This is a genomic window from Streptomyces sp. SAJ15, from assembly GCF_007595705.1.
Taxonomy (GTDB): Bacteria; Actinomycetota; Actinomycetes; order Streptomycetales; family Streptomycetaceae; genus Streptomyces.
Window position 1 is genome coordinate 286,836 of sequence record NZ_NISY01000006.1, and the last position, 57,671, is coordinate 344,506.

Sequence of the window (57,671 nt, forward strand, 5' to 3'; positions counted from 1 at the left end):
TGCGGCGGCCCATGACGTAGGCGCCGGCACGCTCGAACGTCTCCCGCACGACCCCGTCGTCCTGGTCGCCGCCGGTGCCGGTGCCGCCGGTCACGCTCTGGCGCTCCCGCCAGGTCTCGACGTCCTCAACCCACTCGTGGATGCGTAGGCCGCCGTCACCGAGGGGGTTTCCGGGGCGGGCGTTCGGGCCCGCGACGAAGCCGTCGAGGGTCATGCCCGGGCTCGCGAAGACCGTGCTCATGCCGGGTGCTCCTCGCTGAAGAAGCCGGCGAGGGCCGGGGCCAGGACCTTCGGGTCGACGGCGTGCTCCTCGCCCGGGAACACCCGCAGGGTGAAGTTGTCGCCCGCCGCGGCGAGTTCCCGCGCACCGGTCAGCATGTGGGGCGCGCCCGCGTCTCCGCTGCCGACGAGGACGGGCACGGTCACGGACGCCCAGCGGTCGACCGGCAGGGGGCGGCCGGACATGGTGTCGCCCATGATCCGGCCGTCGTAGGGGAGGGTGCGGGCGACGGCCTCCATGCCCGCCCAGAACGGGGCCTGCCGCATGCCGGCGACGACCTCGTCGGGCAGGCCGACCGCTGCGGTCATGAAGTAGGCGACAGCCTTCCCGTACGCCTCGCGGCCCACGAGCTCCGTCAGGTGCTCCACGTAGTCGGCGGGCAGCGGCGGCCGGCCGTCGTCGGTGATGAACGGCGGCTCGTACAGCGCGAGGCGCGATACGGCGCTGCCGAGCGCGGTGGCCTCCAGTGCGAGGACGGCGCCCGAGGACATGCCGAAGACCATGGCCGATCCGCCGCCCGGGCCCTCGATCAGCGCGTCGAGGTCCTCGATCTCGCGCCGCACCTCGTACGCGGGACTGTCCCCGCTGTCGCCGCGGCCCCGGCGGTCGTACGTGATCACGGTGAAGTGCTCGGCCAGCAGACCGGCGAGTTCGGCGGAATCGCCGCGGGTCATGAAGGCGCCGCCGACGAGCACCACCACAGGGCCCGAGCCCTGCCGCTCGAAGGCGATGGTCGTGCCGTCAGCCGAGAAGACCTTGTCCATGTGGAACCCCCATTGATGCGCGGCGCAGAGCCCTGCGGCTCTTGGAACTAGACGGTACAGTACTCGAACGGGTACTGGTCAGTCCAGTACTCTCTTCGGGCGGGGAGACGGCGGATTGAAGAGACAGAGGGAGCTGAGGATGGACAGCCGGTCAGCGCGCAAGCATCAGGAGATCATGGATGCCGCGACCACCGTGTTCCTGAACAAGGGGTACGCGGGGACGAGCATGGACGACATCGCGAAGCTGGCCGCGGTGTCCAAGCAGACCGTCTACAAGCACTTCGCGGACAAGGAGAAGCTGTTCGCCGAGATCGTTCTGGCCACCACCGACCGCATCGACGCCATGGTCGACCTGGTGGCCGACATCCCGGCCGAAGCCGACGCCCTGGACGAGAACCTGACCCGTCTCGCCCGCCAGTTCCTGGCGACCCTCACCCAGCCCGAGGTGATCCAGCTACGCCGCCTGATCATCGCCAACGCCGACGCCTTCCCCGAACTGGGCGCGGCCTGGTACGAGCAGGGCTTCGAACGGGTCCTGGCCACCCTGGCGGCCACCTTCCAACGCCTCACCGACCAAGGACTGCTCAAGACCGACGACCCCCTACTGGCCGCCCACCACTTCGCCGGACTGCTGCTATGGATCCCGGTGAACCAGGCCATGTTCCACGGCGGCGCCCAGCACAGCGAGGCCGACCTCGACCGCTACGCCGCCGGCGGCATCCGCGCCTTCCTCGCCGCTTACGCCTGACCGACCCCCACTGACAGCGCGTGAGAAGGCGCTCCGCGCCGCACGCAGGGCACACCTCCGCCCCGGCGTGGCGGAGCGCCGCGATGGCCTGGGCGGTGGTCAGCTCGGCCGGGCCCCGAGCGGTGCGGCACCCGTCACGGGGACGGTCGTCCGCGGCGGCGCCTCAGGAGACCGGCGGGGCCCTTCCACCGACCAGCGCTCGGAGTCGCCGGCAGCGTCCGGCCGCGGGGAGGGCGTCGGCCGCCGGTCCGGGCGCGGGCGATCACCGAGGGGTGCCGCTGGAGCGGCACCCCCTCATACGAGAGCCTCCGGACTCCGGTGTTCGGCCGGGAGGTCCCAATCATCAGATCGGTGCCCGACCGACTGGCACGCCGGTGACGGGGACCGATGGGGCGACCCGCGGTCGAAGCTGCTGGCCGGGGACCGCTGGAAGACCGCTCAGTCCACCCTGCCGGCCGTGCTCGGACTGGAGGCGGAGCCGGCCGCGCACCTCGCGGAGCTCGCCTCCGCCCTGGGCGGCGCCTATCACCAGGTCGTCGCCGGACCGGCTGGCCACACCACGGTGACGGACGGCGGTGTCAGTCCGACTCCTCGCGGGCGCGCCTGTAGCGCTCGTAGATCACGCGCGAGCCGAACGTCCTGGTCTCGACCAGGTCTAGTCGAACGTCTTCGGTGACCGGCGGCAGGAAGGGTGTGCCGCCACCGACGACGATCGGATTGCGGAACATGCGCAGCTCGTCGACGAGGCCGAGCTCGATCGCTGTCGCGGCCAAGCCGGCGCCGCCGATCGAGACGTCCTTGTCGGTCGCGGCAAGCGCCGCAGCGGTCTCCTCCGCCAGCGACGCCTCGGCGAGCCGGGCGTTGCCCTGAACGCTGTCGAGCGTGCGGCTGAAGACCACCTTCGGCAGAGCGCACCAGACGTCGGCGAACGCGGCCTCGAGCTCGTTGTCGCGCATCGACGGATCCGTGTCCCACGGCAGCATGGTCTCGTAAAGCCTGCGGCCGCACAGAAAGCCGCCGAGCTCACGTGTCTGCGCGATGTGGAAACGAAACTGCTCCTCGTTTGGGACCGTCCACCCGAACGCGCCCTCGCGGTCGGCGATGAAGCCGTCCACCGAGACGCCCATCGAGTAGATCAGCATGGCTTCAAGCTCATCGCACCGGAGCGACGGACGATGATCGAGATGAGGTTCCCCAGGGAGATGGACATCAGGATCTCCTTGCTTCTGCGGGCTGCTCTGCCACAGCCAGTGACCGGTCGCGAGACGAAAACTCATCCTCGCGGGCGGTCCAGGCGATCGTGCGGCCATTGCCGACGCCGCACTGAGAACTCCACGCCTTCGGCCGCGTTCCGAGGCGGCCCACCGCTACCGCCGGAATCGGTCCGATCCTCCCCGCGCGCCTTGGCGGCGCCCGGCCCATCGGTCCAGCCGCTGGCGCTGGAAGGCACGGTGACGTCGGCCCGGAGGCCCAGCGGGCGTCGCGGACGCGAGCGACCAGGACCTCTCCGGCAACGGCATCGGCGCCGGGTGTCTTGCCTGTCCGCGCGATGGTGTCCAGCAGCCCGCCCGCACGGCCCGCGGCGGCCTTCACCGCTGCCGACAGCTCTATGGAGCCGGGGTCGTTCTTTCGCCACCACCGGCCCTGGCGGGCACTTCCAGCAGCGGGTTCGCCGCCGGCGCGTACGAGACCGGGCGCCGGGTCGCCGGGTCGCCGGGCCCGGCGCCCTCAGCCGGCTTGGGGAGCCTCTTCGAGCCGGGGACCGTCCGCCCAGTGTGGCAGCGGTATCTCCCGCGGTGTTGCGGTGTGCCGCAGGCCGGTGCGCCACCGGACCAGGTGCACCCGGGTGGGGAGCGCACGGGTGGGAGCGCATGGCGGTCGCGCCCCGCCCCCTTCGCCAGCCGCGCCGCCCAGCTCCTGCGGGAGGGCGTCGCGGTTCGCCCGGGAAGGTGTCGCGGCATGAGCAGCCTCGCGCCCGGGTCTCCCGAGCCGGTCCAGGGGCGGAGGCCGCCTTCCGCCCCTGGACCCGGTGGGCGACCCCGCCGGGAGGTTCCTCAGGCCCAGCAGCCGTTAGGCCCAGCAGCCGTTCACCGTCGCCGCGAGGCCGTCCAGTGCGTCCTTGGTGGCGGCCGGAGCGGCGGAGGCGTCGTTCTCCACGAAGGCGAACACCTTCAACCGGCCGTCCTTGCCCTGCGTCACGCCGCTGAGGGATATGGCGCCGCTGAGCGTGCCGGTCTTGGCTCTGACCTTGCCCACGGCACACGTGGAGTGAGGATCGTCGAAGCGGCCCCACTCCGGGCCGAGGGTGCTGCCGGCCTCCCCGGAGACGGGAAGTCCGTCGAGGACGGGCTGGAGGGTCTGCGGGTGATCCTGCGTCAGATCCAACACGGCGGCGAGGGTCGCGGCCGGGATGCGGTCACTGCGGGACAGACCGCTGCCGTCGTACAGCTTGACGTTGGTCAGCGGTACTCCGTAGTCCCTGAGCACCTGCCGCACGGCCGCCGTGCCGCCCTCGAAGGTCGCGGGCCGGCCCGTGCCGAGGGCGGTCATCCGGAGCAGGGTCTCGGCGATGTTGTTGTCGCTGAGCTTGAGCATCTTCCGGACGGACTCCGACAACTTCGGGGAGCGGTGCTGGGCCACCGACACGTCGGAGGCGCCGGCCCGGCCGCGGGTGACATCGCCGTTGACGACGACACCGGCGGCGGCGAGCTGCTTGGCGAAGGTCTTCCCGGCGTCGACCGAGGTATCCAGCACGCTGCGCCCGTCGACGACCAGCGCCCGCACGGGGGCGACTTCCCCAGGGTAGTAGTCCCCCCTCCAGCCCTTTGCCTGTGTCGGCTCGGGGAAGAGGCTGTCGTCGACGCGGACCTTCACGAAGCCGACGCCCTGGGACTTCAGCTTGGCCGCGGAGGTCTGGGCGAGCCTGGTCAGATCGGCCGTGGTCAGGAGCCGGTCGCCGCCGCCGACGAGGGTGAGTGTGCCATCGCGGTAGGTGACCTTGGTGGTGAAGCGGTGGTCCGGGCCCAGCACGGACAGGGCGGCGGTGGCGGTCAACAACTTGGTGTTGGAAGCGGGCATGAGGGCCGTTGAGGCATCGTGCCCCCAGACCACCCTGTCGGAGTTCGCGTCCAGAACGACGCCGCTGAGGTGCGGGCCCAGACGTGGGTCGTTCATCCGGGTGTTGAGGTTCGCGGCCATCCTCCCGTCGGAGCCGGAGCCCGCGCTCTTGTCCGCGACGGAGTTGACGGGTCTGGCGGTGGTGCCCTTGTCGGCCGCGAAGGCCGATGTGCCGGAGAACATCGCCACTGCCATGGGGGTGGCGACGACCGCGGCGCGGGCACGGCGGCTGGCCACCCGCGTCTGCTTGGGCTTGCGGTGCCGACCGCCGGAGGCAGGCACCGGGGCAGCGGATTCCCTCTGCATGTAGATCTCTTGCTCCATTGCGTCGACGATCTCGCTCGTTCACTCATTACACGCCTGAGCGGACCGGTCTGTGACAACTTTCTTTTCCGCCCTGCGGATCCGGGGCCAGCCGGGTCGGCAAAGGGGTCCGGAGCCGGCACGGATCCGGGCCGGTCGGCCGGCATCCGGTGTGCGGCTCAGCGCGCCGTCGCGGTGCCGGTCACCCGCGTCCCCGTCCGCGCGGCGGGGAGCAGCACCCACCCCGCGCCCCCGGCTGAGGCGCACCACCGCGCCGGTCGTCCCCTCGACGGGATTCAGCCCCAAGGACGTCGGACCGCAGAGGCAGCATCGCGTTCGTCGAAGTCGCCGGACTCACCCGCTCTGACAGGGCGGCACCCGGGAATCCCAGGACAAGAGCAACTCGGCACGCGTGCATCCTCCGTGGGCCGTTCATACTGGATCTCTGAACACTGGGTGGGTCGGTCTGGAGGGTTGGGGACAGGTGGACCGGTTCGGTCACTACGCCTTGGTGCGCAAGCTCGGCGAAGGCGGCATGGGCACGGTGTATCTGGCGCACTCGCGGGGCGGCCGGGCGGTCGCGATCAAGGTCGCCAGGCCCGAGTTGGCGTCCCAGCCCCTCTTTCGGGAACGGTTCCGCGCCGAGGTCGAGGCCGCGCGCAAGGTCGGCGGCTTCCACACCGCCCCGGTCGTCGACGCCGACCCGGACGCCGAGGTGCCCTGGCTGGCCACCGCCTACATCCTCGGCCCCACCCTCTCCCAGCTCATCGCCGACCAGGGCCCGATGGGAACGCGGCAACTGCGCCGCCTCGGCGCCGCGCTCGCCGAGGCCCTGCAAGCCGTCCACGGCTGCGGCCTCGTCCACCGCGACCTCAAACCCGGCAACATCATCATGGCCGAGGACGGCCCCCGCGTCCTGGACTTCGGCATCGCCCGCGCCCTGGAGACCGCCGGCCTCACCCTCACCGGCACCGCCTTCGGCACCCCTGGCTTCCTCGCCCCCGAACAAGCCGAAGGCCACCCCGTGGGACCCGCCGCCGACGTGTTCGCTCTCGGCGCCGTCCTCGTCGCCGCCGCCGGCGGCAGCGCCTTCGGCGGCGGAACCCCCGTCTCCCTGATGTACCGCTCCGTGCACCACCCGTCAGACCTCACCGCGGTCCCCGCACCGCTACGCGGCATCCTGGCCGCCTGCCTGGAGAAGACACCGGAGCACAGGCCCAGCACGACGCAACTGCTGACGTGGCTCCCGACCGAGGACCCTCGCGAGGCGGACTACCCGTCCGCATCCGCGGGGGCGGCGAACACCACACCGGCTCCGTCAGGCGCGGCGGGAGCCGCCGCGCGCTACTCCCCGACCATTGCCGCCCCGTCCATACCGCCCCGCCCGCGTACGCCCCGACCATCACGGCAGCCGCTCCACCGACGCCGCCCGTGCCGCTACCAGGTGGTGAAGGCCAGGTGCCGGAGCCGGAGTTCCTCGCCACGGACCGAAGGAACGCCGTCCTCACCGACCGTGACGGTCTCATCTTCAAGAACCGCGGCCAGACCACGGAATACCCTTGGCAGGCACTCTCCTACCTCGAGTACACGGCGGAAGACGCACGGAAGCCCAAGCTCACGGTGAGCGTACTGCTGACCGACGACAGCGCCCGCATCTGCACCGTGACCGCGCAGAACAGGGACGAGCTGGGCCAGTGGATCGCCCAGCTCGACGCCGTGCTCCGATGGTTCGCCCCCGAACTCTGACCACCACGGCATGCACAACATCCGTGGCACGCGCGTAATAGGCACTGAGCTCAACGACATGACCGGCACTCTCGAACACACGTGTTTGAGACGGAGTGAAATCCGCAGGACAGAGCGACGCGCGGAGGGTGCAGGGGAGGCGCAGGGTCCGCCTTCGGCATACGACACCGTGCCGGCTTCGGGATGTACGGCACCGCGCCCGCCATGGGCCGTACGGCACCGTGCCCGCTTCGGGACGCGCGGCAACGTGCTCGAGCACCCGTTCGGCCGGGGCCCTGCCGGTCGGCGACGGAACCCACTCATCTCCTCCTCGCTGTGGTGGCGTCGGGTAGGGGCCGCTCCGATGCGGTGAGTAATACGGCGTCGACGTAGGTGACGCCATCGCTGGCAGCCGTCAGCGTCAAGCGATCTGCAGTTTGAGTCACGTCGCCCAGCTCTTCATTACTTAGGGCTCGTAACACGATCTTGTAGGTGTGGTGCAGCCGTGCTTAGCCTTGCGCTATGGCGAATGGGATCGAGCGCGTGGAAGACGGGTGGGACGTCCGCTCGATGCGCGGGGTGGGCGTCAGTGAGGTAACTGTCGGCAGCATGATGCGGCTGCACGTCGGCTCGGATGGGATCGAAGTGCACAGCCCGGCCGAGCTGATGGCAGGTGGCAAGCCCTACCACGTGCATGCCCTTTCGCGGATCAATCTGGGCAAGGTGCCGCAGCTCCTTGACCAGGTAGTCGGCGCGGTCCATGCCGCCGATTCAGGTGTGCTGAAGGTGCGGTTTGCCAGTGGGTGGCAACTGACCGTTCCGGTTGTGTCCGATGCCTTTGGCTGGAGCGTTGCTGTCCGGGGCCGGTACTTCATCAGGTCCGAACCGGGTGGCGGCGTGAGGACTTCTGATCGACGAAGAGCGAGTTGAGCGGGTCCAGATCCTCTGGCCTGTACGGGGCGCCGCGGAACTGATCGGCACAGCCCCCCTTCCCGGACCTCGAGAACGCCTCTCGGTGACTTCGGAGAGCGGTCCATGAGGCCAGCGGTGTGGAATGTCGGTGAGAAGGACCAGCGGCGCGGTGGCGTGGGAACTGCGATGACGGTCCCATTGCATGCCTCGTATGGTTCGAGGCGTGAGTGTGTTCGAGTTTTCTGCTGAGCGGCCCGAGCTCGTTGTCCGTAGCCCCGGGGCGTCGTCAACTTACATAAGGCTCTTCGACTGGGCACGGGTGGACGAGTACGAGGTCGCTTTCGCGGTGGAGGCCGTGGCGGACGGGCTGCGCGCATGTCTTGACTCGGTGGAGGTCTCGGTATGGGACGGTGTGGGAGACCTGGCTGACTTTCTGGACGGCCTGGCGCGTGACTTCCGAGGTTGGGAAGGAAAAAGGACCTGGACGAACAACCGGCTGGTCCTGACGGCGGCCTTCCAAGCCGGCGGCCACGTCCGACTCAGCTGGACTCTTCGCTTTGGAATCTTCGCGGAGGATTCGTGGGAGTGCGCACTGACTACGACGCTCGAGGCGGGCGAGCAGATGTCGGGGCTCGCCGCTGACGTGCGGAGCTTCCTTCATCAGGGATAGGCCGGTCGTGCGCGGAAGCCGGAGCGGGTCGTCCCTGGGCTCGCTTGGTGGACCCGTTGTGGAGTCAGGTGGTCACCTGCAGATATTCGGTGCGGCTGCGGCTGCCGGTGCCGGCGCGAGTGGCGGCGAGGCGGTAGCAGTCGGTGCCGGTCTCGATGACGTCGACGCCGAAGGCGACAGCCCCCGGTCGCCGTCACGGCGCATCTCCCGCACGACTGGCAGGTCGGGCAGTCGCTCGTAGGCGCCGACGCGGCCGAGCCGCCATCGGCGTCCGGGCGCATACGGGTGGCCGCGCCCCGGAAGCTCGTTCCGAGGCCGTCGAGAGGGGCGCCCTTTCCGACTCGCCCGTGATCGACCATGCTGCCCGTGCGGCGCACGGCAGGGCGCTGACCCGGTAACGCGGCGTGGAGGGCATCGTCATGACGACCGACGCGAAGAGCAAGGCGCTGATCGAACGGGCCGCCGAGCTCGTCGGGCTGCTGCGCCGCAACGCCGGCCGCACGGAGGAGGACCGGCGGGTCGCCGAGGAGAACATCGAAGCCCTCGCCGACGCCGGGCTGTTCGTCATCACGGTCCCCGAGCGGCTCGGCGGCCACCAGGCGAGCGTCCGTACGCTCCTGGAGGTGGCCGCGGAACTCGGCCGCGGCTGCGGTTCCACCGCTTGGACCACCGCTCTGATCAATGTCTGTGGCTGGATGATCGGCCTCTACCCGGAACGCGCGCAGCGGGAGGTGTACGGGGAGGACCCCGGCGCCCGTGCCTGTTCCGTCCTGACCCCGGGCGGAACGAGCAGGGCGGCAGGCGCGGGACAGGTCATCACCGGGCGGTGGCCCTTCGCGTCCGGCTGTCTGCACGCGCGGTGGGCGCTCCTCGGCACGCCGGTCACCGGCGCGGACGGCGAGCAGATGGACCGAGGCGTGGCCTTGGTACCGATGGACGAGCTGACGGTCGAGGACACCTGGCACACCGCCGGGATGCGCGGCACCGGCAGCCACACCCTCCTTGCCGAGGACGTGTTCGTGCCCGCCCACCGCGTCCTTTCGCTGACCGGCGCGCTGCGCGGCGAGTACCCCACCGAGTTCACGGACGAGGCCCTGTACCGCGCGGCGTTCGTACCCCTGCTCTCCTCGGTGCTCGTAGGCCCCCAACTGGGCCTGGCCCGCGGCGGCCTGGAGCTGGTGATGGCGTCGCTCGCGCAGGGGCGCCCCATGTCACACACCTTCTACGAGCAGGCGCGCGAGGCGTCCTCCACCCAGATGCAGGTCGCCGAGGCCGCCCAGCTGATCGACACCGCCGCGCTGCACCTGATGCGCGCGGCGGACGACATCGACGGCTGGGCGGCGAGCGGCCGGAACATGCCACTGCGCGACCGGGCCCGCGTGCGCATGGACACCGCCACGGTCGCCCGCCGCTCGCGGGAGGCGCGGGACATCCTGCTGAACGTCCACGGCGCTGGGAGCTTCGCCGAGGCCAACCCCTTGCAGCGCGTCTGGCGCGACCAGGAGACCGCCAGCCGGCACGCCATGACCAACCCCGCCGTCGCGAGCGAGCTGTACGGCCGGGCCCTGCTCGGCATCCAGGAACAGATCAGCCCGCTGATCTGAGCCCCGGGACGGCGGTGCCCGTCGCCGTACGACAGCCGGAGCCACATCGGCAGGCACACCGGGGCTGCCTGGACTTCTTCCTCACCGACACCCATTAGGCGCTACGCGAATGACGGAGAACGTCATGACCCAGACCATCGCCCAGGACGGCCTCGACGGGGTCTTCTGGTTCGAGTCCTGACCTCGCCCAGGACATGAGATTGTCCAGGTCAGATTGAGTACGCGATGGGACCATACGTTCCCCGACTTCACAAGGAGAGTCATGAAGTTCAGGCGGTTAAGCATCATCGCCGCGGCGTGCGGTCTCGGCCTGAGCGCCGGTCTCAGCCCGGCCACGGCTGCGGTGCCGGAAGCAGCCGTGGTTCTCAAAGCGGGCGCCGACAGAGGCGTCGCCGACGGCTACCCCGGCATCATCGGCATGGTCCGCGACGGTGCCCAGACCCAGTACATACAGGCGGGCGTGGGCGACCGCGGCACCCGGGTGCCCGCGGATCCCAAGGCGAAGTTCCGCATCGGCAGTAACAGCAAGTCCTTCACAGCCGCCACCGTCCTCCTGTTGGAGGCCGACGGCCTACTCTCCCTCGATGACACAGTGGCCAAGTGGCTGCCCAACGCCGTCAACGCCAACGGTCACGACGGTTCGAAGATCACCATCCGGCAACTGCTCAACCAGACGTCGAATCTGCCGGACTACACGATGAACATCGACGGCTACACCGTCAACCGCAACTGGACGCCGCAACAACTGGTCGACGGTGCCCTCCGGAAGCGTCCGCCGAACGCCCAGCCGGGCGAGAAATGGGAGTACGCCAACACCAACTACATTCTGGCCGGCATGATCATCAAGGCCGTGACCGGTAACGAGCCCGCAGTCGAGATGAAGACCCGGATCTTCGACCGACTCGGCCTGAAAGACACCAGCCTGCCCACCACGGACAACAATCTCTACGGCAACTACCTGCGCGGCTACTACCTGGCCGGCCCCTTCATCCTGGACATGACCGTCACCAGCGTCCAGGCCACCCAGACCGCCGGCGCCATCGTCTCCACTCTCGACGACCTGGCCGCCTTCGAACGCGCCCTCGTGGGCGGCACCCTGCTGCCACCCGCCCAGCAGACAGAGCTCAAGACCACCGTTCCCACCGGTACGGGCGCCGACTACGGCCTGGGTATCATGCGCATCGACACCCCCTGCGGCCGCCCCGCCTGGTACCACAACGGCGCTGTCCCCGGATACTTCAGCTTCCACATCACCAGCGACAACGGTGCCAAGCAGGTGGTCGAAGCCAACAACGAGAACCACCTCATCCAAGGCACTCCCGGCCAAGCCCACACCCAGGAAGCTGCTCTCAACGCCTTCTGCGCCCTCTGAGGAGTGGGGGCTGGTCCTCGACGCTCTGCCTTCGATCTCGGCGTCCGCCTGACAGATGGCTGGGGTCGCGCCGACACCGGGCAGCCTGTCCTTGCGTGCCGGGCGGGTTCATACGAGCCGGCTGCGGTAGCGGTGAGACCGTCGGGATCGGGTCGGGTACCTCAAGGTATACGCCGCCGGGTCGCGGGTATGTTGCTTCGCCGTCTGGTCCGTTCAGCGTCTGGTCGGTTGTGGTGGGAACGGCGAAAGGCCGTCCGTCCCGTGTGTGGCGGGCCGGGCGGCCTTTCTCGGGGTGTGTGACGGGGTGATGGTCTCTGTTGCCGTCGTGGCACCTCGTCGGCTGGGCTCATGTCCCCAGGGTCAGCAGGGCCGCGAGGGCCGGTCCGAAGGCGCCGCCCAGTTGGTAGGCGAGGTTGAAGAGGCCGATGGTGGTGGGGCGGTCGGGGGCGGGAGTGGCCTGTGCGGCGGAGGTCGCGAGGACTCCGTTGCCGGCCGTCGTGGCGAAGACCGCGAGGGAGGCGGCGAGGAGGAGCAGGGGGGCCCACGGGGTGAGCAGGGTGGTGAGAGGGGCCAGGGCGCCGACGACGAGGAGGATCGTGATGACCCGGGGGCGGTTCATCCGGGCGGACGCGGCCGCGAGGAGCCAAGAGAGCAGGGAGCCGACGAGCAGGGCGACCATCTGGCCCGTGCCGATGGCCGGGGTCGACCAGTCGGTGCGGTCGCGAAGCAGCTGGGGGATCGTGAACAGCAGGGTGAAGTACGAGGTCGACAAGGCCATCGCGAGCAGGGCGGAGACCGCGAACACCGGGCTGCGGAGCACCGCGAGGGGCGCGAAGCCGTGGGGGACCGCGCGGACGTGGAAGCCGAGGAGTACGGCTCCCAGGAGCGCGGCGGGCAGGGCCGCCAGCGGGTAGCGGGGCAGGAACACCAGCGCGGTCGCGGTCAGGACGAGCAGCAGGGCGCCGCGGGCGTCGAAGGGCGTTCGCGTCGTGGGGGCCGCGGTGTCCGCCCCGCGCAGTACCGCGGGGACGGCCAGCAGTCCGAGCGCGGACACGGAGAGCGAGAGACGCCAGGAGACGGTCTCGGCGATGAGCGAGCCGAGCAGCGGACCGACCGCGCCCAGGACTCCGAAGCCGGCCGTGATGACGCCCATCCGTCGGGCCGAGCCGGCCAGGCTCATCGCCACGGTCACCAGGCCCGCGCCGCCCACGGCCTGGGCCGCACGGCCGCCCATCACGAGCGGCAGCCAGGGTGAGAAGGCCACCAGCACCGTGCCCGCCACGACGGCCGCGGCGCTCGTGCGCAGGGCGGTGCGCAGGCCGCGGCGGCGAAGCACGTTCGCCATCAGCGGGGTGCCGACGGCCATCGCCCAGGCGAAGGCGGTGACGATCCAGGTGACCGTGGCGGTACGGACGTTCAGCGCGGCCGCCATGTCCGGGAGGATCAGCACCGGGCTGTTGGCGCTCAGGGCGACCGGCGTGGCCAGCAGCGCGAGCCACAGGACCGGAGGCGCGGACGCCACCGGGGAAGGGGTCGTCGTAGCGGCCTTCGTACGGGTGAGCAGGGACATGGCGGTCTCCATCGGCACGGGAGCAGGAGCAGGGGCGGGAGCAGGAGTCGGGGGAAGGGGGGAAGGTTCAGACGGTGGTGACGACGTCCTCGTAAGCGAGGCGCGGGGCGCGCGGGTACCACGCGTTCTCGCCCGGCTTGCCGATGTTGACGACCATCAGCGGGGTGTGGTCGTCGTCCAGGAACTCCTTCTGGAGGCCGGCGTGGTCGAAGCCGGTCATCGGGCCCGCGGCCAGGCCCGCGGCGCGCACGCCGAGGAGGAAGTACGCGGCCTGGAGCGCGCCGTTGAGCAGCGCGGTCTTCTCGCGCACCGTGCGCTCGGCGAAGACCGTCTCTCCGGCCTGCGGGAAGTGCGGGAGCAGCGAGGGGAGTTCTTCGTGGAACTCGTTGTCGGTGGCGAGGATCGCGACGAGCGGCGCCGCCCCCGTCTTGGCCCGGTTCCCTTCGTCCATCAGTGCCGCCAGCCGCCGCCGGGCCTCGGGGGACCGTACGAGGACCACTCGCAGGGGGTTGGTGTTGTAGGCGGTGGGGGCGTGCTTGACGAGGTCGTGGACGGCGCGCACCTGCTCCTCGGTCACCGGCTCGTGGGTGAAGGTGCTGGCGGTGCGGGCCTCGCGGAAGAGGAGGTCCTGGGCGGTGGGGTCGAGTACGAGGCTCATGGTGTGACGACTCCAGTCCTTCAGCATTAACAATCTCAACGTTGAGATAAAAGCATGACTGTCATCTCAGCGTCAAGTGTCTTAACATTGAGATTGTGTTCGCTGAGATGAACGGGAAGGAGTCGTGATGAGCGACGCCGTGGACGCGATCGTCGGGCAGTGGGAGAAGGAACGCCCCGACCTGACCCCTCACCTCTGGCCGGTCCACGCACTGGCCCGGATCCAACGACTCGCGCGCGTGGTCGAGAAGAGCTGCAAGGCGACGGCCACCCGTCACGGCTTGGACTACGGCGAGTTCGACGTGCTCACCACGCTCAAGCGCTCCGGCCCGCCGTACCAGCTGACCGCCGGCGCCTTCCTCAAGGCCGCCATGGTGACTTCCGGCGCCATCACCAACCGCATCGACAAGATGGAGGCGAAAGGCCTGGTCGAGCGGGTCAGAGAAGGCAGTGACCGCCGGATCGTGTACATCCGCCTCACCGAGCACGGCGCCGCCGTCATCGACGACGCGATGGCCGACCACCTGCGCAACTACGAACGGCTGCTGGCCGACGTCGACCGCGAGACGGTCACACGGGCCGCAGACGCGCTGCGCGAGATCAGCGAGGCCCTCGGGGACACGTCGATCACCTGACCCCACGCGCGCCATCCGTGCGCGAGCGCGGGATCCGGGCGGTGGTCCTCCAACCCGCCGACCGAAGGTCCGAAACCAACGCCCGAGTACGAAGACCCCGCATGGTTCGGCCGACCCCGCCGCACCTCTCGCCGGGACTGCTGGAGCCTCGCGGGCAGCTCACCGACGCCCCGGCCCGGCTGCGAGCGCCGTTGCACCCGGCGCCGAAGCCGCCGCCGGCCCCGGCGCGGCTCACAGTACCTCGGCGACCGGCCGAACCGTGGCGGTCCGCGCGCCTGTGCCGACACCATCAGCGGTGAGCGCGGCTGCTCCCGGCATCCGGTGCGTACGGGATGCGGTGCACCCCCGCATGCGCACCGCACGGTGCCGTGCACTCCCGGCCGCGGCGCGCAGCACGATGATGCGGGGCGGTGCGCACGCCGTGGGCTGGCACGCGGAGGGCCACGATGCGCGCCCTTCGGTAAGGTGCGGCGCAGCCGGTGCGCGCCCTGTGGCCACATTCAGCAGGGCGCATTTCTCCTTGCCCCCGCCGGGCCTTTCGTTCAGATCATCCGATCGTTGATCTGGTGTGTCGTTGACTGACGCCCATTGGGGTCCGCATCGAACCGTTGCTGCCGGACCGGACGCCCCAGCGGGGTGGGCGGTGGCGGGACCATCGTCAGGTGATCGACGCGATCGCGTTCAAGTACCGCACCGACACTCCGTGGATGGACCTGCCCGAACATTCGGCTCATGGAAGGGTGCCCACAACCGGCTGTGGATGTGGGCGACCGACGGAACCTGGGAGAAGGTCTTCACCGCCCTCCTCGCCCAGGCGGACGCGGACAGCGACCTCGATGGGGTCGTCGCGGTCGACTCCACGATCGTGCGTGCCCACCAGCACGCCGCCGGAGCCAGTCAAAAGGGGCCCCGGCCGGCGAGCCGGCCGACCATGCCCTCGGGCGAAGGATCGGTCGCCCCAGGGTCTGCCGGTTCCTGCTCGAAGTAGCCGGGCGGCCCTATCCGGCCACAGACTAGGCTGACGACTTCACAGTCAAGTCGCCGCTCGTTGTCGACAGATCCAGGTGGTACTTGCCTGACGGGTCATTCTTGAACGCCACGTTCTTGTCGCCGTTGGAGTCGTTCGCCGAGATCCGGTACTTGGCAGGCGGTGCGGTGACCGTCAGGTTGCCGCTGGTCGTGCGAGCCTTGATGTCCTGCGGGGTGGCCGTCTGGATCGTCACCCCTCCGTTCGATGTCTGCGTGTCGATGCCGCCGCCCTTGACGTCCTTGACGTCGACGTCACCGTTGGACGTGCGCAGCTTCACAGGGCCCGTCGCGTTGGTCACCACGATCTCACCGTTGCTTGTGTGTACATCGACCGCGCCGACATCGGTCAGTGTGAGGCCACCGTTGGACGTGCCTCCTGTCACCGGAAGACCGGCAGGCACTTTGACGACGTAATCGACGCCGCAGTCCTTGCCGCAGCCGGAGAGCACCAGGACGCCGTCCCTGACACGGAAGGACGCGCTACTCGGCTTGTCGCCACGGTAGTTGACCTTGCGGTGGACGGAGATCGTGGAGGCGTCGTCCGAAGCGTCCACCTTCACATGTCCGTTCCTGTTGTCGAGACGGATTGAGGTGACTCTCTGAGGCACCTTGGCGTCGTCCTCGAAGGTCTTCTGGCTGAGAGCCGAACATGCGGACAGCCCGCTGACCGTGAGAGCAGCAAGAGCCGCCACTGTAAGAACGCGCGTTCGCGGGCGTCGCATGAGAGTCCCCCGTGTGGACGAGTTGAATCGATGATCAGTCACCGCGATCCTACGCAGCCACTCTCCCGCTCTCACTGGGGAAAACCCCCCAATGCCAGGGGTGGGGGCTGCCCTTCACAGCAACCACGGCAGCCGTGGAGGTAGCTTGCGACATGCTTCCGGACTCCACCAGAAGAGGCTGCTGCGACCCGACTGCCCGAGCCGAAACCTGTCTCCTTCCTCGCCTCGGACGAACCCAGACGTTGGACAAAGGTGATTGGCCCCTCGGCCCCGGACAGCGGGGAAGAGTGAACGGCCGGAGCAACTCCCTTGCGCAGGCGGTAGGAACGGGTAACCAGGCCCTCCAACCTGTCCTGCTTGCCGAGGTCGGCGACGTGGGGAACGACGCTGGCGCATGCTTGATCCCGAGCTGCTGGAACGGATCAGCGCGTGGCGCGCGGAACTGGCGGTGCGAGGTCACTCTGCGGGCATTACACCGAGGTCGTGGCGCATAGCGGTCCTCATGGCCCGGAGCAGGTCCCAGATCTCCGCCTGGGCCTGCGCCGCGGTGGACATGGTCTCCCCGGGGCCGGGCTCCCCTCGCTCAAGGCGTTTGATCCGGCCGTACGCCTTATTCAGGGCTTGATTGACCGCACTCGCATGTACGAGGACCTCGTCAGGAGCGATCATCTGTGTTTCGGAGTACCGATCACGATGTGCTCTCTTCGCGTCATCGAGCGCCTCCCTGTCGGTCTCCTCGACGCTGCGTTCGCGCATCACATGCAGATGATGATTGAGCGCCGTGGTGAACTGACGTGCATCCCGGTTGAGCTCCGTATAGCAGGTGCGTCGGAGGGCTAGGCTCTCGCGGACCTCCTCGTGGCCCCGAAGCAGCTCTATCTCCCGACGCTTTGCTCGTTCGGAGGCGCGTTGGGAAAGAAGCGATCCCCCCAGTGTTCCCGCCACACCTGCCACTGCGATGACCACAGAGCCGAGATCCACAGCGCTCCCTGAAGCCGACTGCCATCCAATCCCATCACCGCTGCCCACTGTCTCACTGCCAAGCGCCCGGACCCTCGGCCCTCTACGCCGTTGGCCACCACGATGCGGCCCGTGACCGGGTCGTACGCCGCGTACGGGTAGGTCGTCATGTGGTCGGTGCCCGGCTGCTGAACCTCCCAAGGTCTGACTCGAGGCGGTCCTGGCCTGCCCATGGCTGGTTGCGGCGGTCGGCGCGGACCGGGCCGTGAACAGGGCGATGCCCTCCGACACCCGCTGAGGTAAGGACGTGTCTTCGACCAGTTCGACAGGCTCCTCCGCCGCCTGGTCTGTGAGGCCGAGGCCGGGGTACCGCACCGAGCGCGTGCGGGATGCAACGTACAGAGAGTCAAGGTCTCCGCTCGACGTGCCTGCCGCCGGTCAGGGCAGCGATGCGGGCAAGGAAAGCGCAGGGCGCAAGCGCGACATCGGCGTCGACACCTCGGTCTCGTCCCGGCCGTGCTGGTCACGGCCGCCAGCGTCTCCGATAACGCCGGCGGCATCCAGGTGCTCTCACACATCTCGAAAACACAAACGCTCGTCACCCAAAGCCTCGGCCGACACCGGCTACCGCACCAAGGTCATCGACCACGGCACCCGCCTGGGTATCGATTCGAAGTCATCTGCCGAGACCTCGCCGAGAAGGGCTCAAGGTGATCTCGTGGCGCTGTCGTCGAGCGGACCTTCGGCCGGCTCATGCGCCACCGACGCCTCGCCTGCGACTACGAAACCCACCCACACCGCTCAGAAGCCGTGATCAAACTGACGATGGTCGACTCGATAAGCCGCCGAGTCACCCGCGAGTCCACTCCGAATCGGCGCGAGACCTGACCACCCGCCGGCGGTCAGATTTCGTAAGGCCAGATTGTGACGTTGGCCGGTGCTACACGGACCTCCACCCACGACCCATCGACACCGTCCGGCAGTGGCGGATCGGCGATATCGAAAAGGATCACCGAGCCACCCACGTCCAACACAGCTCTTCCGTCCTCGGTGATGCTCAGGCGTCCACGGAAGACGATGTGGTCACCGTCTTCCCGCAGTTCAGGGGTTTCATCAACGCTTGACCGGGCGTTCCCCACCCAGGCAATGTCCTCATCCACGGTCCACTCGACATGGTGTTCCCGTCCCACTGCCTCGGGCGTCCCTTGCCAGAGCGCCACGGCAGTGCCCACTGCCGCGTGCACTCGGACGGACATGGGCCTCGACCGGGCGGCCTGCACTGCTTGTACCTTGACCAACACCCCGCCATCATCAGCGATCGGCTTTTTATGGACCAGCTGAGCCGCGGCATCCGCAGCCCCCAAGCTCATCCTCATGCCGTCCTGCCTGGACACCGAGAAGAGAAGGCGGCCGGGTTCATGGACCGCACGGACCGCATGGACAGCCCGCCGGCTCCCCGCCCTGCCGGACGCCTGCTCCACCGCCACGACCGGACGCGTCGAAACGTTGCCGACCGAGCACACGAACGCGACCACGTTTCCACCGCGGTCAGATCGGCGAGCACGCGCTACCCAGCCTGCAACTCGCCCCCAAGCCGCCCCCCCGGGCCTGGCTGAGCCGGTGACCAGTCGACCGCCGATAGCGCCATCTGGCAGGCCGAAGCGATAGCGCTACCCGGCAGGCCGAAGCCGCCACCGCGTGCGGGTCCGGGGCGGCCCATATCGGCCCCGACGGGTGCAGCGTCACCGTGACGGCGACGACGACAGTACGGGGGCGCGCCACGTCAGGGTGTGTACCCTCTTCGCGCCATCGCGTGCCGGGAGGTCGCCCGCCCTTCGGATGGTGTGCTCAATTCGCTACGGCTGTGTACGGGATGCGCCTGTTGTCCCCGTGGCCTGAGGGGTTCACTGGCGTCATAAGCGCATGAGCACCTTTCGTACCGCCGTGTTCATGCGACTTTCCGGCAGTCTCCGGCATTCTCTCGGCACGCACGGTGGTCGGTCGCGCAGCAGACGCCTGCGCGCAAGCCGCTGTGCTCTGGCCTTCCGTCGCCGCCCACGACCGGTCGGACCGTGGACCGTGCCTGGGACCACGAAGAAAGAAGGACCGGCCATGACAGCACCCAGCGACACCTCAGCCTTTGGCGGACACTCGCCGGGACCCCACCACCCTCCCTTCCCGCATTTCCCCCGCCCTTCCGGGGGCCGGCCGACCATCATCGCCGTCGTTCCCGCCACCGGCCCGGGCGCGGGCGGGACCACGGTGGCGATCCTGGGCTCGGGCTTCACCGGCGCCACGTCGGTGAGGTTCGGGGCGAACCCGGCAACGAGCTTCATCGTGGTCTCGGACCACCTGATCACGGCGGTCGCGCCGCCCGGGTCGGGGATCGTCCAGGTCACCGTCACCACACCTCGGGGGACCAGCAACGGCTTCCCGTACATCTACGTCGGCAACCCCGTACCACCACCGCCGGTCATCGCGGCGATCGTGCCGTCGTCGGGCCCGGCGGCGGGCGGGAACACCGTCACGATCACGGGTTCCGGATTCACCGGTGCCACGGCGGTGGCCTTCGGGCTGAACCCGGCCACGAGTTTCACCGTGGTCAGCGACAACCTGATCACGGCGGTCGTCCCGGCTGGTGTGGGTGTGGTTCCGGTCACCGTCATCACTCTCAGCGGTTTCAGCAACTCCGTCAACTACACCTACATCTCTGTTCCGGTGCTGACGCTGGTCATCCCGCCGTCGGGCTCGGACGCCGGCGGTGAAACCGTGGCTCTCGTCGGTTCGGGGTTCACCGGTGCCACGGCGGTGGCCTTCGGGCTGAACCCGGCCACGAGGCCGGCAGCGGTGTCGTCCCGGTCACCGTCACCGCTCCCAGCGGTACCAGCAACGCCGTCAACTACACCTACACGGCGCCTCCCGCGCCGGTACTCAACGCGATCGTGCCGTCCACGGGTTCGTCGGCGGGCGGCGACACCGTGCTCCTCGTCGGTTCCGGGTTGACCGGTGCCACGGCGGTGGCCTTCGGGCTGAACCCGGCCACGAGCTTCAGCGTGGTCTCCGACAACCTGATCACAGCTGTCTCTCCGGCCGGCACCGGCACGGTCACGGTGAACGCGACCACTCCGGCCGGGGTCAGCAACAGCCTCACGTATACCTACCTCTGAGCAGGTAGCGGAGGGCGACAGAGCGGGGCGTCAAGGCGGTGGGAACCCGGTTCGGGTCGGCGTGCGCATTCCGGCCCGGACGGGTCCCCACCGCCTCCCTGCGCGGGCGGAGGGGCGGAGGCCCGCCTTGGCGCCCGGCATCTTCCAGAAGACGGGCTCGTTGTCGTAGTCGCCGCGGTAGAGGACGACGGAGGGGTTTCGCCCTGGGGGAGGATCCTCCCGGCCCGCGGTGCTGAGCGCTCCGAGGAACCCGGCCACGAGGTCGAGTGGTCTGGGCGGCATCATCAAGCCCCCACGACTCGAAGCCCCAGGCGTTCCCTTCCGCTTCGCACCGACGGGCGAACGGCGTGCTTCGCGCACGCGGACTCGAGCTGCGAGCGGCGGCGTTCCCCACTGCACTTACGCTCCACCGCCGCGAGTCAGCGGCGTCAGCCACGGTGGGCGGTGCAACGACGGCTTGCTCGGCCAGTGCCCGTGCCAGTGCCCGTCCGTGCCAGTGCCAGTGCCAGTGCCCGTGCCAGGTCAGTGCCTCCGCGCCGCCCGGCTGGCCGCCGGACATCACGTGCATGTCCCGGCAGCACCCGCCGCGGCGCAGTCTGGTGGGAGGAGGTCAGTGACGATTGACGGCGACGGTGATGCCCAGGCCGATCAGTGCGACTCCGCCCGCGCCGCCGACCGTCGACAGGCGGCGGTCCGAGCCGGCGAACCAGGTGCGGGCAGCGGCGGCGCCCAGGCCCCACAGGCTGTCGCAGAGCAGACCGATGACGGCCGGGACGAGACCCAGGAGCATCATCTGGAGTGGGACCCGGCCGGCGTCGTGGTCCACGAACTGTGGCAGGACCGCGGTGAAGAAGACGAGTCCCTTCGGGTTGGTGACGCCGACGAGGAGTCCGTCCATGATCGTGCGGAGATCGCTGCGCTTTTCGTCCGCAGTGACGCCCATGTCGGCGCGCAGGCGGTCACGGTGGCGGAGAGCCTGAACGCCCAGGTAGACCAGGTAGGCGGCGCCGGCGAGTTTCACCGCAGTCAGGGCGGTGGCCGAGCTCTGGAGCAGGGTGCCCAGGCCCATGGCGACGACGAGCACGAGGGTGTAGCACCCCAGGAGGTTGCCCAGGACGGTGGCGAGGGCGGTTCGGCGGCCGTGGGCGAGGGCTCGGCCGATCACGAACAGGACGTTTGGTCCTGGGATGGCGATCACGACGAGCGACATCGCGGCGAACGCCAGAAGGTTCGAGGTGGACACCATGGGCCGGTTTGCTTCCTTGCTTGTGTGCGGTGCCGATCGGGCACGGCGCTGTCGTTGTGCGGCGGGTCGCCCGTTGGGGTGTACGGCTGGGGCGGGGCTATCGGCGCAGGACTGCGACGTGGGCGCGGGGGAGTTGGGCCAGGACCGCGGGGTGTACGTGGAGGGTGCGGTCGGCGGATCCGGCGCCGCAGTAGACCGGCTGGTCGGATTCGGTGACCGCCGTGTCGATCAGGCACGGAACGCCGGGCCGGTGGCTGATCGGCGGGATGCCTCCGGGGGCGAGGCCCTCCTGGCTGAGCAGGTCGGCGCCGGCGGCGCGCAGCTGCGAACGGCTGGTGCCGACGGCAGTGGCGAGGCGGGCGAAGTCGACTCGGTCGTTCGCACGCAGGGCCACCAGCAGGAGCGGGATCTCGGGCGTGGTGAAGGCAAGCGTCTTGACCGCTTGTGACCAGGGAAAGGGCAGGGCCTGACGTTCGGCGACGGTGTGCGCGGGGGCGTGCTCATGGATGGTGTACGCGCTACCGTCCGCGTCCAGCACGGCCTGCCACGGCGCTTCGTGGGTGCTCATACGGTGCCTTCGGCTTTCGACTCGCAAGGTGTGAGGGCGGTGCCCGTGGGGGCTCCAGGAGGTTGCTTACAGGAGGCTGAATGATCCGGCGAGATCCGATCAACTGATTGTGAAATCATGCAATCGTGATCTCGATGCGCTTCACCGAGACGGCCGCTGAGGATCTCGGGTTCTCCGTCTCACCTCTGCTCGAAGCGGTGCATTCCTGGCATGTGCTCACCGACCCCGGACACCACGCCCTGCACGTGCCCTGGGTACGGCGCTGCCGTCGGCTCCCGGCGGCGCTGCGCCAGCAGATGCGCGAGTACGGCTTCGTGGTGGCCGACTACATCCCGGCCTTCTTCGAATGCCGGGCGGACGATCACGACGCGGACTTCGCCGACCAGCTTTCGGCAGTGCGCACGCTGCCGGCCGAGCAGCTGGCCGCCGAGCTTGCCCAGACCCTGGTCGACACCACCCGCTACGACGGCCACGACCTGGTCGAGAACGCCACCACCCGCGATGCCGCCCTCGCCGAGCTGCAGCGGACCGACCGCGGCCTCGCCGCACGACTGGGCGACGTCCTCACCGACCCCCTGCCGATCCTGGAGGGCGCGCTCACCGTGCTGGAGGACTACTGGAGTGCCGCCTTCGCCGAGGAATGGGAACGCCTCGAACCTACCCTGTACGAGGCGATCGCCAGCGCGGGACAGCGGATCGCCCACCAGGGCGTCTTCCCGATGCTCCGCACCCTGGTACCGCAGATCCGCATCGACCCCGCACGGCGCACGCTGCGCCTGGACCGCCCCCACGACCACGACATCGCCGTCACCCCGGCCCGCCCGGTGACCTTCACCGCCAGCCACTACGTGTGGCCCCACGTCCGCGTCACCTGCGACGCCCCCTGGCCCCTCAGGATCACCTACCCCGCACTGCCGCTCGCCCCCGCCTCCACCCCACGCCCCGCGAGCCAGGAGGAACTCCTCTCCGCACTCCGGGCCCTGGCGGCAGCACCACGCCTGCACATCGCGACCTGCCTCGCCACGCAGAGCCGCAGCACCCAGGAACTCGCCACCCTCCTCGGCCTGTCGCAATCCGTGATCTCCCGCCACCTCCAGCAGATGACCCAGGCAGGACTGACCACCACCCGGCGCGACGGCTACTACGTCCTCTACTCCCTCGACCCCACCCGCCTCGACCAGATCGCCGCGGCTCTCGCCGGCCTCGCCACCCCTCACGACTGACGCGGCGGCCCGAGCCCGCGAAGCATCCACCGCGCCGGGTACCACGCCTGACCACGAGTCGTGAACGTCGAAGACGACACGGCGGACGTGCTCCCGAAGTCACGACCAAGCGCCACGGATCCCCCGATCTCGTCCCCTCAGCCTCCCCGAAATAAGACGCCTGATCCACCGCCTCACCAACCGCCGACCCGCACCAGTCGACCACGTTCTGCACTGGTCACACTGGCGCCGGAGAAGGCAGCACCAAGCCCGCATCTGTCACTACAAACGACGCGGTCACACCCCACCCGAAGCTGCACACCCGTCACGACGCACACCGTTGCAGTACTAACCCGACGCCGACGCGAACAGCCCGGCGTCGTTCCTCGCCACCGCAGCAGCCCTTCACGCCATAGACGAAGCCTTGCGTGCCGCCCGGCACGGGGTCCCCGGCGGTGCCGGTTTCACGATTGCCTCGCGCGGCTCGGCCGGTTCCATCGGGCCGACGAGCAGCGTGGCGCCGCGCGGCGCGGCGGCCAGGCCACGGTGCTCGGCGCACCGGCCGAAGAAGTCGGCCCGTACGGCGACGACGTGCAGCCGGCTCGCCGGCTCGCGCGCGGCGAGCATCGCAACGATGAACTCCTTCCGCTCAGCGCGATTCTGACAGCGCGTGAACCGCTCCTCGAACTGATCATCCATCAGACAGCGCCGTTCGCCCCCGCCTTCGTGCTCAGTACCTCGCGGTGGGTACCGTCCGCGTCCTCATCCGGCGACAGCACCCGGATGACGGCGGGCGGCGGTGCCGCAGACGGGGCGACACCGCCGTTCCCGGTGCTTCGGAAGACGGCTGCTGAACAACCGTACAGCCGCTGGAATGGCGAAGCGGTCGTGCCGCAGCGTCCCCCCGGCGAGGGAGGGAGCGCACGGGCCCGTCCGCTGACGTCTACGTGAAAGGCAGCAACGTGAAAAAGATGACCAGTACCCGCGGTGTCTCGGTGTGATGGCGGCTTGTGCCGCGCTGACGCTGGCCGCGAGCGCGACGCCTGCGTTGGCCGCCACCGCGACGGAGTCCACTCCGCCCGCGGCCTCGCCGCATGCCTCCGGGTGGAGCGAGTCGAGGATGACGCCGGGCAACGCCACGGTCGTCGGCGCCACTGGGCCTGAGGCACAGACCACATGGGTGGCGGGCATGGGCTGGGGCTCATCCCCAGGGCGGAGGACGAGGTGCCCTATTTCCTGCCCACCGTGTGGGAGCGCGACGAGCTGGAACGGCACGGCGTGGAAGTCCGCTGTCGCTCCGGTGCCCCGCACCACCAGGGACGCCTCGTTCTTCGGCGTCGACACCCGCGCCCCCGGCGATGCCTGGGCAGTGGGCTCGGCGCGGACCCGCATCGAAGACCGCAGTCACACCGATGGGCGCTCCAGCTCCCGGCTCGGTGCTGACCGCGCGCCGGTAAACGGAGGCGAGAGGGGGATGGGCGGGCGGAGGGCCATCCCCGTTTCCGCCGGTCCCGGGTGACCGGGTGACTGTCCGGCAGGCCCCACCGGAGGCATGGTCGGTTCGCGGCGAAGGCGACCGTGCCTCTGGAAGACGTACTGCTCGAGCTGTTCCGCGCCGACCGACGCGTCGTCGAACGACGTTGCCCGGTCCCCGGCTGAGCGCCCTTCGAGCAAGAGCCTTTCAGGGCGCAACTTGATCATCGGGCGTCGGTCGGGAAAGGTGGGGGCTCGGGGGCGTCCTCGCTCGGGCGTGCCCGTCGTCGCGAAGGAACGGGGAGAGCACATGGCTGACTCGCAGGAGCTGGGACGACGCTGGATCAGGCGGTTCCACCCCGCGGCGGACAGCGACGTCACGGTGGTCTGCTTCCCGCACGCGGGCGGATCGGCCAGCTACTTCCAGCCGTTGTCCGCTCGGCTGACTCCCCGTGCCGAGGTGCTGGCACTGCAGTACCCAGGGCGTCAGGACCGCCGTTCCGAACCCCCGCTCACCAGCGTCGACGCGCTCGTGGACGGCATCGTGGAGGTGCTGCGCGGGCAGACCGACCGGCCGATGGTGTTCTTCGGGCACAGCATGGGCGGCACCCTCGCCTTCGAGACCGCGCGCCGTATGGAGGGGGAGCTGGGCGGGCGGCTGCTGGGACTGGTCGTCTCCGGGCGTCGGTCACCCGGCAGCCCGCGCCGCGAGGCCACCGTGCATCTGCGGGACGACGCGGGGATCATCGCGGAGACACGCAAACTGCAGGGGACCGCCTCGACGCTGCTGGACGACGAGGACGTGGTGCGGATGATCGTGCCGGTGCTGCGTGCCGACTACACCGCGGTGGAGCGCTACGCGTACCGGCCGGGGCCGGCGCTGAGCTGCCCGCTCCATGTCTACACCGGGGACGCCGACCCACAGGTGCGCGGGGACGAAGCGCGCGGCTGGGCCGAGCACACCCGTGCCGACTTCCGGATCCGCACCTTCAGCGGCGGTCACTTCTACCTCGCCGAGCGCGGCGAGGAGGTGATCGCGGCCCTACGAGAGGACCTGGCGGGCTTCCAGGAGCGTGCCCGGACCGGCGCCGACCGCTGACCCGGTCGGGACCGGTGCCCGCACCGGTCGGGACCGGCCCGCACCGGTCGGCCAGCGCGGGCACGCACGGTCGGCGCGGGCGGCGACGTCGTGTGTCCTGTCGTCAGCGGCGGTCGGCGAAGCGGGCCACGAGTTCCCGTTTCAGCACCTTGCCACTCGGCCCGAGTGGGAAGTCCTCGACGAACTCCACCAGGCGCGGGTACTTGTGCCCGGCGACCCGCTCCCTGCTCCAGGACACGATGTCAGCGGCCAGGCCCGCGTCCGGGACAGCGTCCGGCCGGGTTCGTACCACTGCGCACACCTCCTCGCCGTACCTGTCGTCGGGGACGCCGATGACGGCGACCTCGGCGACGGCCGGGTGGCGCATGAGCACGTCCTCGACCTCGCGCGGATAGACGTTGTAGCCGCCACGCAGCACCATGTCCTTCATCCGATCGACGAGGGTCAGGTATCCGTCGGCGTCCTTCACCCCCAGGTCGCCCGAGCGGAACCAGCCGTCGACCAGCACTGCCGCGGTGGCCTCCGGCTGGTTGAGGTAGCCGGCCATGACGTTGTGGCCCCGTATGACGACCTCCCCGATCTCGCCGGCCGGCAGCAGCTCGATGCGGTCCTTGACGTCGGCCGCGGCGATCTCCGCCTCGACGCCCCAGATGGGACGCCCCACGGTGCCGGGCCGGCGCGGCCATGCCTTCTGGTTGTACGCCACCACCGGTGACGTCTCCGTAAGGCCGTACCCCTCGTAGATCGGGCAGCCGTAGACCTCCTGGAAGTCCTCCAGCACCTTGACCGGCAGGGCCGAGCCGCCGGAGAAGGCGCGGTCGAGGGCGGGGCGCCGGCCGTCGTCGACGGCGGCGTCCAGGAGGGCGAGGTACATGGTCGGGACGCCCATGAACACGGTGCAGCCTTCGGTGACCATGAGGTCGAGTGCGGCGAGGCCGTCGAAGCGGCTCATGAGCACCAGGGTGCCGCCGGCCAGGAAGCAGGCGCTCATACCGCAGGTCTGACCGAAGGTGTGGAACAGCGGCAGACAGCCGAGCAGCACGTCGTCGGGGCCCAGGTCGAACGGCGAGCGCATCGTGGTGCTGATGTTCATCACCAGGTTGAGCTGGGTGATCATCGCGCCCTTGGGCCGGCCGGTGGTACCCGAGGTGTACAGCACCAGGGCCAGGTCGTCGGGCGTGCGTGGGACCAGCCGGTCCAGGGGTTCCGCCCGCTCGGCCAGGACGTCCAGGCGGGGCGGGGCGCCGACGCCGTCGGTGCCCTCCCGCGCCAGGACGGTGAGCAGCGGAACCCCGGCCACCGCCGCCGCCTCGGCGCCCTGCGTCAGCATCGGGCCGGCGCACACCAGGGCCCGCGCCTCGGAGTCGCGCAGGACATGGACGATCTCCTCGGCGCGCAGCAGACCGTGCACCGGTACCGCCACGGCGCCGAGCGCCAGCACGCCGTAGTACACCATCGGGAAGTGCGGTGTGTTGGGCAGCAGCAGGGCGATGCGGTCGCCGGGGCGCACACCGTGCTCTCGCAGCACCGTCGCGTACCGGCGGGTGGCCTGCCACAACTCGGCGTAGGTGAACCGCTCGGAGCCGAAGACGAGCGCCGGGTGGTCGGGGCGTCGCTCCGCGGACTCGGCGAGGACGGACGCGGCCGTCAGCATCAGGCCGTGCCTGTGTGGAGCGCGGCCAGCGCCTGCTTGTCCGGCTTGCCCGCGCCAGTGAGGGGCAGGGTGTCATGGAAGGTGACCACGGCGGGCACATGCTTGGGCGACAGCTCGGCGGCGACGTGGCCGATCAGTGTGCCGGCGCCGGCGTTCGCGCCCGGTCGGAGCACGACGGCGGCGTGGATGTGCTCCACGCGGTCGTCGTCCACCACGCAGTACACGGCGGCCTGGGCGACCTCCGGATGGGTCAGCAGCGCGTTCTCCACGTCCGTGGGGTGGACCCGGATGCCATTGGTCTTCATCACCTCGCCCAGCCGGCCGTGCAGGCGCAGACGCCCCTTCTCGTCGAGGGAACCGAGGTCGCCGGTGTGCGTCCAGCCGTCGCGGACGGTCGCCGCGGTCAACTCCGGGTCGCCCCAGTAGCCGAGCATGGCGAAGGGGGTGCGCACGCACACCTCGCCGACCTCGCCGGGGGCGAGGTCACGGTGGTCGTCCACGTCGCGGATGCGCACCTCGGCGGTCAGGCGCCCGACGGTGGCGCGCATGTCGGGGTCGAGGTGGTCCGGTGGGGTCAGCACGCTGATGCCGCTGGTCTCGGTCGTGCCGTAGAACTGCAGGAGCACCGGGCCGAACGCCTCGACCGCCTCGGCCAGCCGGGCCGGCGCGGCGGGGCAGCCGCCGTAGGAGATGATCCTGATGCTGGACCGGTCGGTGGTGGCGAGGTCCGGGTGGTCGACCAGCATGTACAGCTGCGGCGGCGTGAGGGTGAGCGCGGAGACGCGATGCCGTTCGACCGCGCGCAGCACCTCGCCCGGTTCGAACCCGTCGTGCAGGACGACCGTTCCGCCCGAGGCGAGGGCGAGGTCGACACCGGAGCCATTGGAGTGACTCACCGGCAGCGTCGCCAGGAACACCACGGGTTCCGGGGACTGCAGGCCCGCCTGGAGGTAGAGGCTGCGCACGCGGTATGGCAGGGTGACGCCCTTGGGCTTGCCGCTGGTACCGCTGGTGTAGAGCACCACGGCCGGCTGTTCGGGGTCGGCCTCGACGGCGCTGAGATCGAATGAGTCCGGGTCGCCCGCCGACAGGTCCAGGACGTCGGGGCCGAGGGCGTCGAGCGAGGCGAGGCGGGGCGGCTCGGGCAGCCGCGCGCACAGCTCGCGGGCCGCGTCGGCGTTCTCCTTGTCGACGGCGAGGAACGTCGCCCCGGTCGCCGCGAGGATCTCGCGCCGTGCGGTGGCGGCCAACTGGTCGGTGGGATCCACCGCGTTCGTGGAGTGCAGGTGCACGACGGTAGCCCCGGCGAGATTGGCCGCATAGCGCAGAGTCACGGTCGCCGGACTATTGGTGACGGTCAGAATCGCCACAATCGGAGTTTCATCTTCCGTGGCGTGCCGGCGCAGCATTTCCGCCGCGGCGAGAACCGTCCGGGAGAACTGGCCCGCGGTGAGCTCCTCGCCTTCCCGCCACAGGGCGATGCGGTCGGGGTCGGACGCCAACGCCTCCAGTACCCGGCGGGCGTAATTCTCGTTCGAAGTCACCGAAACTCCACTTCGCAGCGCATTTTGGTCGGAGCAGGATTGCATGATCACGTGAGCGAGGCAACCATGTGTGAAGTGCTGTCAGTTTTCCCACACTCGGGTCGAGTTGCGGTTTGTGATCCGAATAGGCGTCCCCACAGGAGGGGTTGGACGCCCTCGACGGGCAGATGATATACAGACGCTACTTCCCCGTGCCTCCTCGAAATCGAGGACGGCGAGCCGCTGGTCCCCGCACGATTCCACGGGTGACGCGTCCATTCGGGGTGGCCGGAAGCCGGCCTTAGCCGCGCGGTCTCACCTCAGAACCACACAGTCGCCTGTACGTGCACGTGGCCTCAGTCAGCCCGAAAGCGAAGCGAGTGAACGTGACGACCCAATATCTGGACCTCTTTTCACGCCTCATCGAAGGCTCTGACGGCGGAAAGAGGGAGTTCCTGGAGATCGGCAGGCTCGCCGGGAGGTTCCCCGCGGCCAGCCTGCGGGACAGCGAGGGCACGGACGGCATCAACGTCTGGTGCAGCAACGACTACCTCGGCATGGGCCAGCACCCGGCGGTGCTCGCCGCGATGAAGGAAGCCGTCGACAAGTACGGTGCGGGCGCGGGCGGTTCCCGCAACATCGGCGGCACCAACCACTACCACGTGCTGCTGGAGAAGGAACTCGCCGCGCTCCACGGCAAGGACGACGCCCTCCTGTTCACGTCGGGCTACACCGCCAACGACGGCGCGCTGTCCGTCATCGCCGGACGCATGGAGGGGTGCGTGGTCTTCTCCGACGCGCTCAACCACGCCTCCATCATCGACGGCCTGCGCCACAGCCGCGCCGAGAAGCGGATCTTCCGCCACAATGACGCCGCCCACTTGGAAGAACTGCTCGCGGCGGCCGACCCGGACGTGCCCAAGCTCATCGTCGCCGAGTCCGTGTACTCGATGAACGGCGACATCGCCCCGCTGCCCGAGATCGCCGACATCGCCAAGCGCTACGGGGCGATGACCTACCTCGACGAGGTGCACGCGGTGGGCATGTACGGCCCCGAGGGTGCCGGCATCGCCGCCCGACAGGGCATCGCGGACGACTTCACCGTCATCATGGGCACCCTCGCCAAGGGCTTCGGCACCACCGGGGGGTACATCGCCGGCCCCGCCGAGGTGATCGAGGCGGTGCGCATGTTCTCCCGCTCCTTCATCTTCACCACCGCCCTGCCGCCCGCCGTGGCCGCCGCCGCCCTGGCCGCCGTGCGCCATCTGCGGTCCTCCGACGCCGAGCGCGAACAACTGTGGTCAAACGCACAGTTGATGCATGGGCTGCTGAACGAACGGCGCATTCCCTTCATTTCGGATCAGACGCACATCGTGTCCGTCCTGGTGCGGGACGAGGCTCTGTGCAAGCACATGTCCGCCCTGTTGCTCGACCGGCATGGGATCTACGTGCAGGCGATCAACGCCCCGAGCGTGCGGGTCGGCGAGGAGATCCTGCGGGTCGCGCCGGGCGCCGTGCACACCGCCGACGACGTGCGCGGATTCGTCGACGCTCTGGACCAGGTCTGGGAGCAACTCGGCGCCGAGCGGCTGCCGTACGCTACCGCCGAATGATCTTGAGCGTATAAACTCTCAGCCGTGGCGCCGTGTTGACCCACCGTCAGCGTTCTCAGCAGGAACTTGCTTGACATGAGATCGCTGGCGGGGGTTGGATGAAATTGCCGCACGGCTAAGCGACTCGCGGGTACATGTGACCCGCAAGAAGTGACGGGGCCCACAGGGGAGTCTCGTCCGCGATCCCGCTATGCGGTGTTTGCCCACCCCTTAACGGGAAGGGCTGGAACGGGGGTTCTGAGTGACACTTGCGTATGTCCTCGACGGCGGTATGAACGATCAGCCAGGAGCCGGTGCTGAGCTGTACGAACTGTTTCCCAGCGTACAGCGGACCTATGCGCAAATTGCGGACTGGACCGGACTCGGCGTTCAGCGAATCCTCCAAGAACAAAGGGAGCCCGGACAGGAGCACCGCCAAGGAGTCGGTGCCATTCGTCAGGCAGCCGCTGTTCTCGGAATCGCCGACGTACTCGCCGAAGAATACGGAATCACGCCCACTGCGGTATGCGGGCTCAGTTTCGGCGCACTCGTCGCCGCGAGCCTCGCCGGATCAGTGGAACGTCAGGAACTCTTCACCTTCCTGATGCGATTGCGGGACGTACCGGCCCCTTCGTCGGACGCCCCGCAACAGGCCGTCGCCATGCTCCGTATTCCCCTCGACACCGATCCCGGCGCATTCGTCGCGGACATCCCCGACGTCCATCTCTCCGCCGACCTCGGCCGCGTCGGCACCGGCAGTGAACGCATGGTGCTGCTCGGCGGCTACCGCACCGCCCTGAAAACCTTCGGAGCGACCCTGCCACCCGGCGCCCTGCACATCGCCGAGGAACACGGCAGCGCCTTCCACTCACCGCTGCAGCGGCACATCACGGAGTTCCTCGCGCCCACGCTGGACGCCATGACCTTCAGGAACCCCCGCATCCCCGTCCACTCGTGCATGGAGCGCAAGACGCTCACCACGGGCGAGGAGATCCGCGACCTGTTCCGCCGCAACCCGACCGACCCGGTCAGCGTGCCGCACATGATCGGCGGACTTGAGGACGCCGGCACCCAGCTCGGCCTGGTCCTCGGCCCCGCCGCCTTCGGCACCTTCCAGAACGCGGACTTCCCCGTGGTCCACGTCGAATCCCCGGACCACGTCTTCGAGGCCATGACCGCCGTGTACGACTTCGGTATCGACCTGCCCCCGGTGGAACCCGTAGCCCCCTCCAGCGAAGCAGTGGCGGGGTGAACACGATGAAGGACGTCACCCCCCTCATCGACGAGTGGCTCGCCCAGGACATCGACGCCTGGACCCGCCGCGTCGTCCGCCGCCACTTCGACCCCGACACGGGAAGCCCGTACTGGCTCAAGCGCGCCGCCGAACTCGCCTTCGATCCGCGGGACATCACCCGCTACGACGAGCTCGCCGCCTTCGGCCCGATGCCGCTCGGCGAACTGCGCACGCTCGACCCGGCCGACCTCGTACCCCAGGCCGTGCCCCGCCCCCTGGCCGGACGCGTCTGGGACTCCGGCGGCACCACGGGCAGCCCCTGCCGCGTCTTCTACACCGAGCCGATGCTCCTGCAGCGCGCCGCCTGGCGCCGCTGGGTCATCGAACGCGAAGGGTTCCAGCCCGGCCGCGGCTGGCTCCAGGCCACACCCACCGGCCCCCACCTCATCGGCCACGGCGCCGTAGACCTCGCGGACATGTACGACGGCCGCGTCTACGGCATCGACTTCGACCCCCGCTGGGTCAAGCGGCTGCTGCGCAACGGCAGGCTCAAGGACGCTCAGGAGTACACCTCGCACATCGTCGACCAGATGGCCTCCGTACTGGAGAGCCAGCCCGTCGACTACCTCGTCACCACCCCGGCACTCCTCCAGGCATTCATCAAGGCCCGGCCGGAACTGGTGGCGCGACTGAGCGGCGTACGGCTCAGCGGCACCCACGCCACCCCGGTGATGCGCCGCTCCTTCCACCAGGCGCTCGGCGGCGGACTCGTCATCGTCACCTACGCCAACACCTTCGGCAACACCGTGGCCCTCCCCGTGGAGAACGACGGTGCGCTGATGCCGTACCTGCCCAACTACCCGCAGGTCACCATGGCGGTGGTCGACAAGGACGACTGGTCCAAGGTCGTCCCCTACGGCGAGCAAGGCCAGGTCCGGCTGACCGTCATGCACGACGACCTCTTCCTGCCGAACATCCTGGAACGCGACGTCGCCGTCCGCTATGACACCGGCGACGCCTGGCCGTGCGACGGCGTTGCCAACGTACGACCCCTGCAGGTCGTTCGGTCGTCACCGGAGGGGATCTACTAGGCACCCTGGGGCGGGCCCGCTCAGGGCTCGCCCCGCCCCACTCCCGGACTCACCCGAGCCCTGGGCGGAAACACGGCCGACCCCCGCTGCCGCACACCTCGGTACCCCACCGGTCCGCAGCCCACCGGGACGCGGCGGCGTGCCCCGACACACCCGGCAGCAGAGGCCAGTGTCACCGCACGCCGTCACCCCGCCGTGCGAGCGTCCCCTCACACCAACCGATCAACGTCACACCCACCGGAGCCGGGAGCACCCTCCGTCGCGCCTGGCCGTCCCACGTCCTGGTCCCAGGGAGTCACCCTCATGAAGCGTTCCGAGGCCGCCTTCGCACACACGGCGGACGCGGCGGACACTCCGATCGCGGTCGTAGGACTCTCCTGCCGCCTCCCCGGCGCCCCCGACCCCGCCGCCTTCCGGGACCTGCTGCGCACCGGCACCGACGCCATCACCGAGGTACCCCGGGAGCGCTGGAACGCCGACGACCTGTACGACGCGGACGCCACCCGCCGCGGCGGCTTCCTCGACCAGGACCACATCGACCACTTCGACGCGGCCTTCTTCGGCATCTCACCCCGCGAAGCCGCCGCGATGGACCCTCAGCAGCGCCTCGTCCTGGAACTGACCTGGGAGGCTCTCGAAGACGCGGGCATCGCCCCGGACCGGCTTCGCACCACCGACACCGGCGTCTACGTCGGCGTCATCGCCGACGACTACGCCACCCTGCAACGACAGCGCGGCCTCGCGGCCATCGACCGGCACAGCTTCACCGGACTGCACCGCAGCATCATCGCCAACCGCGTCTCGTACCATCTCGGCCTGCGCGGCCCCAGCCTGACCCTCGACGCCGGCCAGGCATCCTCCCTCGTCGCCGTTCACCTGGCCTGCGAAAGCCTGCGCCGTGGCGAGAGCACCATCGCCGTCGCCGGCGGCGTCAACCTGATCCTCGCGCCCGAGAGCAGCGTCAGCGTCGCCAAGTTCGGCGGCCTGTCACCCGACGGCACCAGCTACACCTTCGACGCCCGCGCCAACGGCTACGTGCGCGGCGAAGGCGGTGGCGCCGTCGTCCTCAAGCCCCTCCCCGTCGCCCTCGCCGACGGCGACCCCGTCTACTGCGTCATCCGCGGCAGCGCCGTCAACAACGACGGCGGCGGCACCCACCTCACCACTCCCCACCAGGGCGCACAGGAAGACGTCCTGCGTCGCGCCTACCAGCAGGCCGGCATCGACCCCGCCCGGGTCCAGTACGTCGAACTCCACGGCACCGGCACCAAGACCGGCGACCCGATCGAGGCCGCGGCCCTCGGCGCCGTCCTGGGCAGTGCCCGAGGGCGGACCGGGACACCGCTGCGCGTCGGCTCCGCCAAGACGAACGTCGGCCACCTGGAGGGCGCCGCCGGCATCGTCGGCTTCATCAAGACCGCGCTCGGCCTGAAGCACGGCGAACTCTTCCCCAGCCTCAACTACCGCACTCCCCACCCCCAGATCCCGCTGGACGAACTCAACCTGCACGTCCAGACCGAGACACAGCCCTGGACTCCCGACCCGCACTCGGACGCCCCCCTCACCGCCGGCGTCAGCGCCATCGGCGTGGGCGGCACGAACTGCCATGTCGTGCTGGAAGGGGCGCCGGTCCCGGCGCCGGCTCCGGAGGGGGAGCCTTCGCAGGGTGTGCCGCCGGTGGTGGTGCCGTGGGTGGTGTCGGGTAAGTCGGAGGCTGCGCTGCGGGGGCAGGCCGCACGGCTGGCTGCCCGTGTGCCTGGGCTGTCGCCGGTGGATGTCGGGTTCTCGCTGGCTACGACGCGGTCGGTGTTCGAGCACCGGGCTGTGGTTCTCGGTGATCTGGCTGGCGGGCTGGAGGCGTTGGCCGAGGGCCGTGAGGCCGTGGGTGTGGTGCGGGGGAGTGCCGGCGGCTCGGATGGGCGTGCCGTGTTCGTCTTCCCTGGTCAGGGTTCGCAGTGGCTGGGGATGGCGGCTGAGCTGTTGGATTCGTCGCCGGTGTTCGCTCAGCGGATCGGTGAGTGCGCTGCCGCCCTGTCGCCGTTCGTGGACTGGTCGCTGACGGACATCCTGCGGGACACCGATGGTGAGGCATGGCTGGAGCGGGTCGATGTCGTGCAGCCGGTGTTGTGGGCGGTGATGGTCTCCCTGGCCGAGGTATGGCGGTCGTACGGCGTGGAGCCGGCCGCGGTGATCGGTCACTCGCAGGGTGAGATCGCCGCCGCCGCTGTGGCGGGTGCGTTGTCGCTTGAGGACGCCGCGAAGGTGGTGGCGTTGCGGAGCCAGGCCATTCGGGCGCTGTCCGGGCGCGGTGGCATGGTCTCCGTCTCGCTCGGCATGGAAGAAGTGCAGGAGCGGCTGGCGGCCTGGGAGGGTCGCCTTGCGGTCGCGGCGGTCAACGGCCCGGCCGTGGTGGTCGTGTCCGGTGATGCGGACGCCCTGGACGAGCTGCTCGCTGCGTGTGAGGCCGAGGGGGTGCGGGCTCGCCGGGTCGCGGTGGACTATGCCTCCCACTGCGCGCACGTGGAGGAGATCGAGGACGTTGTTCTGCGCGACCTGGCGGACATCGCTCCCCGAGCCGCGTCGGTGCCCTTCTACTCGACGGTCACTGCCGAGGTGCTGGACACCACTGGCCTGGACGCGGGCTACTGGTATCGCAACCTGCGCCAGACGGTGCGTTTCGCTGACACCGTCCGCGCCCTGTTGGACGACGGCTTCCGCCTGTTCATTGAGTCCAGCGCGCACCCGGTGCTGACCATGGGTGTCGAGCAGACCGCCGAGACGCACACCAAGACCTCGGTCACCGCGGTGGGTTCGCTGCGTCGTGACGAGGGTGGTCTGGAGCGGTTCGTCGCGTCGGTGGCTGAGGCGTTCGTGGGTGGGGCGTCTGTCGACTGGGCGGTGTTGTTCGAGGGGACGGGGGCTCGGCGTGTCGAGCTGCCGACGTACGCCTTCCAGCGCCGGCGCTACTGGTTCGACACAGTGGCCGACCCTCAGGCCGACCGGGTGACCGAACCGGTGGTGGACGCCGCATCGCTGCTGAGGGGACGCCTGGCATCGCTGGGCGAGGACGAGCAGGCAGAGCTGCTCCTGGAACTGATCTGCAGTCAGGTCGCCACAACACTGGGCTACGACGGCCCGGAGGTCGTCGACGTCGACCGGACGTTCAAGGAGCTCGGCTTCGACTCGCTGGGTGCCGTCGAGTTCCGCAACCGTCTGAACACCACGACCGGTCTGCGGCTGCAGACCACTCTGCTGTTCGACTACCCCACTCCGGCCGTTCTCGCGCGCCACCTCATGGCCTCCCTCGCCGGCGCTGACCAGCTGGACAGCACGCCAGTGCCGACCGTGGCGTCTCTCGACGAGCCCATCGCGATCGTGGGCATGGGCTGTCGGTACCCCGGCGGAGTGCAGTCGCCCGAAGAGCTCTGGGAGCTGATCGCGTCCGAGGGCGAAGCGATCGCGGGATTCCCGACGGACCGTGGCTGGGACCTGTCCGCCTTGTACTCGCCGGAGCGAGGCAAGCCGGGTACCACGTACGCCCGCGAGGGCGGTTTCCTCTACGACGCCGGCGACTTCGATCCCGCGTTCTTCGGGATCTCGCCGCGTGAGGCGCTGGCGATGGATCCGCAGCAGCGGCTGTTGCTGGAGACCTCCTGGGAGGCCTTCGAGCGGGCCGGTATCGCTCTAGACGGCCAGTGGCAGGCCGGGACCGGCGTCTTCGTCGGCGCAATGGCCCAGGACTACGGCCCCCGCATGCACGACGCCTCGGACGACCTTCAGGGATACCTCCTCACCGGAAGCAGCGTGAGCGCCGCCTCGGGTCGGATCTCGTACACGTTCGGCTTCGAGGGCCCTGCGGTGACGGTGGACACGGCGTGCTCGTCGTCCCTCGTCGCCCTGCACCTGGCGGTGCAGTCGCTCCGTCAGGGCGAGTGCTCGCTGGCGCTGGCCGGCGGTGTGACCGTGATGGCGACGCCCGGCCTCTTCGTGGAGTTCAGCCGACAGCAAGGCGTCGCTCCGGACGGCCGCTGTAGGGCGTTCGCGGCGGGCGCGGACGGCACCGGCTGGGCCGAGGGGGCCGGCGTGCTGCTGCTGGAGCGTCTGTCGGACGCGCGTCGCAACGGGCATCACGTCTTGGCCGTGGTGCGTGGTTCGGCTGTCAATCAGGATGGTGCGAGCAATGGTCTGACGGCGCCGAATGGTCCGTCGCAGCAGCGGGTGATTCGGGCGGCGCTGGCGAATGCCCGGGTGTCGGCTGCTGATGTGGATGTGGTGGAGGCGCACGGTACGGGTACGAAGTTGGGTGATCCGATCGAGGCGCAGGCGCTGCTGGCGACGTATGGGCAGGATCGGCCGGAGGGCCGGCCGCTGTGGCTGGGCTCGGTCAAGTCGAACATCGGGCACACGCAGGCCGCGGCCGGTGTCGCGGGTGTGATGAAGATGGTGCTGGCGATGCGGCACGGTGTGCTGCCGCGGACGCTGCATGTGGATGAGCCGTCGCCGCACGTCGACTGGACGATGGGTTCGGTCGAGCTGCTGACGGAGTCGGTGGCGTGGCCTGAGAGTGGTCAGCCGCGGCGTGCGGGTGTGTCGTCGTTCGGTATCAGTGGCACGAACGCGCATGTGATTCTTGAGCAGGCTCCCGTTTCGGATTCGGCTGAGGATTCGTCGTCGCAGAGTGTGCCGCCGGTGATGGTGCCGTGGTTGGTGTCCGGCCGCTCGGAGAGCGCGTTGCGGGGGCAGGCGGCGCGGCTGGTGTCGTTCGTCGGGGAGCATGTCGACCTCGCGCCTGTGGATGTGGGGTTCTCGTTGGCCACGACTCGGTCGGTGTTCGAGCACCGGGCTGTGGTGTTGGCCGCTGACGGGGCTGGTTTCGCGGGTGGGTTGTCCGCGTTGGTGGCGGGTGAGCCGTGGAAAGCTGGCGGTGCTGTTCTCGGGGCAGGGCAGTCAGCGGGCGGGTATGGGTCGGGAGTTGTATGCGGCTTTCCCTGTGTTCGCTGAGGCTTTCGATGAGGTGTGTGCGGGGTTTGATGGGTTGCTGGAGCGGCCGTTGCGTGAGGTCGTCTTCGAGGACGGTGATGCTCTCGATGGGACGGGGTTCACGCAGTGTGGTCTGTTCGCTTTGGAGGTGGCGCTTTACCGGCTGGTGTCTTCGTGGGGTGTGACGCCTGACTTCGTCGGCGGTCACTCGATCGGTGAGATCGCCGCGGCGTATGTGGCGGGGGTGTGGTCGCTGGAGGACGCGTGTGCTCTGGTGGCGGCGCGTGGTCGGTTGATGCAGGCGCTGCCCGAGGGCGGGGCGATGTTGGCGGTGGAGGCTGACGAGGCGTCTGTGCGGACTACGTTGGCCGGGCGGGCTGCGGTGGACGTGGCGGCGGTCAACGGGCCCTCCTCCGTGGTGGTTTCCGGCGATGAAGCGGCCGTGGCGGAGCTGGAGCGGGTGTGGCGGGCCGAGGGGCGGCGGGTGCGCCGGCTGCGGGTGTCGCATGCCTTCCACTCCCCGCTGATGGAGCCGATGCTGGCGGAGTTCCGGCAGGTCGTCGAGCGGCTGACGTACGAGGTGCCGCGGATCCCGCTGGTCTCGAACCTGACCGGAGAGCTGGCCACCGCGCAGGAGGTGTGTGACCCGGAGTACTGGGTGCGGCACGTCCGTGAGGCAGTCCGCTTCGCCGACGGGGTTGCGCGTCTGGCCGCACAGGGTGTGACCGTCTGCCTGGAACTGGGCCCGGACGGAGTGCTGTCCGGCATGGGCCAGGACAGTGCCCCGGAGACGCTGTTCGCCCCGGTCCTGCGCAAGGATCGCGACGAAACCACCTCTCTGATGGAGGCGTTGGCCGGGATCTATGTCCAGGGGCACAGCGTGGACTGGGCCGCCCACCTCGCGCCTTCCCGTCCGCGGCGGGTGGAACTTCCTACCTACGCCTTCCAGCGCGACCGGTACTGGTTGGAGACGCTCCGGCCTGCGCTGCGGGAAGTCGAATCCGCTGATGCTGCCCAGGGTTGGCGTTATCGGGTGGCGTGGTCGCCGTTGGTTGGGGTTTCTGGTGTGTTGTCGGGGGCGTGGTTGGTGGTTGTGCCGGCCGGGCTCGCTGGCGATGTGTGGGTGGGTGAGTGTGTGGCGGGTCTGGCGCGTGGTGGTGCCCGGCCGGTGGCGTTGGAACTCGACGTGGATGAGTGTGGTCGTGAGCGGGTCGCTGAGCGGCTGCGTGGGGTGTTGGAGGGTGAGGCGGGGTTCGCGGGTGTGGTCTCGCTCCTCGCGTTGGCGTCGGGGCGGGACGTGGTGTTCGGGTCTGTGCCTGCCGGGCTCGCCCTGACGCTCGGCTTGGTCCAGGCGCTCGGTGATGTCGGTGTTGAGGCTTCGTTGTGGTGTGTGACCCGGGGTGCGGTCGCGGTGACGGACTCGGAGCGTGTGACGGATCTCGATCAGGCTCAGTTGTGGGGTCTGGGGCCGAGGGGGAGGTCGCACTGCGCGCCGCCGGGGTGTTCGGTCGGCGTGTGGTCCGTTGCGCGGGGTCTGGCGGCGGTTCCTGGCAGGCGTCGGGGACGGTGTTGGTGACCGGTGGTACGGGTGGTGTGGGTCGGCATGTGGCGCGGTGGTTGGCGCGGGCGGGGGCGGAGCATGTGGTGTTGGCTTCGCGGCGTGGTCCCGCCGCTGATGGTGTGGCGGAGTTGCGGGCTGAGATCGCGGAGTTGGGAGCGCGGTTGTCGGTGGTGGCCTGTGACATCGGCGATCGTGATGCGGTGGCTGCTCTGTTGGCGGGTGTTCCGGCTGAGGTGCCGTTGACGGCGGTGGTGCATGCGGCGGGTGTGTTGGATGACGGTGTGCTGGACGGGCTGTCGGTGGAGCGGTTCGAGTCGGTGCTTCGGGTGAAGGCGGAGGGTGCCCGGCATCTGCATGAGTTGACCCGTGATCTGGGTCTGTCGGCGTTCGTGTTGTTCTCGTCGTTCTCGGCGACGGTGGGTGGTGCGGGGCAGGGTAACTATGCTGCGGCGAACGCGTATCTGGACGCGTTGGCGGAGGTGCGGCGGGCTGAGGGGCTGCCGGCGACCTCGATCGCGTGGGGCCCCTGGGCCGAAGACGGCATGGCACGTGCCGTAGCGGACCGTTGGGAACAGCACGGTCTGCCCGCGATGTCCCCCGACTTGGCGATAGCCGAGTTGGAGCTGGCCGTCAACGACCCGATGGCGGCCTCACTGCTCGTCGCCGACGTCGACTGGGACACCCTGGCGCAGGTCAGGGCCGGAATGGGCGCCCCGAAGCTGCTGGCGCAGCTGACCCGGCACGCGTCGGGCGATGTGGCGGGCGACGGTGCCGCTCCGGCCGACGGATCGCTGCGCCAGCGGCTCGCCGGACTGCGGACCGCTGAGCAGGAGCGCGCTGTCGTGGAGTTCGTGCGCTCCCATGTCGCCGCCGTGCTCGGGCATCGCCGACCGGAGACTGTCGACGCCGACCGGGCCTTCAAGGAACTGGGCTTCGACTCTCTGGCGGCCGTCACCCTGCGCAACCGTCTCAATGCGGCCACGGGCCTGAAGCTTTCCAGCACCCTTCTCTTCGACCACCCCACGGTGACGGCACTGGCACGGATTCTCCGCACCGAGGCGCTGGGACTGCGTGGAGACGAGGGATCGGCGCTGCCCGCCACGGCGCCGACGGACGACGAGCCGATCGCGATCGTGGCGATGAGCTGCCGTTTCCCGGGAGGCGTACGGACCCCCGAGGAGCTGTGGAACCTACTCGTCGACGAACGCGAGGTGCTGACCGAGTTCCCCGCGGGTCGAGGCTGGGATCTCGACACCCTCTTCGCCCCGGACCCAGACGAGTCGGGCAAGAGCTATGTCCGAGAGGGAGCTTTCCTCGACGACGCCGGCGCCTTCGACCCGAAGTTCTTCGGGATCTCGCCGCGTGAGGCGGCGGCGATGGATCCCCAGCAGCGACTGCTCCTGGAGACCTCCTGGGAGGCCTTCGAGCGAGCCGGTATCGACGGCACGCTCCTACAGGGCACCCCGACGGGAGTCTTCATCGGCAGCAACGGCCAGGACTACGGACGGAGCCTGCGCGAGGCGCCGTCCGAGAATGTCGAGGGTCACCTGGTGACCAGCAGCGCCGCCAGCGTCGTATCGGGGCGCATCTCGTACACATTCGGCCTCGAAGGCCCCGCGGTCACTGTGGACACCGCGTGCTCGTCCTCACTGGTGGCCCTGCATCTGGCCGTGCAGTCGCTGCGGCAGGGCGAATGCACGCTCGCTCTTGCCGGCGGCGTCACTGTGATGTCCACCCCCGAACTCTTCGTGGAGTTCAGCCGTCAGCGGGGTCTCGCTCCGGACGGTCGTTGCAAGGCGTTCGCGGCGGGCGCGGACGGCACCGGGTGGGGTGAGGGCGTCGGTCTGCTCCTGTTGGAGCGGTTGTCGGACGCGGAGCGTAACGGTCACCGGGTGCTGGCGGTGGTGCGTGGTTCGGCGGTCAATCAGGATGGTGCGAGCAATGGTCTGACGGCGCCGAATGGTCCCTCCCAGCAGCGGGTGATCCGGGCGGCGCTGGCGAATGCCCGGGTGTCGGCTGCTGATGTGGATGTGGTGGAGGCGCACGGTACGGGTACGAAGCTGGGTGACCCGATCGAGGCGCAGGCGTTGCTGGCGACGTATGGGCAGGATCGGCCGGAGGGCCGGCCGCTGTGGTTGGGCTCGGTCAAGTCGAACATCGGGCACACTCAGGCCGCGGCCGGTGTCGCCGGTGTGATGAAGATGGTGCTGGCGATGCGGCATGGGCGGCTGCCCCGCACCCTGCACGTGGACGAGCCCACCCCGCACGTCGACTGGACGACGGGTTCCGTCGAGCTGGTCACGGACTCGATCGCATGGCCTGAGGCGGGGCATGCACGTCGGGCGGGTGTCTCTTCGTTCGGCGTCAGCGGCACGAACGCGCACGTGATCCTTGAGCAGGCTCCGGTTGCGGGTGCGGAGGAGGCGGCGGCGGGGGAGCCGGCTGGGGATGTCGAGGCGCCGGTGGTGGTGCCGTGGGTGGTGTCGGGCAAGTCGGAGGCCGCGCTGCGGGGGCAGGCCGCACGGCTGGCTGCCCGTGTGCCTGGGCTGTCGCCGGTGGATGTCGGGTTCTCGCTGGCTACGACGCGGTCGGTGTTCGAGCACCGGGCTGTGGTTCTCGGTGATCTGGCTGGCGGGCTGGAGGCGTTGGCCGAGGGCCGTGAGGCCGTGGGTGTGGTGCGGGGGAGTGCCGGCGGCTCGGATGGGCGTGCCGTGTTCGTCTTCCCTGGTCAGGGTTCGCAGTGGGTCGGTATGGCGGCTGAGCTGTTGGATTCGTCGCCGGTGTTCGCTCGGCGGATCGGTGAGTGTGCGGCTGCGTTGGCGCCGTTCGTGGACTGGTCGCTGATGGATGTGCTGCGGGACACCGGCTCCGAGGGTCGGCTGGAGCGGGTGGATGTCGTGCAGCCGGTGTTGTGGGCGGTGATGGTCTCGCTGGCGGAGGTGTGGCGGTCGTACGGCGTGGAGCCGGCTGCGGTGATCGGTCATTCGCAGGGTGAGATCGCCGCTGCCGCTGTGGCGGGTGCGTTGTCGCTTGAGGACGCGGCGAAGGTGGTGGCTCTGCGGGGTAAGGCCATTCGGGCGTTGTCCGGGCGTGGGGGCATGGTCTCCGTCTCGCTCGGCGTGGAAGAAGTGCAGGAGCGGCTGGGGGCTTGGGAGGGTCGCCTTGCGGTCGCGGCGGTCAACGGTCCGGCCGTGGTCGTGGTGTCCGGTGATGCGGACGCCCTGGACGAGCTGCTCGCTGCCTGCGAGACGGAGGGGGTGCGGGCGCGGCGTGTCGCGGTGGACTACGCCTCCCACTGCGCGCATGTGGAGGAGATCGAGGACGTTCTCCTGCGGGAACTGGCGGACATCGCTCCCCAGACGGCATCCGTCCCCTTCTACTCGACGGTCACTGCCGAGGTCCTGGACACCACCGGCCTGGACGCGGGCTACTGGTATCGCAACCTGCGCCAGACGGTGCGTTTCGCCGACACCGTCCGCACTCTGCTCGACGACGGCTTCCGCCTCTTCATCGAGTCCAGCGCGCACCCGGTGCTGACGATGGGCGTCGAGCAGACCGCCGAAGCCCACGCAGACACCGCTGTCACGACCGTCGGTTCGCTGCGGCGCGACGAGGGCGGACTGCTTCGCTTCCTGACCTCGGCCGCCGAAGCCTTCGTCGGCGGCGCGGCCGTCGACTGGGCCGGTGTGTACGCAGGTACCGGCGCGACCCGTGTCGACCTCCCCACCTACGCCTTCCAACACCAGCACTACTGGATCGAGGCCGCAGCCACCCGTCAGGGTGATGTCGCCTCGGCCGGTCTCTCGTCCGCCGATCACCCGTTGCTCGGCGCTGCCGTCACGCTGCCCGCGTCCGACGGGGCGCTGCTGACGGGACGACTGTCGCTGCGTACGCACCCCTGGCTGGCCGATCACGCGGTGCGGGGCCGTTGCTCGCGGCCTCCGTCTTCGTCGAGTTGGCGTTGCGGGCCGGGGAGACCGTCGGCTGCGACCGGGTGGAGGAGCTGACGCTGGAGGCGCCGCTCCCGCTGTCGGAGCGTGGTGCCGTACAGGTTCAGGTGACCGTCGGTGGGGGCGACGGGAACGGGGCGCGCTCCGTCGAGGTGTACGCCCGTGACGAGGCCACCGTGGACGGCTCCTGGACCCGGCATGCCTCTGGGGTTCTGGTCTCTGGAGCCGACATCCCCGCGCCGGCCAGTGACCTGGACGTGTGGCCGCCCGCGGGCGCTCACGCGGTTGAACTCGCCGGCTTCTATGAGCGTCTGGCTCAGGCCGGAGTCACGTACGGGGCGGCGTTCCATGGGCTGAACGCGGCCTGGCGGCGCGGTGACGAGGTGTTCGCCGAGGTGGCGCTGCCGGAGGCGGAGCGGGCGGACGTGGCTCGGTACGGACTCCACCCCGTGCTGCTCGACACCGCGTTGCAGGCGGGCCTGGGGCCCCTGGACGTGGTCGACGGTGTCCTGGAGAACACACGACTGCCGTTCGTGTGGCGTGGGGTGTCGCTGTACGCGACCGGCGCCTCGACGCTGCGCGTACGGCTGGCGCCGGCCGGCGCGGACGGGATGTCGGTCCTGGTCGCGGACGCGGCGGGCATGCCGGTCGCGACCGCGGACGCCCTGGTGACGCGCGCGGTGTCGCAGGAGCAGCTGTCGGCGGTGGCCGACCTCGCCACCCGTACTTCGGACGACGAGCCGAGCCGGAGCACCATGACCCGGCGCGCGCTGGCCCAGGCGGCCGCGGACACCGAGGAGTCGTCCCTGCGGCGGAGCCTCCTGCGCGCTGGCGAGGCGCAGCGGCAGCGCATGCTGCTGCGGCTGGTGCAGGAGCAGGCCGCCACCGTTCTCGGACACGCCACCCCTGACGAGGTCGAGGCCGAACTCGCCTTTAAGGACCATGGATTCGACTCCCTCACCGCGGTCCAGCTGCGCAACCGTCTCAACACCGCCACCGGGCACCGGCTGCCGGCCACCCTCGTCTTCGACCACCCGACCCCAGCCGCCCTCGCGGCGTACCTGCACGCCGAACTCCTCGGCCGCGAGGAAGATGCCCCCGCCCCCGCGGCGCCTGTCGTCCGGGCCGTGGCGGATCAGGAACCCATCGCCATCGTCGGGATGAGCTGCCGCTTCCCCGGCGGTGTGCGGTCGCCCGAGGAGCTGTGGGAGCTGCTGACCGAGGGCCGCGACGCGATATCCGGGTTCCCCGAGGACCGTGGCTGGGACGCGGAGGGGTTGTACGACCCCGACCCCGACGTCCCCGGCAAGACGTACACGCGCCACGGCGGCTTCGTCTCCCACGCGGGCGGCTTCGATCCGGCGTTCTTCGGCATCTCGCCGCGTGAGGCGACGGCGATGGACCCGCAGCAGCGGCTGTTGCTCGAGACGGGCTGGGAGGCGTTCGAACGCGCGGGCATCGACCCGGCGGCCCTGCGGGGCAGCCAGACCGGCGTCTTCATGGGTGCCGGTTCGCACGGCTACGGCACGGGTAGCCACGACCCGTCGAGCGGTGTCGAGGGCTACCTCGTCACCGGCAACGCTCTCAGCGTCACCTCCGGCCGCCTCGCGTACGTCTTCGGGTTCGAAGGACCCGCCGTCGCCGTCGACACGGCCTGCTCGTCGTCGCTGGTGGCGTTGCATCTGGCCGTGCAGTCGCTGCGACAGGGCGAGTGCCCGCTGGCCTTGGCCGGCGGCTCGGCGATCATGTCCACGCCGTGGACCTTCGTCGGCTTCAGCCGCCAGCGCGGACTGGCTCCCGACGGCCGCTGCAAGCCGTTCTCCGCCGCCGCCGACGGCTTCGGACCGGCCGAGGGCGTCGGCGTCCTCCTGCTGGAGCGACTGTCCGACGCCCGCCGCAACGGGCACCGCGTGCTGGCCGTCGTCCGGGGTACGGCCATCAACCAGGACGGCGCGAGCAACGGTCTGACGGCGCCGAACGGTCCCTCCCAGCAGCGGGTGATCCGGGCCGCGCTGGCGAACGCCAAGGTGTCGGCCACCGAGGTGGACGTGGTCGAGGCGCACGGTACGGGCACGAAGCTCGGCGACCCGATCGAGGCTCAGGCTCTGCTGGCGACGTACGGGCAGGACCGGCCGGAGGACCGGCCGCTGTGGCTGGGGTCGATCAAGTCCAACATCGGGCACACCCAGGCCGCGGCCGGTGTCGCCGGTGTGATGAAGATGGTCTTGGCGATGCGGCACGGTGTGCTGCCGCGGACGCTTCACCTGGACGTACCCACACCGCACGTCGACTGGTCCGCGGGAGCGGTGCGGCTGCTGTCGGAGGACGTGGCCTGGCCCGAGACGGGACATCCTCGCCGTGCGGCCGTCTCCTCCTTCGGCATGAGCGGGACCAACGCCCACGCCGTACTCGAGCAGGCGCCGGATTGGACTCCGGAGCCGGATCCGTCCGTACCGGGCGCGCCGCCCGCGGTCGTGCCGTGGGTGGTCTCGGGGCGCTCGGACAGCGCGCTGGCGGCCCAGGCCGAGCGGCTGACCGCGTTCGTGCGTGACGGGGCCGAGTTGTCGCCCGTGGACATCGGGTTGTCGCTCGCGACCACTCGGTCGGTGCTCGAACACCGGGCCGTGGTCCTCGCCGGAGACCGGAACGGACTCGTGGAGGGCCTGGACGCGTTGGCCGACGGACGCGTACTGCCCGGTGTGGTGCGGGGCGTCGCCGGTTCACGTGGTCAGACGGTGTTCGTGTTCCCTGGTCAGGGTTCGCAGTGGGTCGGTATGGCGGCTGAGCTGTTGGATTCGTCGCCGGTGTTCGCTCAGCGGATCGGTGAGTGCGCTGCCGCCCTGTCGCCGTTCGTGGACTGGTCGCTGACGGACATCCTGCGGGACACCGATGGTGAGGCATGGCTGGAGCGGGTGGATGTCGTGCAGCCGGTGTTGTGGGCGGTGATGGTCTCCCTGGCTGAGGTCTGGCGTTCCCTGGGCGTCGAGCCGGCCGCGGTGATCGGTCATTCGCAGGGTGAGATCGCCGCTGCCGCTGTGGCGGGTGCGTTGTCGCTCGAGGACGCCGCGAAGGTGGTGGCTCTGCGGAGTAAGGCCATTCGGGCGCTGTCCGGGCGCGGTGGCATGGTCTCCGTCTCCCTTGGCGTGGAAGAAGTTCAGGAGCGTCTGGCGGCTTGGGAGGGTCGTCTGGCGGTCGCGGCGGTCAACGGCCCGGCCGTGGTGGTCGTGTCCGGTGATGCGGACGCCCTGGACGAGCTGCTCGCTGCGTGTGAGGCGGAGGGGGTGCGGGCTCGCCGGGTCGCGGTGGACTACGCCTCGCACTGCGCGCATGTGGAGGAGATCGAGGACGTTGTTCTGCGGGAGCTGGCGGACATCGCTCCCCGAGCCGCGTCGGTGCCCTTCTACTCGACGGTGACCGCTGAGGTCCTGGACACCACCGGCTTGGACGCGGGCTACTGGTATCGCAACCTCCGCCAGACGGTCCGCTTCGCCGATACCGTCCGTGCCCTGCTCGACGACGGCTTCCGTCTCTTCATCGAGTCCAGCGCGCACCCGGTGCTCACGATGGGCGTCGAGCAGACCGCCGAGACCCACGTCAGCACACCTGTCACGACGGTCGGGTCACTGCGCCGCGACGAAGGCGGACTGTCTCGCTTCCTGACCTCGGCCGCCGAGGCGTTCGTCGGTGGCGCGGCCGTCGACTGGGCCGGTGTCTTCACGGGTACGGGCGCCCGTCGCGTGGACCTGCCCACCTACGCCTTCCAACACCAGCACTACTGGCTGGAGTCGGAGTCCGCCATCCCGGCCGATGTCGCCTCGGCCGGTCTCTCGTCCGCCGATCACCCGTTGCTCGGCGCGGCCGTCACGCTGCCCGCGTCCGACGGGGCGCTGCTGACGGGACGACTGTCGCTGCGTACGCACCCCTGGCTGGCCGATCACGCGGTGCGGGGCACGCCTCTGCTTCCCGGGACGGCGTTCGTGGAGCTGGCGCTGCGGGCGGGGGACGCGGTCGGCTGTGACCGACTGGAGGAACTCACGCTGGAGGCGCCGCTGGCGCTGCCCGAGGAGGGCGGCGTACAGGTACAGGTGGTGCTGGACGGTCCGGGGGACGGTGGACGCCGGGAACTGGGCGTGTACTCGCGTCGGAGCGACGCGCCCGACGGGGCGTGGACGCGGCATGCCTCGGGTGTGCTCGGTTCTGAGGCCGAAGGCCCGGTGCCGGACGGCGAACTGAGCGTGTGGCCGCCCGCAGGAGCCCAGGAGGTCGAACTCGACGGACTCTACGAGCGGTTGGCCGCCACCGGACTCGCTTACGGGCCGGTGTTCCGTGGGCTGAACGCGGTCTGGCGGCGTGGCGACGAGGTGTTCGCCGAGGTCGCACTCGCCGAGGAGCAGCGCGCCGACGCCAGGAGGTACGGACTGCACCCCGCGCTGCTGGACTCCGCGCTGCACGCCTGGCTGACGGACACGGAGCGGGAATCCGACGCGATCCGGCTGCCGTTCGTGTGGCGTGGGGTGTCGCTGTACGCGACCGGCGCCTCGACGCTGCGCGTACGGCTGGCGCCGGCCGGGGTGGACGGGATGTCGGTGCTGGTCGCCGACGCGGCGGGCATGCCGGTCGCGACCGCGGACGCCCTGGTGACGCGCGCGGTCACGGTCGACCAGGTCGCGGCGGCGGCGCCGAGCGGGGCGAACCAGGCGCTGCACCGGGTGGACTGGACCGAGGCGTCCGACATCGACACCGGCACGGTGCGAGCGGACGACGGATGTGCCGTCGTCGGGGCGGATGCCTCGGGGCTGGCCGCCGCGCTCAAGGCGGCCGGCCGGGCCCCGCAGGAGTACGCCGACCTGGCTGATCTCGCGGAGCGGCTGGACTCCGGCTCTCCCTCACCGGACCTGGTCTTCGCCGAGGTCGTGTCGGGCGTCGAGAACGATGTCGTGGTGGCGACACACGAGGTGACACACCGGACGTTGGAGCTGGTGCAGACGTGGCTGGCCACCGATGGCCTCGACCGGGCACGGCTGGTCCTGGTGACCCGGGGCGCGGTGTCGGCGGTACCCGTTGAGGATGTGACCGACCTGCCGGCCGCCGCCGTGTGGGGGCTGGTGCGCTCGGCGCAGGCCGAGCACCCGGACCGGTTCGTCCTGCTGGACGTGGACGACGCCGACGCGTCGCTCGCCGCTCTGCACGAGGCCGCACTGACCGGAGAACCACAGCTGGCCCTCCGCGACGGCCGGGTGCGGGTGCCGCGGCTGGCCGGCGGTGTCGCCAGCGGTGTGCTGGTGCCCGAGAACGGTGTACCGGCCTGGCGGCTGACGGCGTCCGAGGACGGGACGCTGGAGGGCTTGCGGCTGCGCGAGGCACCGGACGCGACCCGGGAACTCGGCGAGCACGAGGTGCGGATCGCCGTACGGGCCGCCGGACTGAACTTCCGCGATGTGCTCCTCGCCCTGGGAATGTACCCCGACGCGGCCCTGATGGGCGGCGAGGGCGCGGGCGTGGTGGTGGCCACCGGCCCCGGAGTGTCCTCGTACGCTGTCGGCGACCGGGTGATGGGCATCTGGTCCGGCGGGTTCGGCCCGCTCGTCGTGGCGGACCAGCGGACACTGGCCCACATGCCGGATGGCTGGTCGTTCACCCAGGCCGCGTCGGTCCCCATCGTCTACGTGACCGCGCTGTACGCGCTGCGCGAGCTGGCCGGCGTACGCTCCGGCGAGTCGCTGCTGGTGCACTCCGCCGCGGGCGGGGTCGGCATGGCGGCGGTGCAGCTCGCCCGGGCCTGGGACGTCGAGGTGTTCGCCACCGCGAGCCCGGCCAAGTGGGACGTGCTGCGAGCGCTGGGCGTCGATGACGCGCACCTGGCGTCCTCGCGCTCGCTGGAGTTCGCAAGCCGGTTCGGCGGCGACACGGGCGGGATGGACGTCGTCCTCAACTCCCTGACCGGGGAGTTCGTGGACGCCTCGCTGGGCCTGCTCCGGGCCGGCGGGCGGTTCGTGGAGATGGGCAAGACGGACGTACGGGAGGCCGACGCCGTGGCGGCGGCCCACCCCGGGGTCGGCTACCGGGCCTTCGATCTGGGCGAGGCCGGCCCCGCGCGGATCGGCGAGATGCTGGCGGAGGTCCTCGACCTCTTCGCGCGCGGACGGCTACGGCCGCTGCCCACCCGCGTGTGGGACGTACGCCGGGCCCCGGATGCCTTCCGGTTCATGAGTCAGGCACGCCACATCGGAAAGCTCGTGCTCAGCGTTCCCGCCGCGGCTCCGGAATCGGACGGCACCGTGCTGGTCACGGGCGCCGCGGGCACCCTTGGCCGGCTCGTCGCCCGGCACCTGGTGGAACGGCACGGGGTGCGCCGCCTGCTGCTGGTCAGCCGGCGCGGCCCGGCCGCCGAGGGCATGCCGGAACTCCGCGAGGAACTCGCCGCCCTGGGCGCCTCGGTGCGGATCGCCGCCTGCGACGTCGCCGACCGCGACGCGTTGTCGGCGCTGCTCTCCGGACTGCCGGAAGGGCACGGTCTGACCGGCGTGGTGCACGCCGCGGGCGTCCTGGACGACGCCACGGTGGCGTCCCTGACACCGGAACGCCTCGACGCCGTACTGCGCGCCAAGGCAGACGCGGCTTGGCATCTGCACCAGCTCACGCGCCGCTTCGACCTCACCCTGTTCGCCCTGTTCTCCTCGACCGCCGGCGTCTTCGGATCCGCGGGCCAGGCGAACTACGCCGCGGCGAACACCTTCCTGGACGCCCTCGCCCAGCACCGCCACGCGCAGGGTCTGCCCGCGACCTCCCTGGCCTGGGGCCTGTGGGCCGAGCGCACCGGAATGACCGGCCACCTCAACCAGGCGGACCTGTCCCGCATGACCCGTGGCGGCCTGCTGCCCTTCTCCTCCGAGGAGGGCCTGGCGCTCCTCGACGCGGCGGGCGGCCTGGCGGAGGCCCTCGTGGTGCCCGCCCGGCTGGACACCGGCGCCCTGGCCGCCGAGGCCGCCCAGGGCAGCACCCCGCCGCCCGCCGTGCTGCGTGACCTCGTACGGCGCCCCGTACCGGCCCGGCGGTCCAGCGTCCAGGAACCGCGGCGATCCGACGAGCCGTCGCTGGCGCAGCGCCTGGCCGGGCTGGCCGCACCGGAGCGGCGGCGGACGCTGCTGCGGCTGGTCCAGGAGCACGGCGCCACCGTGCTCGGTCACGGCTCCGCGGTGTCCGTCGTGGCCGACCGGGGGTTCCTCGAACTCGGCTTCGACTCTCTCACCGCCGTCGAACTGCGCAACCGGCTCAACACGGCCACCGGGCTGCGGCTGCCGGCCACGCTGATCTTCGACTACCCGACCCCCGAAGCACTCGCCGCACACCTCGACGAGGAGTGCGCGCCCGCCCCGGCGGCCGGGGCATCGGACGCCGTCCTCACCGCCGAACTCGACCGGTTGGCGGCGGCGTTGCGCGAGACGGCCGTCGGCGCCGACGCCGGCGCACGCGAGTCGGTCGCCGGTCGGCTCCGGGAACTCCTGTCCACCGTCTCCGCCTGGGGCGACGGAACGCAGGAGGACACCGCACCGGCCTCCGGCGCCGCCGAGCCCGCCGCCCCGGCCGTTGTCGCCGACCACCTGGAGACCGCGGACGCGGACGAGCTCTTCGCCTTCATCGACCAGGAGTTCGGCTCCGCTGAGGAGTCCTGATCCGCTTGACCACTCCCGCGCCCGCCGACACCCCGCGCTCCCCCCTGTCCTTCCCGCTGTACGCCCAGCTTCCCAAGCCCGTGAGGTCCTGATGTCGGAACAAGAAAAGCTCCTCGGTTACCTCCGGCGGGTCACGGCCGATCTGCACCAGACCCGCAACCGCCTGCAGGAGGTGGAGGCGGCGGCACACGAGCCGATCGCGATCGTGGGGATGGGCTGCCGCTTCCCCGGCGGCGTCCGCACCCCCGAGGACCTGTGGCGCCTGGTGTACGGCGAGGAGGACGCCATCACCCCGTTCCCCGCCGACCGCGGCTGGGACACCGACGCCGTCTACGACCCCGACCCCGACCGGCCGGGCACCACATACGCCCGCGACGGAGGCTTCCTCGCCGAGGCCGGCGACTTCGACGCCGACTTCTTCGGCATCTCGCCGCGTGAGGCGACGGCGATGGACCCGCAGCAGCGACTGCTGCTGGAGACCGCCTGGGAGGCCATCGAGCGCGCGGGCATCGACCCGGCCTCGCTCAAGGGAAGCCAGGCCGGCGTCTTCGCCGGCGCCGTCGCACCCGACTACGGCCCGCGCGTCCACGAGGCCCCCGACGGCGTCGAGGGCCACCTCGTGACCGGCAGCGCCATCAGCGTGGTGTCCGGACGCGTCGCCTACACCCTGGGCCTGGAGGGCCCCGCCGTCACGGTGGACACCGCCTGCTCCTCCTCCCTGGTCGCCCTGCACCTCGCCGTGCAGGCCCTGCGGCGCGGCGAGTGCGAGATGGCTCTCGCCGGCGGCGTCACCGTCATGGCCACCCCGGGTACCTTCATCGGCTTCAGCCGCCAGCGCGGGCTCGCACCCGACGGCCGCTGCAAGCCCTTCGCCGCCGCGGCCGACGGCTTCGCCCCCGCCGAGGGCGCGGGCATGCTCCTCCTGGAGCGCCTGTCCGACGCCCGCCGCAACGGGCACCCCGTCCTCGCCGTCGTACGCGGTACGGCCATCAACCAGGACGGCGCGAGCAGCGGACTGTCCGCCCCCAACGGCCCCTCCCAGCAGCGCGTGATCCGCGCCGCTCTCGCGGACGCCGAACTCACCCCCGCCCAGATCGCCGCCGTCGAGGCGCACGGCACCGGCACGAAGCTCGGCGACCCCATCGAGGCCCAGGCCCTCCTGGCCACCTACGGCCGCGAACGCCCCGCCGACAGGCCGCTGCTGCTCGGGTCCGTCAAGTCCAACATCGGGCACACCCAGGCCGCGGCCGGCGTGGCCGGCCTGATGAAGATGGTGCTGGCCATGCGGCACGGTGTGCTCCCGCGCACCCTGCACGTGGACGAGCCGTCGCCCCACGTGGACTGGTCGGCCGGAGCCGTCGAGCTGCTGACCGAGGCCACCCCGTGGCCCGAGGGCGAGGAACCGCGCCGGTTCGGCGTGTCCTCCTTCGGCATCAGCGGAACCAACGCCCACGCCATCGTCGAAGAGCCCCCGGCCCCGCAGGCCGACACCGACGAGGCCACCTCGGCCACCCCGGCACCGACGGCCCTGCCCTGGGTGCTGTCGGCCAAGTCCGCGCCGGCACTGCGCGCCCAGGCCGCACGCCTCCTGCAGCACGCCGAGGCCCACCCCGAGGCGACCGGCGTCGACACAGCCCTCTCCCTCGCCACCACCCGGACCGCCTTCGACCACCGCGCCGTCGTTCTGGCCCCCGACCGCACCGCGGCGATACGGGAGCTCCAGTCGTACGTCGCCGGCCGCACCACCCCCGCCCTCATCGAGGGCACCGTCCGACGCGGCACCGGCGTCGCCTTCGTGTTCCCTGGTCAGGGTTCGCAGTGGGTCGGCATGGCGGCTGAGCTGTTGGATTCGTCGCCGGTGTTCGCTCAGCGGATCGGTGAGTGTGCGTCCGCGTTGGCGCCGTTCGTGGACTGGTCGCTGATCGATGTCCTGCGGGACGCCGATGGTGAGGCATGGCTGGAGCGGGTCGATGTCGTGCAGCCGGTGCTGTGGGCGGTGATGGTCTCGCTGGCGGAGGTGTGGCGGTCGTACGGTGTCGAGCCGGCTGCGGTGATCGGTCATTCGCAGGGTGAGATCGCCGCTGCCGCTGTGGCGGGTGCGTTGTCGCTCGAGGACGCCGCGAAGGTGGTGGCGTTGCGGAGCAAGGCCATTCGGGCGTTGTCCGGGCGCGGTGGCATGGTCTCCGTCTCCCTCGACATCGAGGATGTTCAGGAGCGTCTGGCGGCTTGGGAGGGTCGCCTTGCGGTCGCGGCGGTCAACGGCCCGGCCGTGGTCGTGGTGTCCGGTGACGCCGATGCCCTGGACGAGCTGCTGGCCGCGTGTGAGGCGGAGGGGGTGCGGGCTCGCCGGGTCGCGGTGGACTACGCCTCGCACTGCGCGCATGTGGAGGAGATCGAGGACGTTCTCCTGCGGGAGCTGGCGGGGATCGAGCCGCGGGCGGCGACCGTCCCGTTCTACTCGACGGTGACCGCCGAGGCGTTGGACACCGCCGGCTTGGACGCGGGCTACTGGTACCGCAATCTCCGCCAGACCGTCCGTTTCGCCGACACCGTGTGTGCCCTGCTCGACGACGGCTTCCGCCTGTTCATCGAGTCCAGCGCGCACCCGGTGCTGACGATGGGCGTCGAGCAGACCGCCGAAGCCCACACCAACGCCCCGGTCACTGCCGTGGGTTCGCTGCGTCGTGACGAGGGTGGTCTGGAGCGGTTCGTCGCGTCGGTGGCTGAGGCGTTCGTGGGCGGGGCGTCTGTCGACTGGGCGGTGTTGTTCGAGGGGACGGGGGCTCGGCGTGTCGAGCTGCCGACGTACGCCTTCCAGCACCAGCGCTACTGGCTGGAGGCCACGAGGTCGGGACCCCTCGGGCACGGCATGGCGGCCGGTGACCGTACGGACGCGATCTTCTGGGACGCGGTCGAGCGGGAGGACGGTGAAGCGTTGGCGGCCACGCTGCGCGTCGAATCCGTCGAACAGCAGGAGTCGCTCGACGCCGTCCTGCCCGCCCTCGCGCAGTGGCGTCGGCAGCGGCGCTCCGAGGCGACCGTGGACGAGTGGCGCTACCGTGCCGTGTGGCGTCGTACGACCGGCACGGCGGTGCCCTCGGTCGCGGGGACGTGGCTCCTGGTCACCCCGGACGCGTGCGGTGCCGACCCGCTGGTGGCGGACGTACGGCGGGCGCTCGAAGAGCACGGCGCCGACGTCCTGACCCTCTCGCTGGGCGGTGCCGACGCGGACCGCGCCGTACTGGCGCGGCGGCTGCGTGAGGTCACCGCGGACCGCACGCCGGCAGGTGTGCTGACGCTGCTGGCGCTGGACGAGACGCCGTACCCGGAGCACCCCGTCACCACCACCGGCCTGGTACTCACCCTGAGCCTGATCCAGGCCCTGGGCGACCTCGGCACCGGGGCCCGGCTGTGGTGTGCCACGCGGGGCGCGGTGTCCACCGGCGGAGCCGACGCGCCGACCGCCCCGGCACAGGCCACCGTGTGGGGCATGGGCCGGGTCGCCGCCGTGGAGTACCCGGACAGCTGGGGCGGCCTGGTCGACCTACCCGCCACCCTGGACGGGCGGGCCCGCACGCGGCTCGCGGGCGTCCTGGCGGGCGCCGACTCCGAGGACCAGGTGGCCGTCCGTGCCTCCGGGGTCATGCTGCGCCGACTGGAGCCCGCCCCGCTGGGCGACAGCCGACCCGGCCGTACCTGGAAGCCCCGGGGCACGGTCCTCGTCACCGGCGGCACCGGCGCGCTCGGCACCCACCTCGCGCGCTGGCTGGCCCGCAACGGCGCCGAACACCTCATCCTGACAAGCCGCCGCGGGCCCGCCGCGCCCGGCGCGGACGCCCTGGTCACCGAACTCGCCGCGCTCGGCACCCGGGTCACCATCACCGCTTGCGACGTCGCGGACCGCGATGCCGTGGCGGGCGTCCTCGCGTCCGTCCCGGAGGACTGCCCCCTCACCGCCGTCATCCATGGCGCCGCCTACATCGATCTGGCGTCGCTGGACGAGACGACGGCGGCCGAGTTCGCCGACGTCATGAACGCCAAGGCCGCGGGCGCGGCGCACCTCGACGCGCTCCTGGGCGACACCCCGCTCGACGCGTTCGTCCTGTTCTCGTCCGTCTCCTCCATCTGGGGCGTCGGCGACCACGGCGCCTACGGGGCGGCCAACGCCTACCTCGACGCGCTCGCCGAACGCCGCCGGGCGAACGGTCTTACCGCCACATCGGTGGCCTGGGGCGTGTGGGAGGCGGTAGGCGACAACGCGCCCGAGGCCCTCGACCTGGACCAACTCCGCCGTCGCGGCCTGCGGTTCATGGACGTCGACCTCGGCATCGCCGCGCTCCAGCAGACACTCGACCACGACCAGACGCACCTGGCGATCGCCGACATCGACTGGGAGAGCTTCATCCCGGTCTTCACCTCCGCCCGCCCCAGCCCGCTGCTGGCGGAGCTTCCCGAGGCGCGCCGCCTCCAGCAGGAGAGCGCCGCCAGCCCCCGGGACGCCGCAGGCTCCGAGACCGACGCGGCCTCGCCGCTCCGGCAGCGGCTGGCAGCCCTGACAGCCGGCGAGCGCACACATGCCGTCCTCGACCTCGTCCACGAGCAGGTGGCGGCCGTCCTGGGGCACGCCACATCAGACACGCTCGACTCCGAACGCGCCTTCAAGGACCTCGGATTCGACTCCCTGACGGCGGTGGAACTGCGCAACCGGCTGAACGCGGCCACGGGGCTGCGGCTCCCCGCCACCCTGATCTTCGACTACCCCAGCAGCGCCGTTCTCGGCGAGTACATCCGGGAGCAGCTCTTCGGCGGCGAGGCGGCGGAGGCCGCCGGCGCGGACGTCGCGCTGCTGCCCGGCACCGTCGCCCCCGGGGCGACCGCGACCGACGACGATCCCGTCGCGATCGTCGCGATGAGTTGCCGCTACCCCGGTGGAGTGACATCCCCGGAAGAGCTGTGGCAGCTGATCATGTCCGACGGGGACGCGATCGGCGGACTGCCCACCGACCGAGGCTGGGACATCGAGGGCATCTATGACCCCGACCCCGACGCTCCGGGCAAGACCTACGCGCGCGAGGGCGGTTTCCTCTACGACGCCGCCGAGTTCGACCCGGAGTTCTTCGGGATCTCGCCGCGTGAGGCGGACGCGATGGATCCCCAGCAGCGGCTGCTTCTGGAAACCTCCTGGGAGGCATTCGAACGCCTCGGGGTGCCCGCGCCGTCCCTGCGCGGCAGCCGCACCGGCGTCTTCATCGGCAACAACTACCAGGAGTACGGGCCGCGCGTGCACGAGGCACCCGCGGGCTCCGAAGGCCATCTGATGACGGGCAACGCGGCCAGCGTCGTGACCGGTCGCGTCGCCTACTCCTTCGGGTTCGAGGGTCCCGCCGTCACGGTGGACACGGCGTGCTCGTCGTCGCTGGTCGCCCTGCACCTGGCGGTGCAGTCACTGCGCCAGGGCGAGTGCACGCTCGCCTTGGCCGGTGGTGTCGCGGTCATGCCCAACCCCAGCGCGTTCATCGCTTTCAGCCGGCAGCGCGGGCTCGCCGCCGACGGCCGCTGCAAGGCGTTCGCGGCGGGGGCCGACGGCATGGGACTCGCCGAGGGCATCGGCGTGCTGCTGCTGGAGCGCCTGTCGGACGCGCGTCGCAATGGCCATCACGTCTTGGCCGTGGTCCGTGGTTCGGCTGTCAACCAGGATGGTGCGAGCAATGGTCTGACGGCGCCGAATGGTCCGTCGCAGCAGCGGGTGATTCGGGCGGCGCTGGCGAATGCCCGGGTGTCGGCTGCCGATGTGGATGTGGTGGAGGCGCACGGTACGGGTACGAAGTTGGGTGATCCGATCGAGGCGCAGGCGTTGCTGGCGACGTATGGGCAGGATCGGCCGGAGGGCCAGCCGCTGTGGCTGGGCTCGGTCAAGTCGAACATCGGGCACACCCAGGCGGCGGCCGGTGTCGCGGGTGTGATGAAGATGGTGCTGGCGATGCGGCACGGTGTGCTGCCGCGGACGCTGCATGTGGATGAGCCGTCGCCGTGAGCTGCTGACGGAGTCGGTGGCGTGGCCTGAGGGTGGTCAGCCGCGGCGGGCGGGTGTGTCGTCTTTCGGTATCAGTGGCACGAACGCGCATGTGATTCTTGAGCAGGCTCCCGTCACGGATGAGGAGCCGGCCGGGGATGCCGCGCCGCCGGCCGTGGTGCCGTGGGTGGTGTCCGGCCGGTCGGAGAGCGCGTTGCGGGGGCAGGCGGAGCGACTGGTGTCGTTCGTCGGCGAGCGTTCCGACCTCGCGCCTGTGGATGTGGCGCTGTCGCTTGCGGCTGGGCGGTCGGTGTTTGAGCACCGGGCTGTGGTGTTGGCCGCTGACGGGGCTGGTTTCGCGGGTGGGTTGTCCGCGTTGGTGGCGGGTGAGCCGGCTGCTGGTGTGGTGCGGGGGCAGGTGGTGCCGGGGAAGTTGGCGGTGCTGTTCTCGGGGCAGGGTAGTCAGCGGGCTGGTATGGGTCGGGAGTTGTATGCGGCTTTCCCTGTGTTCGCTGAGGCTTTCGATGAGGTGTGTGCGGGGTTTGATGGGTTGCTGGAGCGGCCGTTGCGTGGGGTC

Annotated in this window: 29 protein-coding genes and 3 pseudogenes (2 of these 32 cut by a window edge); 18 read left to right on the plus strand and 14 right to left on the minus strand. The window is 70.5% G+C overall.

Going from position 1 to position 57,671, the window contains the following annotated elements:
• Both CD790_RS18430 and CD790_RS18435 read right to left on the minus strand, forming a co-directional pair.
• A protein-coding gene (locus CD790_RS18430) for a hypothetical protein (protein WP_186319094.1) crosses the window boundary here: on the minus strand, window positions 1–241 show its beginning. Its footprint begins 275 nt before the window's first position; the window shows 241 of its 516 coding nt (coding positions 1–241); the start codon lies at window positions 239–241; the stop codon falls past the left edge of the window.
• Complete coding sequence (locus tag CD790_RS18435) at window positions 238–1,044, minus strand: alpha/beta fold hydrolase (protein WP_144384367.1); 807 nt, start codon at window positions 1,042–1,044, stop codon at window positions 238–240. Before CD790_RS18435 ends, CD790_RS18430 begins: the two co-directional genes overlap by 4 nt.
• Window positions 1,045–1,183: 139 nt before the next feature.
• Here CD790_RS18435 and CD790_RS18440 point away from each other — a divergent pair, with 139 nt between their 5' ends.
• The gene (locus CD790_RS18440) at window positions 1,184–1,792 is read left to right on the plus strand and encodes a TetR/AcrR family transcriptional regulator (RefSeq protein ID WP_144384368.1); all 609 of its coding nucleotides are present in this window, start codon (window positions 1,184–1,186) and stop codon (window positions 1,790–1,792) included.
• A gap of 578 nt (window positions 1,793–2,370) precedes the next feature.
• Here CD790_RS18440 and CD790_RS18445 read toward each other — a convergent pair.
• Together CD790_RS18445 and dacB are read right to left on the minus strand one after the other, a co-directional pair.
• Window positions 2,371–2,934 (minus strand): dihydrofolate reductase family protein, encoded by a 564-nt coding sequence (locus CD790_RS18445; RefSeq protein ID WP_144384370.1) that lies wholly within the window; start codon window positions 2,932–2,934, stop codon window positions 2,371–2,373.
• Between the two features lie 928 nt (window positions 2,935–3,862).
• On the minus strand, window positions 3,863–5,233 hold the full coding sequence (gene dacB / locus CD790_RS18450) for a D-alanyl-D-alanine carboxypeptidase/D-alanyl-D-alanine-endopeptidase (protein WP_260867676.1): 1,371 nt from the start codon (window positions 5,231–5,233) through the stop codon (window positions 3,863–3,865).
• Between the two features lie 463 nt (window positions 5,234–5,696).
• Between dacB and CD790_RS18455 the strand changes: the two genes are divergently transcribed.
• The 6 genes from CD790_RS18455 to CD790_RS18475 all read left to right on the plus strand — a co-directional run bounded on the left by CD790_RS18455 (window position 5,697) and on the right by CD790_RS18475 (window position 11,495).
• Window positions 5,697–6,836 carry a serine/threonine-protein kinase gene (locus CD790_RS18455; RefSeq protein ID WP_260867677.1) on the plus strand — a complete coding sequence of 380 codons (1,140 nt, stop codon included), beginning with the start codon at window positions 5,697–5,699 and terminating at the stop codon, window positions 6,834–6,836.
• A complete protein-coding gene (locus tag CD790_RS35875) occupies window positions 6,833–6,958 on the plus strand; it encodes a hypothetical protein (RefSeq protein ID WP_260867678.1) in 126 nt (41 codons plus the stop codon). The genes CD790_RS18455 and CD790_RS35875 overlap by 4 nt, the downstream gene beginning before the upstream one ends.
• A 501-nt stretch (window positions 6,959–7,459) precedes the next feature.
• Window positions 7,460–7,867: a DUF6188 family protein gene (locus CD790_RS18460; RefSeq protein WP_144384372.1), complete on the plus strand. Its 408-nt coding sequence runs from the start codon at window positions 7,460–7,462 to the stop codon at window positions 7,865–7,867.
• A gap of 205 nt (window positions 7,868–8,072) precedes the next feature.
• Window positions 8,073–8,519, plus strand: coding sequence for a DUF6228 family protein (locus CD790_RS18465; protein ID WP_260867679.1), 447 nt, complete (start codon window positions 8,073–8,075; stop codon window positions 8,517–8,519).
• A 419-nt stretch (window positions 8,520–8,938) separates the two neighbouring features.
• Complete coding sequence (locus CD790_RS18470) at window positions 8,939–10,123, plus strand: acyl-CoA dehydrogenase family protein (RefSeq protein ID WP_144384374.1); 1,185 nt, start codon at window positions 8,939–8,941, stop codon at window positions 10,121–10,123.
• Between the two features lie 262 nt (window positions 10,124–10,385).
• Complete coding sequence (locus CD790_RS18475) at window positions 10,386–11,495, plus strand: serine hydrolase (protein ID WP_144384376.1); 1,110 nt, start codon at window positions 10,386–10,388, stop codon at window positions 11,493–11,495.
• A gap of 346 nt (window positions 11,496–11,841) precedes the next feature.
• Here the strand turns inward: CD790_RS18475 and CD790_RS18480 are convergent, their stop codons facing one another.
• Window positions 11,842–13,065, minus strand: a complete 1,224-nt coding sequence (locus CD790_RS18480; protein ID WP_144384378.1) for an MFS transporter — start codon at window positions 13,063–13,065, stop codon at window positions 11,842–11,844.
• Between the two features lie 67 nt (window positions 13,066–13,132).
• Entirely contained in the window at window positions 13,133–13,723 is a 591-nt protein-coding gene (locus CD790_RS18485) for a malonic semialdehyde reductase (protein WP_144384379.1), read from the minus strand.
• Window positions 13,724–13,850: 127 nt separating this feature from the next.
• Between CD790_RS18485 and CD790_RS18490 the strand changes: the two genes are divergently transcribed.
• Window positions 13,851–14,357, plus strand: a complete 507-nt coding sequence (locus tag CD790_RS18490) for a MarR family winged helix-turn-helix transcriptional regulator (RefSeq protein WP_144384380.1) — start codon at window positions 13,851–13,853, stop codon at window positions 14,355–14,357.
• A 568-nt stretch (window positions 14,358–14,925) separates the two neighbouring features.
• A pseudogene (locus tag CD790_RS36870) lies at window positions 14,926–15,311 on the plus strand (IS5 family transposase); the annotation flags it as partial.
• Window positions 15,312–15,370: 59 nt separating this feature from the next.
• On the opposite strand, the gene CD790_RS18500 reads toward CD790_RS36870, so the two are convergent.
• From CD790_RS18500 to CD790_RS35880, 3 genes are all read right to left on the minus strand, one after another.
• The gene (locus tag CD790_RS18500; RefSeq protein WP_186319096.1) at window positions 15,371–15,946 is read right to left on the minus strand and encodes a DUF4097 family beta strand repeat-containing protein; all 576 of its coding nucleotides are present in this window, start codon (window positions 15,944–15,946) and stop codon (window positions 15,371–15,373) included.
• A gap of 618 nt (window positions 15,947–16,564) precedes the next feature.
• The gene (locus CD790_RS18505) at window positions 16,565–17,089 is read right to left on the minus strand and encodes a hypothetical protein (protein ID WP_260867680.1); all 525 of its coding nucleotides are present in this window, start codon (window positions 17,087–17,089) and stop codon (window positions 16,565–16,567) included.
• Window positions 17,090–17,970: 881 nt separating this feature from the next.
• Window positions 17,971–18,603 carry a hypothetical protein gene (locus tag CD790_RS35880; RefSeq protein WP_260867681.1) on the minus strand — a complete coding sequence of 211 codons (633 nt, stop codon included), beginning with the start codon at window positions 18,601–18,603 and terminating at the stop codon, window positions 17,971–17,973.
• A gap of 577 nt (window positions 18,604–19,180) precedes the next feature.
• Here CD790_RS35880 and CD790_RS18520 point away from each other — a divergent pair.
• Both CD790_RS18520 and CD790_RS35885 read left to right on the plus strand, forming a co-directional pair.
• A complete protein-coding gene (locus CD790_RS18520; protein ID WP_260867682.1) occupies window positions 19,181–20,071 on the plus strand; it encodes an IPT/TIG domain-containing protein in 891 nt (296 codons plus the stop codon).
• On the plus strand, window positions 20,011–20,235 hold the full coding sequence (locus CD790_RS35885) for an IPT/TIG domain-containing protein (RefSeq protein WP_260867683.1): 225 nt from the start codon (window positions 20,011–20,013) through the stop codon (window positions 20,233–20,235). Before CD790_RS18520 ends, CD790_RS35885 begins: the two co-directional genes overlap by 61 nt.
• A 610-nt stretch (window positions 20,236–20,845) precedes the next feature.
• Here CD790_RS35885 and CD790_RS18525 read toward each other — a convergent pair.
• Together CD790_RS18525 and CD790_RS18530 are read right to left on the minus strand one after the other, a co-directional pair.
• A complete protein-coding gene (locus CD790_RS18525; RefSeq protein WP_144384385.1) occupies window positions 20,846–21,481 on the minus strand; it encodes a LysE family translocator in 636 nt (211 codons plus the stop codon).
• Between the two features lie 97 nt (window positions 21,482–21,578).
• A complete protein-coding gene (locus CD790_RS18530) occupies window positions 21,579–22,049 on the minus strand; it encodes a YbaK/EbsC family protein (protein ID WP_144384387.1) in 471 nt (156 codons plus the stop codon).
• 134 nt (window positions 22,050–22,183) lie between these two features.
• On the opposite strand from CD790_RS18530, the gene CD790_RS18535 reads away from it, so the two are divergent.
• Window positions 22,184–23,272 carry a helix-turn-helix domain-containing protein gene (locus tag CD790_RS18535; RefSeq protein ID WP_260867705.1) on the plus strand — a complete coding sequence of 363 codons (1,089 nt, stop codon included), beginning with the start codon at window positions 22,184–22,186 and terminating at the stop codon, window positions 23,270–23,272.
• A gap of 384 nt (window positions 23,273–23,656) precedes the next feature.
• On the opposite strand, the gene CD790_RS18550 is transcribed toward CD790_RS18535, so the two are convergent.
• A complete protein-coding gene (locus CD790_RS18550) occupies window positions 23,657–23,950 on the minus strand; it encodes a hypothetical protein (RefSeq protein ID WP_186319097.1) in 294 nt (97 codons plus the stop codon).
• A gap of 1,084 nt (window positions 23,951–25,034) precedes the next feature.
• On the opposite strand from CD790_RS18550, the gene CD790_RS18555 reads away from it, so the two are divergent.
• Entirely contained in the window at window positions 25,035–25,823 is a 789-nt protein-coding gene (locus CD790_RS18555; RefSeq protein ID WP_144384390.1) for a thioesterase II family protein, read from the plus strand.
• A gap of 103 nt (window positions 25,824–25,926) precedes the next feature.
• On the opposite strand, the gene CD790_RS18560 is transcribed toward CD790_RS18555, so the two are convergent.
• Together CD790_RS18560 and CD790_RS18565 are read right to left on the minus strand one after the other, a co-directional pair.
• Entirely contained in the window at window positions 25,927–27,480 is a 1,554-nt protein-coding gene (locus CD790_RS18560) for a long-chain fatty acid--CoA ligase (RefSeq protein ID WP_144384391.1), read from the minus strand.
• Window positions 27,477–29,021: a class I adenylate-forming enzyme family protein gene (locus tag CD790_RS18565; protein ID WP_144384392.1), complete on the minus strand. Its 1,545-nt coding sequence runs from the start codon at window positions 29,019–29,021 to the stop codon at window positions 27,477–27,479. Before CD790_RS18565 ends, CD790_RS18560 begins: the two co-directional genes overlap by 4 nt.
• A gap of 365 nt (window positions 29,022–29,386) precedes the next feature.
• Here CD790_RS18565 and hemA point away from each other — a divergent pair, with 365 nt between their 5' ends.
• From hemA to CD790_RS36880, 5 genes and pseudogenes are all read left to right on the plus strand, one after another.
• Window positions 29,387–30,613 carry a 5-aminolevulinate synthase gene (hemA, locus tag CD790_RS18570; protein ID WP_144384393.1) on the plus strand — a complete coding sequence of 409 codons (1,227 nt, stop codon included), beginning with the start codon at window positions 29,387–29,389 and terminating at the stop codon, window positions 30,611–30,613.
• Between the two features lie 271 nt (window positions 30,614–30,884).
• Entirely contained in the window at window positions 30,885–31,844 is a 960-nt protein-coding gene (locus CD790_RS18575) for an ACP S-malonyltransferase (RefSeq protein WP_144384394.1), read from the plus strand.
• Window positions 31,845–31,849: 5 nt separating this feature from the next.
• Window positions 31,850–32,917: an arylcarboxylate reductase gene (locus tag CD790_RS18580; RefSeq protein WP_144384502.1), complete on the plus strand. Its 1,068-nt coding sequence runs from the start codon at window positions 31,850–31,852 to the stop codon at window positions 32,915–32,917.
• 303 nt (window positions 32,918–33,220) lie between these two features.
• Window positions 33,221–51,081 (plus strand): annotated as a pseudogene (locus CD790_RS36875) (SDR family NAD(P)-dependent oxidoreductase).
• Window positions 51,082–51,172: 91 nt separating this feature from the next.
• A pseudogene (locus tag CD790_RS36880) lies at window positions 51,173–57,671 on the plus strand (type I polyketide synthase); its annotated part runs 12,773 nt beyond the window's last position; the annotation flags it as partial.

Excerpts from the sequence above, each read along its gene's own strand:
- CD790_RS18435 (WP_144384367.1), bottom strand. The coding sequence starts at position 1,044 with ATGGACAAGGTCTTCTCGGCTGACGGCACGACCATCGCCTTCGAGCGG.
- CD790_RS18440 (WP_144384368.1), top strand. The coding sequence starts at position 1,184 with ATGGACAGCCGGTCAGCGCGCAAGCATCAGGAGATCATGGATGCCGCG.
- CD790_RS18445 (WP_144384370.1), bottom strand. The coding sequence starts at position 2,934 with ATGCTGATCTACTCGATGGGCGTCTCGGTGGACGGCTTCATCGCCGAC.
- dacB (WP_260867676.1), bottom strand. The coding sequence starts at position 5,233 with ATGGAGCAAGAGATCTACATGCAGAGGGAATCCGCTGCCCCGGTGCCT.
- CD790_RS18460 (WP_144384372.1), top strand. The coding sequence starts at position 7,460 with ATGGCGAATGGGATCGAGCGCGTGGAAGACGGGTGGGACGTCCGCTCG.
- CD790_RS18470 (WP_144384374.1), top strand. The coding sequence starts at position 8,939 with ATGACGACCGACGCGAAGAGCAAGGCGCTGATCGAACGGGCCGCCGAG.
- CD790_RS18475 (WP_144384376.1), top strand. The coding sequence starts at position 10,386 with ATGAAGTTCAGGCGGTTAAGCATCATCGCCGCGGCGTGCGGTCTCGGC.
- CD790_RS18480 (WP_144384378.1), bottom strand. The coding sequence starts at position 13,065 with ATGTCCCTGCTCACCCGTACGAAGGCCGCTACGACGACCCCTTCCCCG.
- CD790_RS18485 (WP_144384379.1), bottom strand. The coding sequence starts at position 13,723 with ATGAGCCTCGTACTCGACCCCACCGCCCAGGACCTCCTCTTCCGCGAG.
- CD790_RS18490 (WP_144384380.1), top strand. The coding sequence starts at position 13,851 with ATGAGCGACGCCGTGGACGCGATCGTCGGGCAGTGGGAGAAGGAACGC.
- CD790_RS18520 (WP_260867682.1), top strand. The coding sequence starts at position 19,181 with ATGACAGCACCCAGCGACACCTCAGCCTTTGGCGGACACTCGCCGGGA.
- CD790_RS18525 (WP_144384385.1), bottom strand. The coding sequence starts at position 21,481 with ATGGTGTCCACCTCGAACCTTCTGGCGTTCGCCGCGATGTCGCTCGTC.
- CD790_RS18530 (WP_144384387.1), bottom strand. The coding sequence starts at position 22,049 with ATGAGCACCCACGAAGCGCCGTGGCAGGCCGTGCTGGACGCGGACGGT.
- CD790_RS18535 (WP_260867705.1), top strand. The coding sequence starts at position 22,184 with ATGCGCTTCACCGAGACGGCCGCTGAGGATCTCGGGTTCTCCGTCTCA.
- CD790_RS18550 (WP_186319097.1), bottom strand. The coding sequence starts at position 23,950 with ATGGATGATCAGTTCGAGGAGCGGTTCACGCGCTGTCAGAATCGCGCT.
- CD790_RS18555 (WP_144384390.1), top strand. The coding sequence starts at position 25,035 with ATGGCTGACTCGCAGGAGCTGGGACGACGCTGGATCAGGCGGTTCCAC.
- CD790_RS18575 (WP_144384394.1), top strand. The coding sequence starts at position 30,885 with ATGAACGATCAGCCAGGAGCCGGTGCTGAGCTGTACGAACTGTTTCCC.
- CD790_RS18580 (WP_144384502.1), top strand. The coding sequence starts at position 31,850 with ATGAAGGACGTCACCCCCCTCATCGACGAGTGGCTCGCCCAGGACATC.